General features: G+C 40.7%; 53 protein-coding genes and 2 pseudogenes (1 of these 55 only partly in view). 47 read left to right on the forward strand and 8 right to left on the reverse strand.

The features are described 5' to 3' along the window. Positions 1-2,902 carry the 3' portion of an efflux RND transporter permease subunit gene (locus M313_RS0103640; protein WP_010192548.1) on the forward strand. Its footprint begins 167 nt before the window's first position, so 2,902 of the gene's 3,069 nt are visible here — the last part of the coding sequence; its start codon lies off the left edge, out of view; its stop codon occupies positions 2,900-2,902. Positions 2,903-3,056: 154 nt separating this feature from the next. Beyond that, entirely contained in the window at positions 3,057-3,356 is a 300-nt protein-coding gene (locus M313_RS0103645; protein ID WP_010192552.1) for a hypothetical protein, read from the forward strand. Between the two features lie 320 nt (positions 3,357-3,676). Here the strand turns inward: M313_RS0103645 and M313_RS0103650 are convergent, their stop codons facing one another. Next, positions 3,677-4,105: a VOC family protein gene (locus tag M313_RS0103650; RefSeq protein ID WP_010192561.1), complete on the reverse strand. Its 429-nt coding sequence runs from the start codon at positions 4,103-4,105 to the stop codon at positions 3,677-3,679. Between the two features lie 93 nt (positions 4,106-4,198). Here M313_RS0103650 and M313_RS0103655 point away from each other — a divergent pair, with 93 nt between their 5' ends. The 5 genes and pseudogenes from M313_RS0103655 (at position 4,199) to M313_RS22590 (ending at position 7,385) form a co-directional block, all read left to right on the forward strand. Then, positions 4,199-4,849 (forward strand): RNA polymerase sigma factor, encoded by a 651-nt coding sequence (locus M313_RS0103655; RefSeq protein WP_010192563.1) that lies wholly within the window; start codon positions 4,199-4,201, stop codon positions 4,847-4,849. 43 nt (positions 4,850-4,892) lie between these two features. Continuing rightward, the gene (locus M313_RS0103660; RefSeq protein ID WP_010192564.1) at positions 4,893-5,771 is read left to right on the forward strand and encodes an alpha/beta hydrolase; all 879 of its coding nucleotides are present in this window, start codon (positions 4,893-4,895) and stop codon (positions 5,769-5,771) included. A gap of 84 nt (positions 5,772-5,855) precedes the next feature. After that, complete coding sequence (locus M313_RS0103665; RefSeq protein ID WP_010192565.1) at positions 5,856-6,695, forward strand: STAS domain-containing protein; 840 nt, start codon at positions 5,856-5,858, stop codon at positions 6,693-6,695. A gap of 17 nt (positions 6,696-6,712) precedes the next feature. After that, a pseudogene (locus M313_RS0103670) lies at positions 6,713-6,940 on the forward strand (DUF1731 domain-containing protein); the annotation flags it as partial. Between the two features lie 67 nt (positions 6,941-7,007). After that, the gene (locus tag M313_RS22590; RefSeq protein WP_010192570.1) at positions 7,008-7,385 is read left to right on the forward strand and encodes a TraR/DksA family transcriptional regulator; all 378 of its coding nucleotides are present in this window, start codon (positions 7,008-7,010) and stop codon (positions 7,383-7,385) included. Positions 7,386-7,766: 381 nt separating this feature from the next. Here the strand turns inward: M313_RS22590 and M313_RS0103680 are convergent, their stop codons facing one another. Together M313_RS0103680 and M313_RS22595 are read right to left on the reverse strand one after the other, a co-directional pair. Beyond that, positions 7,767-9,131, reverse strand: coding sequence for an MFS transporter (locus M313_RS0103680; RefSeq protein ID WP_010192573.1), 1,365 nt, complete (start codon positions 9,129-9,131; stop codon positions 7,767-7,769). Positions 9,132-9,152: 21 nt separating this feature from the next. Further along, positions 9,153-10,001: pseudogene (locus M313_RS22595) on the reverse strand (patatin-like phospholipase family protein). 235 nt (positions 10,002-10,236) lie between these two features. Here M313_RS22595 and M313_RS0103690 point away from each other — a divergent pair. From M313_RS0103690 to M313_RS0103750, 13 genes are all read left to right on the forward strand, one after another. After that, a complete protein-coding gene (locus M313_RS0103690) occupies positions 10,237-11,235 on the forward strand; it encodes an ABC transporter substrate-binding protein (protein WP_010192577.1) in 999 nt (332 codons plus the stop codon). A gap of 60 nt (positions 11,236-11,295) precedes the next feature. Beyond that, on the forward strand, positions 11,296-12,090 hold the full coding sequence (locus tag M313_RS0103695) for a (2Fe-2S)-binding protein (protein ID WP_010192578.1): 795 nt from the start codon (positions 11,296-11,298) through the stop codon (positions 12,088-12,090). Positions 12,091-12,207: 117 nt separating this feature from the next. Continuing rightward, positions 12,208-13,470, forward strand: coding sequence for a threonine ammonia-lyase IlvA (ilvA, locus tag M313_RS0103700; RefSeq protein ID WP_010192580.1), 1,263 nt, complete (start codon positions 12,208-12,210; stop codon positions 13,468-13,470). Between the two features lie 528 nt (positions 13,471-13,998). After that, on the forward strand, positions 13,999-14,943 hold the full coding sequence (gene ilvE / locus M313_RS0103705) for a branched-chain-amino-acid transaminase (RefSeq protein ID WP_010192582.1): 945 nt from the start codon (positions 13,999-14,001) through the stop codon (positions 14,941-14,943). 81 nt (positions 14,944-15,024) lie between these two features. Further along, complete coding sequence (gene ilvD, locus M313_RS0103710) at positions 15,025-16,692, forward strand: dihydroxy-acid dehydratase (protein WP_010192584.1); 1,668 nt, start codon at positions 15,025-15,027, stop codon at positions 16,690-16,692. Between the two features lie 28 nt (positions 16,693-16,720). Beyond that, positions 16,721-18,436 (forward strand): biosynthetic-type acetolactate synthase large subunit, encoded by a 1,716-nt coding sequence (gene ilvB, locus M313_RS0103715; RefSeq protein WP_010192586.1) that lies wholly within the window; start codon positions 16,721-16,723, stop codon positions 18,434-18,436. Next, complete coding sequence (gene ilvN, locus M313_RS22600; RefSeq protein WP_010192589.1) at positions 18,433-18,690, forward strand: acetolactate synthase small subunit; 258 nt, start codon at positions 18,433-18,435, stop codon at positions 18,688-18,690. Before ilvB ends, ilvN begins: the two co-directional genes overlap by 4 nt. A 199-nt stretch (positions 18,691-18,889) precedes the next feature. Continuing rightward, the gene (gene ilvC, locus M313_RS0103725; RefSeq protein WP_010192590.1) at positions 18,890-19,915 is read left to right on the forward strand and encodes a ketol-acid reductoisomerase; all 1,026 of its coding nucleotides are present in this window, start codon (positions 18,890-18,892) and stop codon (positions 19,913-19,915) included. Then, positions 19,902-21,452: a 2-isopropylmalate synthase gene (locus M313_RS0103730; protein ID WP_010192593.1), complete on the forward strand. Its 1,551-nt coding sequence runs from the start codon at positions 19,902-19,904 to the stop codon at positions 21,450-21,452. Before ilvC ends, M313_RS0103730 begins: the two co-directional genes overlap by 14 nt. Continuing rightward, positions 21,449-22,540: a 3-isopropylmalate dehydrogenase gene (leuB, locus tag M313_RS0103735; protein WP_010192594.1), complete on the forward strand. Its 1,092-nt coding sequence runs from the start codon at positions 21,449-21,451 to the stop codon at positions 22,538-22,540. Before M313_RS0103730 ends, leuB begins: the two co-directional genes overlap by 4 nt. 183 nt (positions 22,541-22,723) lie before the next feature. Continuing rightward, positions 22,724-24,145 (forward strand): 3-isopropylmalate dehydratase large subunit, encoded by a 1,422-nt coding sequence (gene leuC, locus M313_RS0103740; RefSeq protein WP_010192595.1) that lies wholly within the window; start codon positions 22,724-22,726, stop codon positions 24,143-24,145. Further along, positions 24,145-24,735, forward strand: coding sequence for a 3-isopropylmalate dehydratase small subunit (leuD, locus tag M313_RS0103745; protein ID WP_010192596.1), 591 nt, complete (start codon positions 24,145-24,147; stop codon positions 24,733-24,735). The genes leuC and leuD overlap by 1 nt, the downstream gene beginning before the upstream one ends. A gap of 780 nt (positions 24,736-25,515) precedes the next feature. Then, entirely contained in the window at positions 25,516-26,481 is a 966-nt protein-coding gene (locus M313_RS0103750) for a DUF6612 family protein (RefSeq protein WP_010192598.1), read from the forward strand. A gap of 37 nt (positions 26,482-26,518) precedes the next feature. On the opposite strand, the gene M313_RS0103755 is transcribed toward M313_RS0103750, so the two are convergent. Then, positions 26,519-27,073, reverse strand: a complete 555-nt coding sequence (locus M313_RS0103755; protein WP_029326319.1) for a C40 family peptidase — start codon at positions 27,071-27,073, stop codon at positions 26,519-26,521. Positions 27,074-27,179: 106 nt separating this feature from the next. On the opposite strand from M313_RS0103755, the gene M313_RS0103760 reads away from it, so the two are divergent. From M313_RS0103760 to M313_RS0103775, 4 genes are all read left to right on the forward strand, one after another. After that, positions 27,180-28,106, forward strand: a complete 927-nt coding sequence (locus M313_RS0103760; protein WP_010192603.1) for a phosphatidate cytidylyltransferase — start codon at positions 27,180-27,182, stop codon at positions 28,104-28,106. A 108-nt stretch (positions 28,107-28,214) separates the two neighbouring features. Further along, the gene (locus tag M313_RS0103765) at positions 28,215-29,147 is read left to right on the forward strand and encodes a nucleoside hydrolase (RefSeq protein WP_010192606.1); all 933 of its coding nucleotides are present in this window, start codon (positions 28,215-28,217) and stop codon (positions 29,145-29,147) included. Positions 29,148-29,181: 34 nt separating this feature from the next. Continuing rightward, positions 29,182-29,745 carry a maltose acetyltransferase domain-containing protein gene (locus M313_RS0103770; protein ID WP_010192608.1) on the forward strand — a complete coding sequence of 188 codons (564 nt, stop codon included), beginning with the start codon at positions 29,182-29,184 and terminating at the stop codon, positions 29,743-29,745. Between the two features lie 131 nt (positions 29,746-29,876). Further along, a complete protein-coding gene (locus M313_RS0103775; RefSeq protein WP_010192611.1) occupies positions 29,877-30,269 on the forward strand; it encodes a hypothetical protein in 393 nt (130 codons plus the stop codon). Between the two features lie 15 nt (positions 30,270-30,284). Here the strand turns inward: M313_RS0103775 and M313_RS0103780 are convergent, their stop codons facing one another. Continuing rightward, positions 30,285-31,430: a glycosyltransferase family 2 protein gene (locus M313_RS0103780; RefSeq protein ID WP_029326320.1), complete on the reverse strand. Its 1,146-nt coding sequence runs from the start codon at positions 31,428-31,430 to the stop codon at positions 30,285-30,287. 512 nt (positions 31,431-31,942) lie between these two features. Here M313_RS0103780 and spoIIP point away from each other — a divergent pair. The 7 genes from spoIIP to safA all read left to right on the forward strand — a co-directional run bounded on the left by spoIIP (position 31,943) and on the right by safA (position 38,302). Then, a complete protein-coding gene (gene spoIIP / locus M313_RS0103785) occupies positions 31,943-33,031 on the forward strand; it encodes a stage II sporulation protein P (protein WP_234946532.1) in 1,089 nt (362 codons plus the stop codon). 581 nt (positions 33,032-33,612) lie between these two features. Further along, entirely contained in the window at positions 33,613-34,410 is a 798-nt protein-coding gene (locus tag M313_RS0103790) for a nucleotidyltransferase family protein (RefSeq protein WP_234946533.1), read from the forward strand. Between the two features lie 131 nt (positions 34,411-34,541). Then, the gene (locus tag M313_RS0103795) at positions 34,542-35,186 is read left to right on the forward strand and encodes an SDR family oxidoreductase (RefSeq protein ID WP_010192621.1); all 645 of its coding nucleotides are present in this window, start codon (positions 34,542-34,544) and stop codon (positions 35,184-35,186) included. 437 nt (positions 35,187-35,623) lie between these two features. Further along, positions 35,624-36,202 (forward strand): YdcF family protein, encoded by a 579-nt coding sequence (locus M313_RS0103805; RefSeq protein ID WP_010192624.1) that lies wholly within the window; start codon positions 35,624-35,626, stop codon positions 36,200-36,202. Between the two features lie 109 nt (positions 36,203-36,311). Then, positions 36,312-36,779, forward strand: a complete 468-nt coding sequence (locus M313_RS0103810; protein WP_010192626.1) for a threonine/serine exporter family protein — start codon at positions 36,312-36,314, stop codon at positions 36,777-36,779. 12 nt (positions 36,780-36,791) lie between these two features. Then, positions 36,792-37,535, forward strand: a complete 744-nt coding sequence (locus tag M313_RS0103815) for a threonine/serine exporter family protein (protein ID WP_034774241.1) — start codon at positions 36,792-36,794, stop codon at positions 37,533-37,535. Positions 37,536-37,681: 146 nt separating this feature from the next. Beyond that, complete coding sequence (gene safA / locus M313_RS0103820; RefSeq protein WP_010192631.1) at positions 37,682-38,302, forward strand: SafA/ExsA family spore coat assembly protein; 621 nt, start codon at positions 37,682-37,684, stop codon at positions 38,300-38,302. Positions 38,303-38,352: 50 nt separating this feature from the next. Here safA and M313_RS0103825 read toward each other — a convergent pair whose 3' ends face one another. From M313_RS0103825 to nagA, 3 genes are read right to left on the reverse strand one after another with little or no spacing between them, the layout of a single operon-like run. Next, entirely contained in the window at positions 38,353-39,078 is a 726-nt protein-coding gene (locus tag M313_RS0103825) for a GntR family transcriptional regulator (protein ID WP_010192632.1), read from the reverse strand. Between the two features lie 19 nt (positions 39,079-39,097). After that, positions 39,098-39,832: a glucosamine-6-phosphate deaminase gene (gene nagB / locus M313_RS0103830; protein ID WP_010192634.1), complete on the reverse strand. Its 735-nt coding sequence runs from the start codon at positions 39,830-39,832 to the stop codon at positions 39,098-39,100. A 4-nt stretch (positions 39,833-39,836) separates the two neighbouring features. Then, entirely contained in the window at positions 39,837-41,027 is a 1,191-nt protein-coding gene (gene nagA, locus M313_RS0103835) for an N-acetylglucosamine-6-phosphate deacetylase (RefSeq protein WP_010192637.1), read from the reverse strand. Positions 41,028-41,218: 191 nt separating this feature from the next. Here nagA and M313_RS0103840 point away from each other — a divergent pair, with 191 nt between their 5' ends. From M313_RS0103840 to M313_RS0103925, 16 genes are all read left to right on the forward strand, one after another. Beyond that, positions 41,219-41,725 carry a GNAT family N-acetyltransferase gene (locus M313_RS0103840; RefSeq protein WP_010192640.1) on the forward strand — a complete coding sequence of 169 codons (507 nt, stop codon included), beginning with the start codon at positions 41,219-41,221 and terminating at the stop codon, positions 41,723-41,725. A gap of 11 nt (positions 41,726-41,736) precedes the next feature. Further along, positions 41,737-42,075: a hypothetical protein gene (locus tag M313_RS0103845; RefSeq protein WP_010192643.1), complete on the forward strand. Its 339-nt coding sequence runs from the start codon at positions 41,737-41,739 to the stop codon at positions 42,073-42,075. A 212-nt stretch (positions 42,076-42,287) separates the two neighbouring features. Continuing rightward, positions 42,288-42,626, forward strand: coding sequence for a GNAT family N-acetyltransferase (locus M313_RS26755; RefSeq protein WP_326929585.1), 339 nt, complete (start codon positions 42,288-42,290; stop codon positions 42,624-42,626). Between the two features lie 545 nt (positions 42,627-43,171). Continuing rightward, positions 43,172-44,059, forward strand: coding sequence for a GNAT family N-acetyltransferase (locus M313_RS0103860; protein WP_010192651.1), 888 nt, complete (start codon positions 43,172-43,174; stop codon positions 44,057-44,059). Positions 44,060-44,119: 60 nt separating this feature from the next. Continuing rightward, a complete protein-coding gene (locus tag M313_RS0103865) occupies positions 44,120-45,712 on the forward strand; it encodes a M2 family metallopeptidase (protein WP_034774149.1) in 1,593 nt (530 codons plus the stop codon). Positions 45,713-45,911: 199 nt separating this feature from the next. Next, positions 45,912-47,156: a D-alanyl-D-alanine carboxypeptidase family protein gene (locus M313_RS22610; protein ID WP_010192654.1), complete on the forward strand. Its 1,245-nt coding sequence runs from the start codon at positions 45,912-45,914 to the stop codon at positions 47,154-47,156. Positions 47,157-47,300: 144 nt separating this feature from the next. Further along, on the forward strand, positions 47,301-47,747 hold the full coding sequence (locus tag M313_RS0103875; protein WP_010192655.1) for a pyridoxamine 5'-phosphate oxidase family protein: 447 nt from the start codon (positions 47,301-47,303) through the stop codon (positions 47,745-47,747). Positions 47,748-47,899: 152 nt separating this feature from the next. Next, positions 47,900-48,436, forward strand: a complete 537-nt coding sequence (locus M313_RS24485) for a DUF6241 domain-containing protein (RefSeq protein WP_010192657.1) — start codon at positions 47,900-47,902, stop codon at positions 48,434-48,436. 67 nt (positions 48,437-48,503) lie between these two features. After that, positions 48,504-49,670 carry an acyl-CoA dehydrogenase family protein gene (locus tag M313_RS0103885; RefSeq protein WP_010192659.1) on the forward strand — a complete coding sequence of 389 codons (1,167 nt, stop codon included), beginning with the start codon at positions 48,504-48,506 and terminating at the stop codon, positions 49,668-49,670. 439 nt (positions 49,671-50,109) lie between these two features. Continuing rightward, positions 50,110-50,400: a YhdT family protein gene (locus tag M313_RS0103895; protein ID WP_010192664.1), complete on the forward strand. Its 291-nt coding sequence runs from the start codon at positions 50,110-50,112 to the stop codon at positions 50,398-50,400. After that, a complete protein-coding gene (panF, locus tag M313_RS0103900) occupies positions 50,397-51,860 on the forward strand; it encodes a sodium/pantothenate symporter (RefSeq protein ID WP_010192666.1) in 1,464 nt (487 codons plus the stop codon). The genes M313_RS0103895 and panF overlap by 4 nt, the downstream gene beginning before the upstream one ends. A 21-nt stretch (positions 51,861-51,881) precedes the next feature. Then, positions 51,882-54,089 (forward strand): alpha/beta hydrolase, encoded by a 2,208-nt coding sequence (locus tag M313_RS24490; protein ID WP_010192669.1) that lies wholly within the window; start codon positions 51,882-51,884, stop codon positions 54,087-54,089. 74 nt (positions 54,090-54,163) lie between these two features. Beyond that, the gene (locus tag M313_RS24495; protein ID WP_187442511.1) at positions 54,164-55,426 is read left to right on the forward strand and encodes an MBL fold metallo-hydrolase; all 1,263 of its coding nucleotides are present in this window, start codon (positions 54,164-54,166) and stop codon (positions 55,424-55,426) included. A gap of 78 nt (positions 55,427-55,504) precedes the next feature. Continuing rightward, a complete protein-coding gene (locus M313_RS0103915) occupies positions 55,505-55,987 on the forward strand; it encodes a hypothetical protein (RefSeq protein WP_010192673.1) in 483 nt (160 codons plus the stop codon). 638 nt (positions 55,988-56,625) lie between these two features. Further along, positions 56,626-57,021, forward strand: a complete 396-nt coding sequence (locus M313_RS22630) for a CBO0543 family protein (RefSeq protein WP_157182408.1) — start codon at positions 56,626-56,628, stop codon at positions 57,019-57,021. 137 nt (positions 57,022-57,158) lie between these two features. After that, positions 57,159-57,668, forward strand: coding sequence for a PTS sugar transporter subunit IIA (locus M313_RS0103925; RefSeq protein ID WP_010192677.1), 510 nt, complete (start codon positions 57,159-57,161; stop codon positions 57,666-57,668). The last annotated feature ends 3 nt before the right edge of the window (positions 57,669-57,671 follow it).

A 57,671-nucleotide genomic window follows, 5' to 3' on the forward strand; every position in this document is an offset into this window, starting at 1 on the left:
CTCAGAAGAAGCGGAGAAAGACATCACGCTACCAATAGAGGAAGCCATTGAAAACATAGCACCATATGAAGAATTAACGAGTACTACTCAAGATAATAGCACCATGATACAAGTAAGCTATGACTTCAATGAAGATATGGAAGAAAGAGAAAGGGAGATACAATCAGCGATTAGTAAGCTTAAGCTACCGGAAGATGCCACGCTGACTTACAAACGCTTATCGGCTAGTGCAAAGCCTATCTATCAAATTGCTTTCGCAGATGAAGAATTAACAGCATTACAAGAAAATATATCGGATACCCTTACACCACAGCTTCAAAATATTGCAGGTGTGAGTGATGTAACAGTCTCGGGAACAACCACTTCCAAACTAGTAATAGAAGTGGATGAAGAAAAAGCAGCGGAGAATGGTTTAACAATCGCAAGTATCATCCAAGTTTTAAACGAGAAAAACTATGTGTTACCTCTTGGAAGTCTAGAAGAAGAGGGGAAGATCCCGGTTAGTATGGAGGGGAACCTTTCTAGCATAGAAGATATAAAGGGGGTTCAAATCCCTGTTGCACCTTCGCAGCAAGGTATTCCGCCAAATGAGAAAGCAACAAATCCCTCCCAGCCCCAGAAACCAACGTTCATTTTGTTAAGTGAAATAGCGCAAATAAAAGAAGTGGAGGAAGAGAACGGTATCACTCGTTATAACGGTGAACCAGCACTTATTGTAAATGTAAAGAAAACACAAGATGCGAATACAGCGGAGGTTGTGGAACATGTAAAAGAAGAGGTGAAAGACTTCCATGCTTCTTCCGATTCTGAATTATATACCATCATCGATCAAGGGAAAGAAGTAGAGAAATCCGTAAAATCCTTATTAAAAGAAGGCGGGTTCGGGGCCCTATTTACAATCATTATCATCTTGTTGTTTTTAAGAAATATCCGATCAACAGTAATTGCCATTTTATCGTTACCTATTTCGATCTTAGGTACCATTGCAGTTCTTGACTATTTTGGATACTCATTAAACATCATGACTCTTGGTGGAATCGCAGTTTCCGTGGGCCGGATTGTAGACGATAGTATTGTCGTTATTGAAAACATTTTCCAATGGATGCAGAAGGAAAAAAAATTATCAAAACGAGATCTAATTTTCAACGCTACTAAAGAAGTGATTGGAGCGGTCACGTCATCTACGGTGGCCACCATTGTTGTATTTCTGCCATTGGCTTTTGTAGGAGGGATTGTAGGGGAGTTTTTTAAGCCATTTTCTATTGCCGTGGTTACATCCATTACGCTTTCCTTACTTGTGGCCTTCATGCTCATCCCTGTTTTAGCTTTAACGCTTCTTAAAGAAGGAAGTCAGGAGGAGAAACAAGGTTGGATCCAAAAAGCATACGATCGGTTATTAAAAGGATCACTGAATTATAAATTGATGGTCATAATTAGTGCCTTTGTTTTATTGGCCGGGGCTCTCTTTTTGGTACCTGCAATCGGTAAGTCCTTTTTACCAAGTGGTCCAGCAAGTGCATTAGAGGTGGAGGTGGAACTCCCAGCGTCCACCACACTAGAAAAAACAAATAGTATGGCAAAAGAGATAGAAGAGTTGCTTATGGAAGATACGGCCATTGAATATGTTCAAGGCTCTGTAGGATTAGTCAATAACTCGAACCCATTAAAGCAAAAAGCTTCGTCTGATTATAAAGCTACTTTCTTTATTCAACTAAAAGATGGATACACCGTTACAATGGAACGAAAAGGATTGGAAGATGAAATCGCTGCACAAGTATCAAAAACATACGAAGAAACTACCGTGCGAATTAATGAGGTACAGCAGGAAGGACCTCCATCAAGTAAAACCATTGACATTACACTCTATGGTGAGAATTTAGAGGCACTTCTGGACGCAGCGAATCAAGTGGAAGGCGTCTTACAGGAGAACGACCAACTAAGAGATGTGTCTAGTAGTGCACAGCAGCTTCAAACGAAGTACAAATTGGAGTTAAAGGACGAAGCGGTTGAATTAGGAGTAAATCAATTTACCATTTATCAGCAAGTCAATGAAAAAATGAATGAGCTTTCCGCTGGAGTGATGGACTTAGACAAGAAAGAGCTAGAGGTACTTGTAACCTACAACGAGTTAGTTCGTGATAAAAATGAATTAGAAAATATCGAGATCCTTACGCAGCAAGGACCAAAGCCATTGATGGAACTCGCAACGATAGAAGAACTGTCCATTCCAGCTACGATTCAGCATAAGGATGGGAAGCTTGCTTACACCTTGTCAGCAGAAAGTGTAAGTGAGGAGGTTGGAGCCGTAACAGAACAAGTAGAAGGGGATTTGGCATCACTAGCGATCTCAGATGAAGTGGAATGGGAAGTTGGTGGTGGGCAAGAGATGATGACAGAAGGATTCCAAGACCTTGGTATCGCCATGATGATTGCGGTAGGATTGGTGTTCTTAACGTTAACCATCACATACGGAGGAGTCATTACACCATTTGTTATTCTTTCCTCTTTGATTTTTGTACCAATCGGTTCTCTCGGGGCCCTACTGATTACGGGTGAAACGTTATCCATGAGTGGAATGATCGGGATGCTGATGCTAATCGGGATTGTCGTAACAAATGCGGTTGTGATGCTAGACCGCGTAGAAGCAAACCGGATTAGTGGAATGGCCTTAGAGCATGCAGTGATTGAAGCGTGTAATACACGTTTCCGTCCCATTATTATGACGGCCCTCGCTACCATTTTAGCACTCGTACCACTAGCTTTATCAACATCATCGTCAGGTGTTATTTCTAAAGGGTTAGCCATAACTGTAATCGGGGGGCTTACTACTAGTACATTGCTCACGCTTGTCTTCATACCAGTTCTTTACAGTATCATTGGGAAGTGGAGAAGGTTTTCATAAATCCGATTTATTACAGTATAAAGTGCTTGCATGTTTCATTTAAAGTGGAGAATGTTAACTTGGTTTAATACAGATGCGAGCTCTCCGATAATAATTGATTTAAGTAACAGGTAGGATGAGAAATCCTACCTGTTATAATACGGGAGGGATAGTTTTGAAGAAGTGGATCGTTAGTGTTGTCGTTATGGTTGTTTTATTAAGTAGCATGTATTTGACAAAGCCTACAGAGGATATGTACGCAGACTGGCTATTAGGGGTTGTTATTGAAAAAGCTGGGGCAAACCAACCTTTACAGGAAACGACTTTGAAGATTTTTGGTAAAAAGATGATTGAAAACAATTCTGAATATAATGATTTCGTTTTCTTTACGATACATAAAACCCAATTCAAGGGAAAGGAAATGAAGTTTATTGGTGTATATAATTCTTTTGTGCCTATTATGAAGGAAAAGTAACTTAAGAAACTAAGTAATTTAATGGAGAAGTTGAGTTTTATTTGAAGTAGGAAGAAAAACTATTGTTGCAGAGTATAATGATACTATGCAACTATGTAACAGTAATCTTCCGCAATCGGGCGCTATCCTAAAACACGAATCTGTTCTCGTTTATCATTTTTGTTTAAGTAAGTTTCTCGAATAACTTATTGTGGAAATAATGGATATTTGAGATAATTATTTTATAGCTGCCGGAGCTATTTAGGATTATTCACTATCTATAAAATAAAAATTGAAAAAGAATTACCTATCCTAATAGATTGGTAATTCTTTTTCACTATTTATTGATTTTTTCTGTCACGGTCCTGCATTTTTCTGATATTATCTGAATGGTAAGGTGAGCCATCAACTTCATTTACCACACTGAATGGATTGCCATCTAGGTCATAGAAATCAAAAAACTTCATTCCGCCAAAATCATCAATTTCGGATGTAACAATACCATTGCTTTTAAAATGTTGATGGGTTGCTTCAATATCATCAACAACAAAATTGAAATAACCATTTTTCTGATCATCATTGGTTCTGAACTCAGTGGGCTGCGGGGATTCAACCTTCACCAAGGCTATTTGTGTTGATCCTGATGGTAAATAAAAGCCAACTCCCTCTCCCCAACTATCAATCATCTTTGCACCAAGAAATTTTGCATACCATTCTGTTGATTTCTCTATGTCTGTAACTGGAATAAAAATACTACCTACTTTAAACATAATCTTCCTCCTCCAAATGAATTCTTACTATTAACGTTAATTATAATGTAAAAGTTACATGAAAAATAAAAATAAACGAAAAGGTGCTAAAACATGTTTCTAGAAGATATAGAGTATGAGATTAATAAACTTTATAAGTATTGCTTAAAACTGTCAGGTTCACCTTGGACAGCTGAGGATTTAGTACAAGAAACGTTTCTAAAGGTGGATAAAATTAAAAAGACCGAACCTAGTAGGGAGTTTACATTTGCTTTTTTATGTACGGTGGCTAAAAATAAGTTTATCGACGAGAAAAGAAAGTATAGAGAAAACATTCATTTTAATGAAGAATTAATGGGAAAAGAGTACGATTTTATCGAATATTACGGTCTAATTGAAATTTTATTTACAAGTTTGCCTTTAAAGCAATCTATGCTTATTACCTTAAAGGATGTATTCGGATACACTTCAAAAGAAATTGCGTCCATGTTAAGAGTGAGTGATGAGTCAATAAAAACAGCACTTCATCGTTCTAGAAAGAAATTAAAATTAACAAATGTAACTGAAATGGAAAAGGGAATGCTAATCTCGAATCAACAAATTTTTATGGCGCTTTCAAAATCAATACGAGAATCTAAACCTAAAGAGATATTCTATTATTATCGACTGTTAGAATCACAAAACTTTCAAGTGAAAAGAAGTTCACTTCATTCAGTATTCCATGTTATAGATCCCGATGGAAATATTTTAGAGATTGTATCTTAATCATTTAGCCTAGTTTTATTGATTACGAAAGTGAGGTACGCTGATGTTCAAGTCTGTTGTTGCAAAATCACTACGCCTCTTACCTAATAAAGCATTAAAAACACCAATGATTCCTCTGCAAAATGTAAAAATGAAAAAAGATATGTTAATTGAAACATCTGTAAAACGCACTCCTATTTCTTTATACTACCCCATGAAAACTAACCAGAAGAAGCACCCTGTCTACATAAACTTCCATGGTGGCGCGTTTATCATGAATGAGAAGGAGATGGATGACCCCTATTGTCGCTTTTTATCCAATCAGGCAGAATGTGTGGTCGTTAATGTTGATTATGTGAAAGCACCAGAACATCGTTTTCCTAAACCTATTGAACAGGGCTATGAGTTAATTCAATGGCTGAAAAGTAGGGCAAATGAATTGAATATTGATGTGGAGAGAATAATGCTTGGCGGACAGAGTTCAGGTGCAAATATCGCAGCCGCCCTATGCCTATACCTGGAAGAGAAAGGGGAAAATCAGCCACTTCTCCAAGTGTTGTCTTGCCCTATGCTGGATTTTGTCACTCCTCATGCAGATAAACCAGAACCAGATAAGTGGCGTTCTCGATATCCTCAAGTAGCAAATTTTATTAACATGTGTTATTTAGCTGAAAAAGAACACGCTGGCCATCCACTTGCATCCCCTGTTCTAGCTAAGGTTAGTGACCGCTTAGCTCCTGCGCTTATTCTTAATGCAGAGTATGACGCATTTAAACCTGAGGCTAAATGTTATGCTGAGAAATTAAAAGCAGCAGGGGTAGACGTTCACTATGAACTATTTAAAGACTGTTTCCATGCGTTTACCCATCTAGGCCCAAAAGAAAGAGCGGAAGAGGCTTGGACGTTGATCGCAAGGAAAATCAAAGAAGTAGTAGAATCTTAACAAGTAGATTACATCAGGAAATAGTGCTCTTTATATTTATAACCGTTATAATATACTAAAATAAAAAAAGTTAAGGGGCTTTATATGGAAAAGAACATGGCATTACATGATTTTATTGTAAATAATACGGATTCCTTGACTAACGCTTGGTTCCAGGCTAAAAAAGCGAAGGAAAGTAGTATTTATTCGAGTACTGTTCCTACTATTGGTGAGAAATTACGTGTGCAAAATAAGAAGTTCATTACAACAATTGCTCATATTTTTATCAACCCTGATACGGAATCAAACTACGATGCTATTAAAAAATGGGCTTCTGAAGTTGCGAAAGATAGAGTTTCCACCCAAACAGAATTAAATGAAATCATTCCTCAGTTTAAAGTGTTTCGTCAGATTTACTGGAATAAAATTAATGAATTTGCATCAGAACCTACCAACTCTATCACTGCTGAGAAACTGTTAACCTGGTCTAATCTTTTCCATTATGCGTTTGACAACGTTATCGAGGAATTTGTGGCAACCTATACTGCTTATCACCGATCGACACTCTTGGCACAACAAGAAATGATATCAGAGTTAAGCTCACCAATTATAAAATTGACGAGTGAAATCAGTGTACTACCCTTGATAGGAAGCATTGATACACAAAGAGCGAAAATTATTACAGAGACAAGCCTTAAACAGTGTCAGGAAAAGAATGTAGAGTGTCTTGTCATCGATTTATCTGGTGTACCTATTGTAGACACTATGGTAGCCAATCAGTTATTTATCGCAGTCACCACTTTAGAGCTCATTGGAGTGAAAAGCATTATTACAGGTGTTCGTCCTGAAGTAGCACAGACAGCCATCCATCTTGGACTTGATTTCTCCCATATAACTATTTACTCTACTCTTCAAAAAGCACTGGAGAAATGGGGAGTTACGTAAAAATAGAGTTTGAAATACATCCTATCTCTAACAAGAAATTTATGGCTGAGATGAGAGAGAAAATGAATAGAAAGATTGGGTTGCCATCCCCAAGATGGATGCTCGAGGTTGGCGCTGTCGTTATTAGGACGGAAACAGAGTTAATCCTGAAAAGCAGGTGGGTCATTCCCGAAAGGTTGGAAAAAGAAGGCTATCAATTCAAGTATCCTAAGATAGATGAAGCCCTAGCAGACATTTTATCCTAGAATATTGATTTGTTTTATTCCGTGCCTCTGAGGGTATACCTTCATTAGATGAAGGGAGTAGATAGAAATGACATTAACAAAAGAAAAGCAGAAAACACTTCAAACCAAACTGGAAAAGATGAAAGAAAGTATAGAGAAAAAGCAAGAAAGCAGTATATTGGACGAATCCTTGCGCGAGTCTACAGGAGAAATCACGACTGGAATTGGGAACCACTTGGCGGAAGGCAACGCGGAGAGAGTGGAGCGAGAACAGGAACAAACCTTTGAGCAGATTGATGAGAAATTGCTAGGTGAAATTGAAGAAGCATTAGCTAGAATAGAAGAAGGAACATATGGTACTTGTGTCGATACGGGGGAAGAGATTCCATACGAGCGTCTTGAGGCATTGCCATATGCAAAACGGACAGCGCAAGCACAGGAGAAATTTGATAAAGGGGAAAGATAATGAATAAAGAGCCACCGGGATGAAACCGGTGGCTTTATTTTTCATAATGCAAGATAATGCATTCTTAAACATTGGAAACCGGAAACCTTTGGTGATTCTTATACAATTACTGGGACTAGTTCTATTTATCCTGCTTATGAGGACCTCTCTAGCGTGAAAACGAAGGGGGAGATGTCTGCATCGAACTTATGAGGACGTTACTAGTGTGAAAACGAAGGGGGAGATGTCTTCATCGAGCTTATGAGGACGTTACTAGTGTGAAAGCGGAGGGAGAGGTGTCTTCATCGAGCTTATGAGGACCTCTCTAGCGTGAAAACAATAACGGAAAGGTCTTCATTAGGTGTCAAAAGAATCCACGGTGGGAGAGATAGAAAAAGACAGTCAAATCGACTGTCTCCCTTTACTTCTTCTATACTGATAAAACACCACTGAAGTTAGTAACAATAGCCCTGTAACCCCGAGGAAAATATTGCGATAAATCTCCTCCACTGGTAAGTCTCCTTGCCACACAATCAACAACCCAGTCAATGCCACTCCAAAAGCACCACCGAAGAATTGGACTAGCTGGGCAATCCCCATGCCGGCACCAAGCTCCGATTTATCCAAAATCCTTGATATCTCATTTGAAATGCTTGAGGTTAGTGCTGAAAATCCTGTACTCATAAACATATAGGTAACCAAAATCACAAAAGGAGAAAGATTCCCAAGCATTCCAAATGATAGGGTAGAAATAATTAAAAACACCTGACCGAACAAAATCAGGGGCATATTGCCAAAGCGGTCGATAAACCTGCCGATGAATTGAGCGGCAATGGCGGAAAGGATTGCTCCCGGAAAGATAAGCAAGCCGATGGTTGCCGGTTCCTTGTTGAAAATCACTGCCAACATGATCGGCATTAAAAACAATGCCGAGAAATGCGAGACAAATGCTCCGAATCCAATACCCAACAGTTTCACAAACTGCTTGTTCTTTAACAATGCAGGTTGAATGAAAGGTGTCGAAACCTTGTGTATATGACGCCATAACCATAAGAGTGCAGCAATACTGACCAGTAAAATTGGAAGCTTAAAAGTGGAAAGATAAAGTAAAAGTCCAGTTACACCAGTTCCAATTAACAGACCACCAAGGTAGTCAAATTTAATTTTTTGTGTTTCTTCATGAGGCAATAATTTTCGAAATAGTGGCAGTAGCAATAAAACGAATCCTGTTACAACGAAAAGGTAATGCCAGCCCAAGTATTGGGTGATCAGTCCCCCGATTACTGGACCAAGTCCAAATCCAAGAGAGGCGGCAGAAGAGATGAAAGCCATCGCTTTTCCTCTTCTAGATATTGGGATGTATCGTCCCGCCAATACCATGGCGAGCCCTGGGACAGCACCGGCACCTGCAGCTTGCAATAGTCTTGCGGCTAATAACCAAACGAAATCTTGAGAAAAGAATCCGATAATCGAGGAAATGGCCAACAAGGCAAGTCCAATGCTTAGCAACTTCCTAATCGGTAAAAAATCCGACAACCTGCTATAGGTCAAAGTTGAAATCGCGAAAACGATTGAATAGCCAGATACAATCCAGGAAGCGGTGGAGGAGGATAGGCTCAGCTCGCTCAATACACTTGGCAAGGCAACATTGAACATGGTTGTATTCATGACAACAAGCCAAACGGTGGCACTCCAGATAAGGATGATTTTATTTTCTTCTATTACGGGTTGTTCTAATTCTTTAAGATCGGCAGCATGTGATGCCATTTGTCTCACCAGTTTCTATTGTTAGTTTTGTAAAAATTCCTGTAATGCCTTGTAGTTGTTTTTCGCATCTTCATACCCTAGTTCATAAAGGGCTTGAAGGCGTTCCTTTTTCCGTTCCATTCTGCCTACAGGTAACGGCTGGCTTGGCTGGAATACAAAAGTGGATCCGGATTCCTTCTCTGCAGCGACATAGTCCAATGTTTCATTATATAGCTTGTAACGTGTCTGAAGACGTTCTGAAATAATCGGAAATTGCTTGTATTTGAACAGGGAAGAGAACCGGCTTGCTTTCTTTTTGTAGCCAACAGGCTTTGTCAAAATCACAACATTTTTTTCAAAGCCATCTTTTTGGGCTTTTTTTAATGGGATCGGATCAATGATTCCACCATCCAATAGCATTTTGTCTTGATAGGCAACACTTGGCGCAACAAAAGGCAGAGAGCTTGATGCCCGAATCAGCTGAAGCATATCTTCTCCATGCTGGTCCATGTTGTAGTAGACAGGTTCGCCAGTCAGACAATCCGTTGTTTACGACTACAAACTGTTCTGTTCTGTTTAAGAATGAATCATAGTCATAAGGAACAAGTTTATTCGGTATTTCATCAAATAAAAAATCCATGTCAAACATCTGGTGTTTTTTCCAAAAGTTACGATAGGAAAGGTATCTGGGATCTCCAACAAAGTCGATATTGACCTTTTTGTTTTCTACCCGGCTGTCTCGAAAGATAAGAAGCTGCCATGCAAGCTCCGGCAGAAACACCAATCACATATGGAAAGTATTAAGTTTTTTTCCATAAAATATTCTAAAATTCCGGCAGTATATACTCCGCGCATACCCCCGCCTTCAAGCACTAATCCACTGTTTAACAACTTCTATCCCTCTTTTCATATCTTTGAAAGTTCCAATCTTTTTCATAAAGCATATTGTAACAAACCTCCCCAACCTTTGTCCGAAACGGTGCCTGAAAAAAATGCGGGTGATAAAAAGTCCATGCAAAATGTTCAAAAAGTGCATAGCTTTCCTAGTCTATGCGACCTATAATAATAATGAAAATCATTATCAATTACATAGACTGAATGACAGTCAGAAGAAAGGGAGATAGAAATGAGAAAGAACAAAGGGTTTATTCAATTACTGCTTACATTCAGTATATTGGCATTAATTTTAGCTGGATGCGGAGCAAACAATACTGCAAGCAACAATGGAACAGGTGAAAACAGTTCCAAAGATAATGACGCAGTGAAAAGGGAAGAGTCTACCGAATACACGGTTCAACATGCTATGGGGGAAACAACGATTGAAGATACGCCCAAAAAAGTTGTGGTGTTGACAAACGAAGGAACTGAAGCTGTACTTGAACTTGGCGTAACACCAGTTGGTGCTGCTAGTCCTGGTGTAGGTACTGAATGGTATGCTCATATCAAAGAACAAATGGAAGGGGTAACGGAGCTTGGGGAAGAAACAGCACCAAACCTTGAGACCATTGCAAGCCTTCAACCTGACTTGATTATTGGTAACAAGATCCGTCATGAAGAAATCTTTGAACAATTAGAAGCGATTGCACCAACTGTATTCTCTGAAGATTTAGCAGGAGACTGGAAGCAAAACTTTGAATTATATGCAAAAGCGTTGAACAAAGAGGCAGAAGGTAAAGAAGCAATGGCAAACTATGACAAACATGTGGAAGAAGTAAAAGGGAAGTTAAGCGATAAATTGGATATGGAAGTTTCGGTTGTCCGTTTCTTGCCAACAACGGTTCGTATATATCAAAAAGATACATTTGCAGGGACAATCCTTTCTGACTTAGGGTTTGCACGCCCAGAAGCACAAGATAAAGAAAATTTCATGGAAGTCATTACAGAAGAACAAATGAGCAGCATGGATGGAGACGTTATGTTCTACTTCAATGCCGACTATGATGAGGAAAAAGGCGGAACCAAAATGCAAGAAGCTTGGATGCAGCATCCTCTTTATGAAAAGCTAAATGTTGCACAAACGGATTCTGCGTACAAAGTAGATGAAATCATTTGGAACCTGTCTGGTGGAATTAAAGCGGCAAATCTTCTATTAGAAGATATTGTGAAGTACATGGAAGAAATGTAAGGAAGAATAGGGAAGGTTGACATATGCTGTCAGCCTTCTTTTTATAGAAGGAGGGAGAAGATGGAACTTCAAGAACAGGCGTGGACGTGGGAACAGATGGAGAATTTCTTTTACGTGTCGAAAGAAGAGAAAACGGATGTTGTCTGGGAATGTCGGATAAGTGAGTTGGGGGATCCTGAAACTCTACAAACACTTCTAGAACTTTATGGAGAAGGAATTAAGGCAACGACAAAAGATGTCACGGTGATGTATCTTTCAGGGTGGTTTGGATATTTATGTGGGGCTATGCATTTTTTGTCTTCTGTGGACTGGATGATTACTTCAGAAAATATTAAATTGCAACTATATAAACATCAACGTGGGATGATGCTTATCTCATTTGTCGTTCATTCTGAAGCCTTAGTTAAAGAAAGAGAGAAAGTGTGGGTAGAGGAATTTTATGAGCAAAACATGAAGCCCGCTTTTATACAGATGCAAACTATGTCAACGAACAACCACCTTTTACATATGTGGTATCAGGCGACACATAGCCTCTATTGGATTACAGATCGCATGAAACATTCAAATCTGCCTAAGCACTATGTTATGCAATTCGAAGAAAACGTAGAGATGTTTAAAAAAGTAACTCCAGCCTCTTGCATGGGAGTGGGGAGCGCAAAACATCCATATGCAAAAGAATTAATATTTATTGATAACCCTTGGGATTTGAATGACCCGATGCCGTTAAAGCCTTCATGTTGTCTGGCTTATCAAACAGAGGGCGGTCACTTATGTTTTACCTGTCCGAAAATGAAAAAGTCGGAACGGCAAGAGAAATTTAATAAAGTGTTAGCAGAGCATTCGACAACAAGTTAAAGATGTCGAATGCTTTTTTTAGTGTTCCCGCGAAAATTTCATCGTGACTTTTTAAAACAAGGTGTTGTACAATAATTCACAATATTCGTTTTTTGCGAAAAGAAAGGAGCGGTAACATTGGCAAGAGCATTACAAACAAGAGTGACTACAAAAGAAGTAGAGCATGCCTATGAGGTGCTGAAGGATGTGGTTGTCAGAACCCCGCTTCAGTTGGATACCATTCTATCAGAACGATATAACTGTAAAGTGTACTTGAAACGGGAAGATCAACAGGTGGTAAGATCCTTTAAGATTAGGGGAGCCTACTATTCGGTCCATAGTTTAACAGAGCAGCAACGAGCAAAAGGGGTAGTCTGTGCGAGTGCAGGTAACCATGCCCAAGGAGTTGCCTTTGCGTGCAAAAAGCTCGGTATAAAAGGGAAGATTTTTATGCCAACTACTACACCAAGACAAAAAGTGTCACGCGTAGAGTTTTTTGGTGGAGAGTTTACCGAAGTGGTTCTTACAGGTGACACGTACGATGATTCTTATCAGAAGGCGATGGAAGTTTGTGAAAAGGAAGGGATGAAGTTTATCCACCCTTTTGACGATCGGTTAACGATTACCGGTCAAGCCACAGTAGGTTTGGAGATTTCTGAACAGTTGCAAGAGGAATGTTCCCATGTGTTTATGAGTATTGGTGGTGGGGGACTGATCTCAGGTGTGGGATCCTATCTGAAAGACAAGCGCCCTAATACAAAATTGATTGGTGTGGAACCATTCGGTGCTCCAGGTATGAAGCAATCATTGGCTCAAAATGAAGTGGTGCGATTGAATGAGATTGATAGCTTTGTAGATGGAGCGGCTGTAAAGCAGGTGGGAAAACTGCCGTTTGAGCTGACAAAAGACCTTGCTGATGATGTGGTATTGGTACCAGAAGGGAAAGTGTGTACCACCATCCTGAATCTTTACAACGAAAACGCCATAATTGCCGAGCCTGCGGGGGCATTGTCTATTGCAGCTCTTGATTTTTACAAGGATGAGATTGCCGGGAAGACAGTAGTCTGTATTGTGAGCGGGGGCAACAATGATTTGGACCGCATGCAGGAAATGAAAGAAAGGTCTCTAATCTATGAAGGGCTTAAACATTATTTCATTGTGAATTTCCCACAACGTGCAGGGGCATTGCGAGAATTTATGGAAGATGTCTTGGGAGAGACAGACGATATTACACGTTTTGAATACACCAAGAAAAATAACAGAGATAAGGGGCCGGTGTTGGTTGGCGTCGAATTACGAAAGCCTGACGATTATTTTGCCATTATTGAACGAATGGAAAAGAAAGGCTTCACCTATATCGAGATTAACAAAGATAAGCAGCTGTTTAATTTATTAATATAATTATAGTTTGTCTAGAAAAAGAGCGGGATAACCCGTTCTTTTTTTATGTTTTGAGAGAAAAAAAGAAGGGTATGTAAAAAAAATTAACAAACATTTGTAAGCGTTTTCTTTGTTTACAGGACGAAAATGAAAGCGTTTTAATATTATCAGTAAAATTAGAATTATCTGAAATTAGGTGTTGACTGCCTGTATAGACGGTATTAAAATAACATCAACTCAAAGAAACATTGATAAATGAAATAACATTTCACATATCAGAAGGGTGTCTAGGGTTCCGGTGATTTCAGGAAAGTAAAGTGGTAGTGCAAGAAAGAAATAACTTGCATTCTCATCCCAATTTTCCAATCATGTCTGGTCCGAGCGATACCAGCACGATCTTGACAGATGGTGTACACCGCGAGGAAAAAAGCCTCTACGGATAGGTTCTGATGAACGCTTGACGTTTATTCAACCTGACCAAGGGGCAACTTTTAAACTGTTATATGTCAGAATATTCAAACAATAAAAAGTGAAAAGAGGAGATTAGCTATGTGTAGATACATCTATATGAATGGTCAGCTAGTAGAAAAAGAAAAGGCAGTTGTATCTGTATATGATCATGGATTCCTATATGGCGATGGCGTATTTGAAGGAATCCGAATGTATAACGGAAATGTATTCCGTCTTCGCGAACATCTAGAAAGATTATATGATTCTGCAAGGTCTGTATTATTGGACGTCCCCTATACTATGTCTGAACTGGAAGATATTATCGTTGAGACTCTCAGAAAGAACAAATTACATGATACGGCCTACATTCGACTGGTCCTATCAAGAGGAGTCGGCGATCTCGGTTTAGATCCCACAAAATGCAAAACTCCAAACCTGATTGTCATTGCTGAGCAACTGGCATTATTCCCAAAAGAACTGTACGACGTAGGAATTACGATGGTAACCGTTCCTACCCGAAGAAACCGTCCAGATATTTTAAGTCCGAAAGTAAAATCACTAAATTATTTGAACAACATCATGGTAAAAGCAGAAGCAAATATGGCGGGTGCCAATGAAGCACTAACACTTAACACAGAAGGTTATGTAGCAGAAGGATCGGGACAGAACATCTTTATCCTAAAGGGCAACAAACTATTAACGCCGCCAAGCTACGTTGGAGCACTAGAAGGCATCACGCGAAATGCCATCATCGATCTCGCTAATGAAATGGGCTATGACGTTCGAGAAGAACCGTTTACTAGGCACGATGTATATGTTGCGGACGAAGTGTTCTTAACAGGAACCGCGGCTGAAGTAATCCCGGTCATCAGTTTGGACGGTAGAAAAATCGCAGACGGAAAACCAGGAAAAGAAACCCATAAAATCCTAAACCGCTTCCGCCAACTAGTCGTAGAAGACGGCCATAAAGTCTACCCAGAAGAAACCCAAGTAGGATGGGAAATCAACGGTGGAGTGTTGCTGGGTGAAGCGTTGAATCATTAAAAAGATAAAGAGGGGTCTGACCCTCACTGCATTAAAGCAATAAAGAGGGGTCTGACCCCTCTCAAAGGAGTGAAGCAGCTGATGAGAAGTAATACGATCAAGAGAGGTATCGATAGAGCACCACATAGAAGTTTGTTGCATGCAGCGGGCGTTAAGGCGGAGGATATGGATAAGCCGTTCATTGGTGTCTGTAACTCTTATGTGGATATCATCCCTGGGCATATGCATTTAAATAAGTTCGCTGAAGTGGTAAAGGAAGCAATCAGGGAAGCTGGGGGAGTTCCTTTCGAATTTAATACAATCGGAGTGGATGATGGAATTGCGATGGGGCATATTGGAATGCGCTATTCCTTACCAAGTAGAGAGCTGATTGCAGACTCAGCAGAAACAGTAATCAACGCCCACTGGTTTGATGGCGTCTTTTACATCCCCAATTGTGACAAAATCACACCAGGCATGCTGATGGCAGCGGCTAGAACCAACGTACCTGCTGTTTTTGTATCAGGCGGACCGATGGAAGCAGGTAGAACGAAGGATGGAAAACCATTATCACTTGTATCCGTCTTCGAAGGAGTAGGAAGCGTCCTATCCGGAAAAATGTCCCGTGAAGAGCTGCTAGAAATTGAATCTAGTGCGTGTCCAACATGCGGTTCCTGCTCAGGGATGTTTACGGCAAACTCTATGAATACACTGATGGAAATGCTCGGAGTAGCCCTACCTGGTAACGGTACCATGGTGGCAACATCAGACGGAAGACATCAACTGATCAAAGATGCAGCCAAGCATCTCATGCGACAAATTGAAGAAGATGTAAGACCGAGGGATATCATCACAAAAGAAGCAATCGACGACGCTTTTGCACTGGATATGGCAATGGGCGGATCGACCAATACCGTCCTACATACACTTGCCATCGCACACGAAGCTGGAATTGAATATAAACTTGAAGACATCAATAAGATTGCCGAAAGAGTACCTTATCTTTGCAAAGTTAGCCCTGCATCAGACTATTCCATGGAAGATGTACATGAGGCTGGAGGAGTAAGTGCCATCATCAAGGAGCTTTGTCAAATGGAAGGAGCTATCCATCCAGAAAGAATCACCATTTCCGGTCAAACCATCAAGGAAGTGGTAGATCATGCACAAATCGTAAACGACCAAGTAATCCGAAAGAAAGATAACCCATACAGTCCTGTTGGAGGACTAAGCATCCTGTTTGGTAATCTCGCACCAAACGGAGGAGTCATTAAGGTTGGAGCGGTAGATCCGTCTATTAAGACCTTTACAGGAGACGCGATAGTTTTCGAATCACAAGAAGAAGCCCAAGAAGGAATAAATAGTGGGCAAGTTCGTGAAGGGCATGTTGTGGTAATCAGGTATGAAGGGCCAAAAGGCGGACCGGGAATGCCGGAGATGCTTGCACCGACATCCTCGATTGCAGGTCGAGGATTATCTACAAAAGTGGCACTTATCACAGATGGAAGATTTTCTGGTGCATCAAGAGGTATCTCCATTGGACATATCTCCCCGGAAGCGGCAGAAGGCGGACCAATTGCATTCGTGGAGGACGGAGACATCATCCAAATTGATTTGGAAAAACGCTCCATTCATCTATTAGTAGAGAGTGAAGAGTTAGAAGCAAGAAAGCAAGACTGGAAACAACCAGAATGTAAAGTGAAAAGCGGGTACCTTGCAAGATATGCAGCACTCGTAACTTCAGCAAATACTGGTGGAATCTTAAAAGTATAAGTTTTAAAAATAAGGAGGTGGAGAACGAATGAGTACAGTGGAAGAGAGCGGAACAAAGGTGGCGCAGAAGTTGCTGACAGGTTCACGGATGATTGTCGAAGCCTTAAAAGAAGAGAAAGTGGAAGTGATATTCGGCTATCCAGGTGGCGCTGTACTAAACATTTACGACGCACTATATGACGGTGGTATTCCACATCTTTTAACAAGGCATGAACAAGGTGCCATCCATGCAGCGGAAGGGTACGCAAGGGTTACAGGGAGACCTGGGGTGGTCATTGCCACTTCTGGTCCTGGTGCCACCAATATCGTCACAGGACTTGCAGATGCTATGATAGATTCCCTCCCTCTTGTAGTCATCACAGGGCAAGTCAATTCACAAGTACTTGGATCAGATGCTTTTCAAGAGGCACCAATCTTAGGAATTTCGATGCCTATCACCAAACATAATTTTCAGGTCCAGGATGTCAAAGAGCTTCCAAGAATTTTTAAAGAAGCGTTCCATATTGCATCTACAGGTAGGCCGGGACCGGTATTGATTGACATACCAAAAGACATCACGGCTACTTCAGGGATTTACGACTATTCAAAAGCAGTGCACCTGCCTGGGTACAAGTTACAGACTGAACCTGATCCACAGGTAGTAAAAAAAGTAGCACAGGCCTTAAAGAAAGCGGAAAAGCCCGTCATTTTAGCTGGCGCAGGCGTTCTCCACAGTAAAGCAACTAATGAATTGAAGGAACTGGTTGCAAAAACGACAATTCCAGTAGCCAGTACATTACTTGGACTTGGCAGCTTTCCAGCAGACCACCCTCTATTTCTTGGAATGGCTGGGATGCACGGAACATATACGGCCAATATGGCCCTGTATGAAGCAGATTTAATCATTAATATCGGAGCAAGGTTTGATGACAGGCTGACAGGAAACCTGCAAGAGTTCGCTAAGTTTGCAAAAGTGGTACATTTTGATATTGATCCATCCGAAATCGGCAAAAATGTTCCGACGGATTATCCAGTAGCCGGGGATGCAGCAAAGTCCCTTCAATTACTATTAAAAGAGTTACCAGAAACGGCGGATACAAGTAGTTGGCTCGAACAACTCCTTCAATCTAAAGAAGATTATCCGCTATGGTATGTAGAAGATGGAGAAACCTTCAAACCTCAAAAGCTTGTAGAACTTGTTCATGAACTAACAAAAGGAGAAGCGATTGTCACGACAGACGTTGGGCAGCATCAAATGTGGGCAGCGCAATTTCATGGATTTCAAAAACCGGATCGCTGGGTTACCTCCGGAGGACTCGGAACGATGGGTTTCGGTTTACCAGCAGCAATCGGCGCGCAGGTGGCAGAACGACCTTCCACAGTTGTAGCAGTTCTTGGGGATGCTGGTTTCCAAATGACACTGCAGGAACTGGCTGTCCTGAAAGAATATAAACTTCCGGTAAAAGTTGTACTCGTAAACAATCAATCTATGGGAATGGTCCGACAATGGCAACAGCTCTTTTATAAAGAAAGATACTCAGAATCCTTACTGCCAAACCAACCGGATTACGTTAAACTGTCCGATGCTTTTGGAATCAAGGCTGCGGTTGTTCATAGTGAAGAAGAGTTCCGCACGGCATTTGCCGAAGCACTTGCTACAGATGAGCCATATTTATTAGATTGCCGGGTGACTACAACGGAAAATGTGTATCCGATGATAGCTCCCGGAAAAGGAATTCAACAAATGGAAGGTGTGAAGCCATGAAGCGAACATTGTCGCTCCTAGTAAACAACCAGCTTGGAGTTTTGAACCGATTGACCAATCTGTTTTTGCGAAAGGGATTAAACATTGAAAGCCTGGCAGTAGCGCCTGTCAACGAATCTTCCATTTCCCTCATGACCATCGTCGTTAACGTGGTCGAGGAACAAGAAGTGGAAAAAATAAAGCTCCAACTAGACAAACAAATCGACGTCATCCAAATCACCGACATTTCCGAGCAAATCGCTCTAACAAATTAACGGAATATTCTTAATGATAAAGTGGTTTTACCCGTTGACTGGAGTGCAAGGTGTGAGACTCCTGCGGGGGATAACGGTAGGTTGAGACCCCTGAAGCGTTGTGAGGAGGCTCAAGCACCGTCCCGCGGAAAGCGAACACCTGAAACGAAGGTCCTCGGGAGTTCATTCAAATACTGATATTTTCAAGGAGGAATTTCAAATGGCAGCACACATGTATTATAACGACGATATCTCCCAAGTAGCACTAAACGGCAAAAAGGTAGCAGTAGTAGGATATGGATCACAAGGCCATGCCCACGCACAAAATCTACGTGACAGCGGAGTAGAAGTAGTAGTAGGTGTTCGACCCGGCGGATCCTGGGAAAAAGCAAAAGAAGACGGATTCCAAGTATACTCCGTGGGAGAAGCAGTTGCCCAGGCAGACGTTGTAATGGTATTGCTACCTGACGAAAGGCAGCCCGAAGTATACAAACAAGAAATCGAACCACATCTAACAGAAGGGAAAGCATTGGCATTTGCCCACGGGTTCAATGTCCATTTCCATCAGGTAGTCCCTCCAAAAGACGTGGATGTATTCTTAGTCGCACCAAAAGGGCCTGGCCACTTAGTGAGACGTGTATATGAAGAAGGTGGCGGGGTACCTGCACTCTTTGCCGTCCATCAAAATGCATCAGGGGAAGCAAAAGAAGTTGCATTGGCCTATAGTAAAGCGGTAGGTGCAGGAAGAGCAGCAGTGATGGAAACCACATTTAAAGAAGAAACAGAAACAGATTTATTCGGAGAACAAGCAGTACTGTGCGGTGGAACAACTGCTCTAGTAAAAGCAGGATTTGAAACGTTGGTGGAAGCAGGTTACCAACCGGAAGTTGCTTACTTCGAGTGTTTACATGAACTTAAACTTATCGTAGATCTTTTATATGAAAATGGATTAGAGGGAATGCGCTACTCTATCTCAGACACTGCTCAGTGGGGTGATTTTACCGCAGGACCACGAGTGGTAAACGACGGAACAAAGGATGAAATGAGAAAAATCCTTTCGGAAATCCAATCCGGTCAATTCGCAAAAGGATGGGTGCTTGAAAACCAGGCAAACCGCCCAATGTTCCACTCCATCAATGAACAAGAAAAACATCACCCACTCGAAGTGGTAGGAAGGGAGCTCCGCGCGAAAATGCCATTCATCCAATCGAAGAAGAAAGGAGTCGTTGGCAGTGCGAAAGGTTGACATATTTGATACAACACTAAGAGACGGTGAACAGTCAGCCGGAGTGAATCTTCACCCCCACGAGAAATTAGAAATAGCCATCCAGTTAGAAAAATACGGTGTAGATGTCATGGAGGCAGGGTTTCCTGCTTCCTCCTACGGGGACTTCCAAGCAGTCCAGCAAATAGCCAGAACCATCAAAAAGTCAAGAGTGGTAGGTCTCGCCCGTTCCGTAAAATCAGATATTGATGCCGTCTATGAAGCGGTGAAGGATGCTAAAAAGAATGGCGTTCACGTATTCTTGGCAACCTCCCCCATTCATATGGAGTATAAGTTAAAGAAAAAGCCGAAAGAAGTAGTGGAGGCAGCTGTTCAGGCAGTCGAATATGCAAAACAATATTTCGACCATGTGCAATGGTCTGCTGAAGACGCAACAAGAAGCGAATGGCCGTTCTTAGCTCATATTATTGAAAAGGTCATTGATGCCGGAGCAAATGTCATCAACCTTCCTGATACGGTAGGATACACGACTCCCCTTGAATATGCTCAACTAATCACATATATTCGCGAACATGTGCCGAATATCCATAAAGTAAAACTCTCAGCCCATTGCCATGATGACCTTGGAATGGCCGTTTCCAACTCACTCGCAGCCATCCAAAGCGGGGTCGATCAGATTGAGGGAACCATCAATGGAATCGGCGAACGTGCAGGAAATGCTTCCTTGGAAGAAATTATCGTTGCCCTTCAAATAAGAAAAGACGTGTACGAGGTGGAAACGAATATTGATTTAAAACAAACGGTCAGAACAAGCAATCTTGTCAGCAAACTGACCGGCATGATTGTTCCACAAAATAAAGCGGTTGTTGGGGCAAACGCCTTTGCACATGAATCAGGAATCCACCAGGATGGGGTGCTGAAAAACAAGAGTACCTATGAAGTGATCAATCCAGAGATGGTCGGTTTACACTCCAATAAAATGGTCCTTGGCAAGCACTCCGGCAGTCATGCCTTCAAGCAACGATGCGAGGAACTTGGATTATTTTTAAGTGAAGAAGAAGGAAAAAAGCTGTTTAAAGCATTCAAAGATCTTACAGTGAAAAAGAAAGAAGTTACCGAGGACGATATTTTTGCCTTGATGATGGATTCTTCCGTGAAGGGACTTTTCCCGCATTACCGAATGGAAACCCTACAAATCTCATATGGTTCCAATATTATTCCGACAACAACCATTGCCATTAAAACGGAGGACGGAGAAGTACTACAAGAATCCGCTACAGGTAAAGGCAGCGTCGAATCTGTATACAATACCATTTCTAGAATCCTGCAAAAAGAAATATCGTTGCTTGACTATCGCATTCAATCTACGACAAATGGTAGTGATGCGCTTGCAGAGGTGTATGTGAAAATAAACTGCGAAGGTGAAGTTTCAAGCGGTAGAGGAATAGAGCATGATGTGTTAGAAGCTTCTGCAAAAGCTTATCTGGATGCAGTCAATCGCTTATCGATAAAAGAAAAATTATCAAGATACTCAGCAAAAGGGGTGGAGGTAGGATGAGCCAGTTTACCATTAGTGTCCTGCCTGGTGACGGTATCGGCCCGGAAGTGGTAAGGGAAGCGATCCTTATATTAGAGCAGGTGGCCAAGAATTTTCAACATACATTTACATTTAACTATGGCAAGGTAGGGGGAGTTGCTGTCGATGAGACAGGAACTCCTCTTCCACAAGAGACGGTGGAATTATGTAAAAACAGCCACGCGGTCCTTTTAGGAGCGGTTGGCGGACCAAAATGGGATCAAGAAACCCCTGAAAGAAGGCCGGAAGCTGGTTTGCTCGGGATTCGCAAGGCCTTGAAGCTTTACGCGAACCTTCGTCCTGTCACCTTGTTTGAATCACTTATCCATGCATCTCCACTAAAAAGAGAAGTAGTTCTTGATACTGATATTTTAATAGTCAGGGAACTGACAGGCGGCATTTATTTTGGCTCTCCACGTGAAAGAAGACAAGGAAGGGATGGGCTAGAGGTAATAGACACGCTTCACTATACAGAAAAAGAAATGGAACGTATCATCCGAAAAGGTTTTGATGTCGCGCAAGGAAGGAAGAAAAAACTTACCTCTGTTGACAAGGCTAATGTATTAGAAAGCAGCAGGCTTTGGAGGGAAACGGCCAACCGGGTCGCGAAAGAATACCCAGATGTCCAATTAGATCACATGCTAGTGGACAATGCGGCCATGCAATTAGTCAGAAACCCAAGACAATTTGACGTAATCGTGACTGAAAATATGTTTGGAGACATTTTAAGTGATGAAGCTTCTATGCTGACAGGCTCACTCGGGATGTTGCCGTCAGCAAGTCTCGGGGTAGGCGGTCCAGGCCTATACGAACCTATCCACGGTTCTGCTCCTGATATTGCCGGCAAGAATGTAGCCAATCCATTAGCTACCATCCTGTCAGCCGCTATGCTTCTAAGGCACTCCCTAGGCTTAGAAGAAGAAGCGGCCTCTGTCGAACGAGCTGTAGACCTCGCACTAGAAGAAGGCTACCGCACCCAAGACATCGGCTCAGAATGGGAACGCCTCCTCGGCACCGCCCAAATGGGAGAAGTCGTAAGAAGCTACCTGAGATCACCAATTAAGAGCTGATAACTAATTAACCTAGCTGTCGATTGGAGCAATGGGCGAAGACTCCGGCGGGAGGTAGCGGTAGCTTGAGACCCCGCAACGAAGTGAGGAGGCTCAAGCACACGCCCCGCGGAAAGCGAAGCCCAGTGCGGAAATCGACAGCGGTGTTAAGTAGGAAAATTAAAATTTCGGAAGGTGAGTGACATGCAGCCAAGAACACTATTCGAGAAAATCTGGGATCGTCATACAGTAGTAAAAGAGGAAAGCAAACCAAGCCTGTTGTACATTGACCTCCACTTGGTGCACGAAGTCACCTCTCCTCAAGCATTCGAGGGACTACGTCTATCAGGAAGAAAAGTAAGACAACCAGACCTAACATTCGCAACCATGGACCACAATGTCCCAACCATCAACCCATACCATGTGACAGACGAAATTGCCTCCAAACAAATGACCACACTAGAAGCAAACTGCAAAGAGTTTGGAATTAGACTCGCAGACCTTCACAGTGCAGAACAAGGTATTGTCCATGTAATCGGACCTGAACTAGGCTTAACATTACCAGGAAAAACAATCGTTTGCGGTGACAGCCATACCTCCACCCATGGAGCTTTTGGTGCTTTGGCATTTGGAATTGGTACAAGCGAAGTTGAGCATGTCCTTGCCACACAATGCTTGTGGCAATCAAAACCGAAAACATTAAAGATTGATTTTACCGGTCTCAGACCACTGGGAGTCTCTGCAAAAGATCTCATCTTAGCAGTGATTGCAAAGTACGGTACAGATTTTGGTACCGGTTATGTGCTTGAATTTACCGGAAAAGTGATTGAAGAGATGTCCATGGAAGAACGCATGACCATCTGTAATATGGCCATTGAAGCTGGTGCCCGCGCTGGACTTGTGGCACCGGATGAAACGACATTCTCCTATTTAAAAGGGAGGAAATATGCTCCTGTCGGAGAGGAACGCGACAAGGCGGAAGTGGATTGGTACTCGCTTCGTTCAGATGAAGGTGCGGTTTATGATAAAGAAATCCAATTTGACATTACTAATCTCGAACCGCAAGTCACATGGGGAACAAATCCATCCATGGGTACAAGTATCAGCGGAAAGGTTCCGGACCCAGCAACCATTGAAAATGAAGGGGAAAGAAAATCTGTCGCTCAAGCAATCGACTATATGGGTCTGACCCCTGGTATGAAGATTTCCGAAATCGCCATTGATTATGTATTTATCGGATCCTGTACCAATTCACGTATTGAGGATTTACGTAAAGCAGCTGAAGTGGTAAAAGGAAGGTCCGTTTCACCGCAAGTAACCGCGCTTGTCGTGCCAGGTTCCAAACAAGTGAAAAAACAGGCGGAAGAAGAAGGCCTTCATGAAGTGTTTTTAGAGGCAGGATTTGAATGGAGAGAGGCCGGTTGCAGCATGTGTCTCAGCATGAACCCGGATGTTGTCCCAGCAGGGAAAAGATGTGCTTCCACCTCCAACAGAAACTTTGAAGGCCGACAAGGAAGAGGGGCCAGAACGCATCTTGTCAGTCCTGCAATGGCCGCCGCTGCTGCGATTAGCGGTAGATTCGTCAATGTGAATGAATGGCGATATGAAAAAGAGGAGGTCGTCTAATGGAAGCACTCATCAATCATATCGGAAAAGTAATCCCTTTAGATAAGGCCAACGTCGATACTGATCAAATAATTCCGAAACAATTTCTGAAGCGAATCGAACGAACAGGGTTCGGTCAATTTCTCTTTTATGATTGGCGTTTTGAAGCAAATGGGGAAAAGAATGACACCTTTGTCATGAACGATCCGAAAATTGAAGGTGCTTCCATTCTCCTGGCCCGAAAGAATTTTGGTTGTGGTTCCTCTCGTGAACACGCACCATGGGCACTGAAGGATTATGGAATCAAAGTGGTCATTGCACCATCTTTTGCAGATATCTTTTATAACAACTGCTTTAAAAATGGAATTCTGCCGGTTGTATTAAAAGAAGCAGAGGTGGAGGAGCTTTTTGAAAAAGTATCTAAAAACGTTCTTGAACTAGAGGTAGATCTTGAGTTACAAGAGGTTTGTGTTAAAAATGAAATGAAGTATCATTTTGAGGCAGATGAGTATCGAAAGCAGATGCTGTTAAAAGGACTGGACGATATCGGCCTGACGGAAATGTATACAGATGAGATTTATGAATATGAGCAAACAAGAAGAGTTTACTAGATTAGTGAAGACCATCGCCTTTTGAGTAAAGGCGGTGGTTTTTTGTTGAAAGATATGAAAGTATATAATTCGGTTGATTTCCGTTCCAGGGCGCTTCGCTTGCCTGCGGGCGGTCCGTGAGCCTCCTCAGGCTTCGCCTTCCGGGGTCTCACCTGTCCCTTCCTCCCGCGGGCGTCTTCGCGCCTTCCACTCAAATCAACAAGGCGACTTCATTCAGCTAAAGGTTAATCTAAAAGAGTTAACTTAAAATAAAGTAACCTATCGTACAAGTAACTTCTAGCTGTGGATTGAAGCTAATGGCGAAGACTCCTACGGGGGAGTAGCGGCAATGTTGAGACCCCGCAGGCTTGCCGAGGAGGCTCAAGGTCGCCCCGTGGAAAGCGAAGCCATTAGCGGAAAGGAACAGCGATGATTAACCAAGGTTTATAAGACTGGGCGTTTCATGCCCGTTTTTTTTATGAATTTATTATATTAGGTAGAACCTAAACACCCGAAGCTTCGTCTGAAAAGGATAAAATGTCTAATAGAAGCTTTCTAAACGCCCGAAGCTCTGTCTGAAGAGGAGGTAATGTCTAATAGAAGTAGTCCAACTAGGCATATTTTACTAATTATCCCTATTATTGAAACCAACTAGCAACCCCCCTCGTATCTAAAAGTGAGAAACAAAGAGTTTACTAGAAAATATTTACTTATGAACTTTTTGTTAATACTGTTATTTTTATCCTTTATAAGGGTAAAAGAAAATAGTCTATAAAACAACAGAGAACAGGAGAGGATTATGTGAAATCTTTGAAAATGATGCTTGTAAGTATCTTGGCTGTTATGTTACTTACAGCTTGCGGCAACACTTCCAATGGGGTCAACGGAAATGTTGAGGGGAATGCTGAAGCGGAAGAGACGACTAACGAAGAAACAACAAACTCTACCACAGATGTAGATGAAGTTGATACATCAGAGGAAACTGAAGAACAAGAAGCACTAACTGCAGATGAAGTTCTGCAAAAGTCAACAGAAGCGATGGCTGATCTTTCTAGTTATTCCATGGAAATGATTTCTGATCAGGAAATTACTATGGCAGGGGAAGATACGATTAAGATGGTCACCACCACCACAACTGATATGTCATTAAACCCAATGGCAATGTATCAGGTAACTTCTATTGAAGATGCTGATGGAATGATGGAGGGCATGGAAAATGAATCGTATTTCTCAGAAGACGGTTTCTTTCTATACGATTCCATGGCTGGACAGTGGTTTAAAATGCCGGAAGAATTTACTGCACAGTTAAATGCAATGTCAGAAATGCAAACAAATCCGGCACAACAGTTAGAGATGTTAAAAGACTACACAGATGAAATCACCATGACGGAAGAAGAAGACCACTATGTGTTGAACTTTGAAGGATCTGGTGAACAATTTAATGAAATGGCAGGGATGATCGGCGGAATGATGGGAGATGACATGGGAGAAATGATGCAAGAAATGCTTTCCATGATGACTGTCAATCAATTAAGCTATTTAGTTCATATTGATAAAGAAAGCTTCTATCAAACGAAAGTATTATTAAATATGGATATGGAAATGGATGTGGATGGAGAAACAATCTCAAGCATTCAAGTGATGGATTCGACATTAAGCAACTTTGATGAAGTGGGGGAAATTACTGTCCCACAAGAAGTCATAGACAGTGCACAGGAAATTACCCAAGAAGATATGGAACAAATGGAACAACAAGGCAGCTACTAAAAAAATGGGAGGACCCAATAAAGGTTCCTCCCTTCTTTTACGTTATTCTTAGCTTTACAGGTTCATAGTCATACAGCTTTCCCTCATATACCCACTCCAACCGTTCGCTTTGCCTAAAATCATCAGGGGTAACAAGAGAGGGGAGTTTATCCCATAACTTGATACCTGAGCGGTGAAGAACATCTGAAACGAACTGGGAACAGAAATAACTGGAATCAATTTCTACCGGTTCATTGATGGAAACGCCGATTACACCAAGCAGATTATAGAACCATTTTGTTTCTTTCTTTCGAAAGACCCCAATGATTCTCCTCATTTTTTCTACTTCCCGTTGCGTAACGGTCATTTTGTATATAACACAAGTGGTGCCGGGATATTTTCTATAGGTTCCATTCTCTACATCTTCCCTGACAAAGCCTCCGTTAAAAGGGTTGCTTGGCCGCTTTCTACCAAAGCTGTACAACTCCTTTAAATCACCGTCAAAGGAAAGGGAGACATGATTATAAGGTGCTTTCGTATATTTTTTTATGGATTTGGTAAATAAGGTACCTGTATCAGTAAGTAATATGTAAACATATGTATCTTCCATCATCCCCAACACCTTTTTTAAAAATAATTTCTACCATTATATTATATAATTTCTCTTGACCAAAATTAACCATTAATTTCATAATAATAGGTAGATAGGGGGTATTCTTATGTTTATTTTCGAGAAAGAGGCAGTCATCACGTTATTAGTTATTGCATTTGGATTAAGTGTGTTTAATATTATCTTTTACATAGTAAAAAGAAATACCACGTCTAAGGATTTTTCGGATTTATCGGTGAGGGTGAAAACGTGGTGGGGGATGCTTGCAGTATTTAGTATTGCGACGCTGTTTCATCCAATGGTATCTTTATTTGCCCTTATGTTTTTATGTTTTTTTTCATTAAAAGAGTATTTCTCGATATTGCGAACACGCAAGGTCGACAGGCAATTATTTTTGTGGGCGTATCTCTCTATTCCCATTCAGTTTTATTGGATCTATATCGGGTGGTATGGCATGTTCATTGTTTTTATACCAGTCTACGTATTTTTATTCTTGCCTTTACCGAGGATCCTTGGGAAAGGAACGGTCGGTTTTCTTCGCTCAGTATCATCTACTCAATGGGGGTTGATGCTGATGGTATTCGGACTGAGTCATTTAGCATTCTATCAAGTTGCAAGCCCAGAATATGGTGCAAACCTAGTGTTATATTTGGTTGTTTTGACACAATTGCATGATGTGATTCAATATTTAATTTCACTCTATATTGGAAAAAAGAAGGTTATCCCGTCATCCAATCCAAACATCACGTGGGAGGGTTTTCTGATTTCCACCTTTGTGACAACAGGAGTTTCCTATAATCTATTTGCCTATTTAACCCCACTAAATGAATTGTTTGGCATATTATCTGGTCTGATTATAAGTGTGGCTTGTTTTGGAGGAAGTTTGGCGGTATCGGTTTTAAAACGTGACCTTTTAGTAGGGGATGACGAAAAAGCGTCTGTTTTAAAGAAAAGCTATTTGACAAGGGTGGATAGCCTAGCATATTCTGCCCCAATTTTCTTTCACGTGATCCGGTACTATTTTGATTTTATGTAGGTTTTAGGGCTTGTTTATAAAGGGGGAAAAGAAATACATCTTTTGAATCACATAATTTTACATCTTGCCTAATATTTTACAATAACAGGATATTAGGAGGAATGATGTATGAAGCTGCTTATTTTTTGTGATCCGGGAATAGATGATGCACTTGCTTTGATCTATGCGCTGCTTCATCCTGAGATAGAAGTTCTTGGTCTTGTGTGCAGTTACGGAAATGTGGATAAGATTACTGCTGCTAATAATGCGGCCCATATTTTGCAATTGGCCGGCAGGATGGATATCCCGATATTTAATGGTGCAGAGATGCCGGTTTCCGGAGAACTTGCCAACTACTATCCAGAGATACATGGAGAAGATGGTATCGGCCCTATTAAAGTGAAAAAGGGGACCTACCAGTTTAGAATTCATAACCTTGGTGAGGTATTCGATATTATTAACCGAAATAAAGATGTAGTAATTGCCGACCTTGGCAGATCAACCACTTTGGCTGCTTGTTTTTTATTAAACAGGGAAGTGATGGGTAAGGTAAAAGAACTGCATCTTATGGGAGGAGCTTTCATGGTTCCGGGGAATGTTACCCCTGTAGCGGAAGCGAATTTCTTTGGAGACCCTACCTCAACCAATTTATTATTATCTCACGGTAAAAAAGTCTTCCTAACGCCTCTAAATGTCACTCAAAAGGCAATCATTACAAATGAGTATGGAGAAGCCCTTGAGTACTATAGTAAAAATAGATTTAAAGATATATACATTCCGATTATAAAATTTTATGCGAAGGCCTATTCAAAACTCGTACCTGGAATGGATGGTGCCCCTTTTCATGATTTGTTAACAATCTATTCTGTTGCCCATCCACAAAGAATGCAGTACTTGGCTAAAAAAGTGCATGTTGTGGTAGAAGGGAAGACAAGGGGCAAATCGTTTGCAGACTTCCGTCATATGGACTCGGATGATGAGAGTAAACATCACATTGCTTTAGGCTTCGACTACGAGCACTTTTTGCAAGAAATTTTTCAAAAATTAACAAGGCCTATATAATTAGAGAAGCTTCGTCAATTGAGGAGGTAAAAAAGTGACTACAGAGAAAGAAAAAATGCTTGCTGGAGAGTTATACAAACCATGGGATCCACAATTAATGGAGGAAAGAGTCAACGCAAGAAGGCTAAACCGCCTAATCAATGAAACTACAGAAACAGAAGGGGACCGAAGAGTCGAACTGCTTAAGGAGCTTTTCGGATCAACAGGAGAAAATGTCTTTCTTGAACCGAACTTCCGATGTGACTATGGATACAATATCCATGTAGGGGAAAACTTCTTCGCAAACTTTGATTGCTGTATTCTTGACGTGTGCAAAGTAGAGTTTGGGGATAACTGTATGCTTGCACCTGGCGTACATATTTACACCGCAACACACCCTATTGATCCTGTGGAAAGAAACAAAGGTTCTGAATACGGCATTCCTGTAAAAATTGGTCATAATGTTTGGATCGGCGGCAGTGCCGTAATTAATCCAGGAGTAACAATCGGTGATAACGTGGTTGTTGCATCTGGTGCCATTGTGACGAAAGACGTTCCTCCGAATGTAGTGGTTGGAGGAAATCCAGCACGCATTATAAAAGAAATCGAAGTAATATAAAGAATCTATCATTTTTTCTAGTAATCGTTGCATATAATGTAACGATTCTTCTTTTGTTTATCTATATTTTCAGTGGTTCTAGTTTAGCTTTGGAACTGTACATACTAGTGTATTTGGTGGGAGGGACGGTTTTGGAAAAAGAAGAGCATTCCTTATTTGATCAACCAATTATAGCCTTTGGCTTGCCGATACTTATTATGTTGTTTGGCGTGTTTTTGCTTGTAGAAGCACATAATTCTGGGAAATTGAAATATATCCCGGTGGTTTTCATTTTGCTTGGGTTATCTGAAATTATCCGTGCTGTAATGAGGCGCCATTATCGTCCCACGAAAAGAAAGCGTGCTGAAATCAATCAGAAAAGTGGACATGTAGCATACATTCTCATGGCTACAAGTGTGGTATGTTCCGTGTTGCTATTAATAATGAATAGAATTTCCGTGGAGATGGTTTTATACGTTCAGTTGTCGATGGCGATTGTAGTATATCCGTTGTTAAAATTAATATTACTTGTGCGGCATTACTAAAGTGACGGGGGACCGTCACTTTTTAAGTTGTTTGATGGAGTAGAAGGTACCTCTCCAAATGATGCCGCCTCTGTAGAGAGTGAGGATGGTTGCTCGCGCAATACTGTAAATGAAAAGTAAGACAGTAACAGGGAATACAGTTAGATAAATATTTGCCCCTTTTGCCATCTTGTTAGCGGTTTGGTTGTAGGCAAGGAATAGCATCAAGATACTTAATAAGAAAATTAGTTGAGTGGTCCCAGTCGTCACAAACAAGGCGATAAAAGGGAAGAGTTGTGAGAGAAACAAACCACTTATAGCAAACAACACCATGAAGTAACTATAAAAAAGTCCTGCAAAGGTGTTCTTCTCTAATCCAACAAGTGCGGAACGCAGGTCAGGATACCATTCCACTTGCAGGTGGGTGAGCGCGAGAGCCAAGTGTTGCTTTTTTCCGGCCTCTTTGATCTGCCTCCCAAGCATCAAGTCATCATCTGGCCGCATTTTAATATTTCTATGCGTACCAATTTCCTCATAGGCATTTCTAGTTAAAAGGTTGAAAGCCCCGATTCCAATGGCAGATTTACTTTTTGGGTCATTGGATTTCCATGGTCTTTTAAAATAGCCAAAACCGAACAGAAAGAAAGAAACAAACGCATTAGTCCAGAAACTGCTTCCTTTTAGATTGGGGGCAAGGGTTAAATGGTCGAGTTTTTGGTTTTGAAAATATGTTATTGCTTTTGAGACGGTATCCTTCTCGAATATGATGTCTGCGTCGGTAAAAAGAATGTACTCGCCTTTGCTTTGAAGGAAGCCTTCGTACAATGCGTGGTTTTTCCCTAGCCACCCTTCACTTAGATGTTCAATATGGATGCATCTCATTCTCGGTTCGGTTTTTGCCATTCGATCAATTATGGAGCCAGTCTGGTCCGTAGAGCGGTCGTTTACGACAATCCATTCGATATTGGCATACGTTTGTTGAAATTGAGATAGCAGGCTAGCTTCTATATGCTTCTCTTCATCTTTCGCAGCGACGATGACGGAAAGAAGGGGACCTCTACTTTGTAAGCTAGTGTTTTCTTGCACATCTTCAATTTTTGTTATTTTTCTCATACCAATCTTCGCATCCAGCCATACAGCAAACCAGAACAGAAAGGTAAATATAGCTAGATAGAGCATCATGGACCCTCCAGTAGTTGATTCTTGTATTTTATCAGAAGGAAGATGTAAATAGCACATGGTAAGGTGTGATAGGAATTCAGAAATTCACATTAAATCACCTCGTTTTCTTTTTTCGTATGGTAGAATATAGTAAAAAAGCTTAAAAGGTGTGTTAGGGATGATCTGGATATTTTTTATTCAGCTTTACCGTACTTGTCGCTGTTTTCTTCTATTTTCTAAATCTATCATTAAAAAAACAATCATGAAATCTACGGCAGCAAGTTTGTGCGCCCATCCATGTGCGTATCATGTGGCAGGGAATACTTTAATAGTGCATCTAATTTCTGCGATGGTTGCAAGAGTAGGGGATAAGCGAGGGGGATGAGCCGGTTTGTGGGTTCATCTTTTTTATTTTTCACCTTCTAATTTCTATCAAGGAAGCATACAAATTAGATAGAAAGGAGGAGGGTAAAATAGAGTCTACAAAACGAACAGGTTTTTTTCTATTCATTAATAACACCGTAATATTCTTGGTGTTGTTATTTATCGTCATATCAACCATTACTAGCGTCTTATCTACTAAACTCTCCTCTGAATATGTAGGAAATATATTAAGGAAGGTACAGTCAACCGAACTGTATTTGAACATCATTCAATCACAGAATCACTATTTAACTGGCAAGGATGTCGAGGTTCCAAAGCTCCCAATCATGGAGTTATCATTTGAACTGGCAACCAACCTGAAACCTTATGATATTAGAAGTTTTTTGGGAAATGAAATTCCTGGCTTCTTTGCATATGATACACAGTTCTATGTTGCCGGAAAAGGAACCGACTATACTGATATCCCATTTGAATCCTCGGCCCCTATGGAAGTGCTCCTAAAAGAGCGTGAGATTGCAGAGGAAATGCTTTTGGTCGATGAGGATGAGGAGGAACCGACCCCCGCACCAGAGAAGACTATAGATGAGACGATTGTGCATATCTATCAATCTCATAGTTGGGAATCTTACCTGCCACTTTTAAGGGGAGTAAGTGAACCGGATGATGCAACGAGCAATAACCCCGAGGCAAATGTAATAGCAGTTGGAAAAATGCTTAAAAATGAACTTGCAGATAAAGGAATAAAAGCGAATCATGATACAAGAAATGTCCCGAAGGATCTTGCTGCAAGAGGTTGGAATTACAACCACTCCTACCAATATTCTAGGGAAACCGTGGAAGCAGCTATGACGTTTAATAGTGATGTGGAATATTTAATTGATATTCATCGTGACGCTTTACGAAAAGAAAAGACAACCGAAGTGATAGATGGAAAAAGCTACGCTAGACTTTTGTTTGTAGTGGGGACAGCTCATAAGAACTACGAAAAAAATCTGGAATTTGCCGAAAGTATTCATCATGCTATTGAAAAAAAGTACCCTGGCCTGAGCAGGGGAGTCATTCCTAAAGGAAAGTCAACTGGAAACGGGTTATATAATCAAGACCTCTCAAACCGAGCCATTCTTTTAGAAGTTGGAGGGGTGGACAACAACTTGGAAGAAGCGCGTAACTCCATTAAGGCATTTGCAGATATTTATAGTGAAATTGTATGGGAAGAAAGGGAAGCGGGAGAGTTTTGATAAAGGAGTGAGCAAGATTAAATATACATTTTTTTGGCTAGTAGTTATGTTTGTAGCTATAGTCATTTCTTTTAATTACTTTCATTGGATTGCTACTTTGGCTTCCTTTTTTGCAGGGGTGATTGTAGTTTCTATTTCTTTGTTCGAGGATTTTTATATGGCGAAATGAAGGGGCAGGATATTCTTCTGCTCTTTTTTTGATTTTTAGTGAGTTTGAGGTTTGGATTTACTAGAAGTGGGTTTGGGTAACTAGATTTGTCTTTTCTGGTGGCAGCATCGATTATGCTTCTACACCTTAACCTTTAACTTCTACACCTTAACCTTTAACTTCTACCTATAATTTTTGACGTTCTACATTTCCCAGACTAGTTTCTACATTTCCCACTCGACCTTCTGCCATTTATATCAAATGTTCTACAATTAGGCTAATTTCACCTTTACTAAGTTAAGAGTGAAATTGTTATTCCCACTCTTTTAAAGGTTTTTACATATTTTTGTAGAAATAAAAATACAACAACCAATAGGGAGATGATTTATTATGTGTGGGATTTTTAACTAAACATGAACAAAGAGATGCTTGCTTGCCTATAGAAAGACAGAAATTGAGAGAGGCTATATATAAAGACTTAGTTCATGATACTGACATTCTAGCTTTCTTCTATGGAGGTTCGCTTGCTAAAGGCAATGAAGACTTGTACTCCGATTTAGATCTCCGTATTGTTGTGGAGGACTCTGCCTATGAAACTTATCGTTTGAATAAAAAAGAACGCGCAACAAAGTGGGGTGATGTATTATATTATGAAGATTTTCCGAGGGCACCATATTCCATCGCTCATTTTAGTTCTTTTATAAAAGTGGACACATTTTATTACCGGCAATCTGATTTGCAACCTTCTCCTTATTTAAAGCATCTTTTGATTGAGCATGATCCTAACGGAATTGTCTCTCAGATAAGAGACAAGTCCCAATCAATAGACTATCTATTTTCTGAAAAAGAATTTGAGGTGTGGCGAGGCAAATTCTTTGCTTATCTGCATGAAGTTTATCGCCGGGTCCAACGCGGGGAGTACAATTATGCTTTTCAAATGGTCAATTCTCTGAGCTATTCCATTGTAATAGGTTGGTATGTGGAATTGGGGGAAGTGCCTAATTCATTTGGGGACTGGTCGAAGGTTGAAGGGCCGAGGAGTCCTTTGAGTGAGAAGCAGATGAATCAATTAGTTTCCTGGGATGTTGGGATGCGTGATGAGCAAAAGTTGGTTCATGTTGTTAGAAGTCAGGTAGAAGAGTTTACCCGGGTCCACCGTGTTCTTGCTGAAAGGATAGGGGTACCTGTAAATCAAGCTTGGTTAAATGAAATTATAGATATGGTTTTTTGAATTAAAAGCAGCATGTGCTCAAACATGTTGCTTTTTCTACTATTAAGGGAATAGTATCCGTGAGCAGTTCATTTGCTATCATTTCATGCATTTGTCATAATGCACACAAAAGAAAAGGGAGAGTGTTATCGATGAAAGTAACAGTAGTTGGAGCAAACGGACAGATTGGAAAACAACTTGTGCATTTCTTAAAAGAAGAAGAAGGATACACCCCTATAGCAATGGTTCGGAAAGAAGAGCAGGCAGAAAGTTTTGCAAAGGATGGAATTGAATCGGTATTGGCGGATTTAGAAGGTTCGCTGGAAGATCTAGCGAATGCTTTTAAAGGCAGTGATGCAGTCGTATTCACAGCAGGATCTGGAGGAAGCACGGGATCCGAGATGACCTTATTGATTGATTTAGATGGAGCAGCGAAAACAGTGGAAGCGGCGGAAAAAGCAGGCATTTCCCGTTATGTAATGGTAAGCGCGTTCCAAGCGGACAATCGCGAAAATTGGAACGACGACCTTCGTCCATACTATGTTGCCAAACATTATGCGGATAAGGTGTTAATGGCAAGTGGTTTGGACTACACCATTGTGCGACCTGGTGGATTGGTGAATGAATCAGGTACCGGCAAGGTGGAAATCGGAGACAACATTGAACCTGGATCTATCGCTAGAGAAGATGTAGCGAAGGTATTGCTAGCAGTAATAGGGGCTAAAAATACGTATGGTGCTGCGTTTGACGTCGTTGCTGGAGAAGATAACGTAGAGGAAGCTGTGAGTAAAATATAAAAGGGAACGTCGAGACTGTCTCTTTGGAGGAGGCAGTCTTTTACGTCTTATTTTCAGCTTATTTTCCAAACTGCAGATTTTATTTTCAGTTAGCGGAATTTACGAGCCGAAAAGGCAATTATATTTTCCAAACTCCATCATTTATTTTCCGTTACAGAAATATACGAGCCGTTCCACACTAGCCCCTTAATATTGGGACAACATTCTACTCGACGCAATCTCTTCGTTCAAGCTTCTACAGTTTAGTCCTCACCTTCTACCATAAAAAGTGGATCTTCTACATTTCCCGGACTACCTTCTACATTTCCCAAGCCCACTTCGACCACTAAAACCATATATTCTACAATTTGACCACCAAAATCAACAAACTTGAAACTAAACCCACCCCCATTTCGTTATACTAATAGACAAACTAAACCAGATAAGGAAAAACAAACATGATAACTAAAAAGCGAGTAAAAACGTTAATGAAAATCACAATGGTTATGCTGTTAATTTACATAATCATCGTCCACTCTCTCATCTATCAGACTGCTAAACAAGAACCTCCCAAAGGTGTGGATTACCTGATCGTCCTTGGAGCACGAGTGAAGGGGGAAGTGATGACGAAGGCACTCCTATTTAGGGTAGAAGCAGCGCTAGAGTACCTGAAGGAGAATCCAAATACCAAAGTCATCGCATCAGGAGGTCAGGGACCAGGAGAGGATATTACAGAAGCTGAGGCAATGAGAAGGTACTTTGTAAAACATGGCATTAAAGAGGAGAGAATCATCCTCGAAGACCGATCGACTACCACGTTTGAAAACCTGTCCTATTCAAAAGCTCTAATGGAGGACGGTGCCTCTGTTGCGATTGTGAGCAATGATTTTCACATGTATCGTGCATCCCTAATAGGAAAAAGACTCGACTTTGCAGAGGTTCATACACTTGCCGGAAAGACTCCGAAAATAGCAATATTCAAGCTATGGTCGCGTGAATATTTCGCTGTTGCGAAGACTTGGATTGTAGATAAATAGAGCGAAAGCACCCACGACCACCAACCCAAAAACCTCCTCCCAAAAAGGAGGTTTTTTCTATCCCCACTTTCCTATATAATAAGCAGTACTAGAAATAAGAGGTGACAGCATGCTATATCTACTTTCACAGTTGGGGTTCAGCTTTATTGCGGCTGCTGGTTTTGGGGTCCTATTTAATGCACCGAGAAGGGCTTTGATTCATTGCGGCACGGTTGGGATGATTGGCTGGATTTTTTACATAGTATTGGCCGATGCGGGTGTGGACCCGGTGGTGGCTTCGTTTGTCGGGTCATTTATGGTGGCGCTTGTGGGGCATATAATGGCGAAGCGGTTCAGGATGCCGATGATTATATTCAGTGTGGCAGGAATCATCCCGCTTGTACCGGGGGGATTGGCCTATAATACGATGCGGCAAATCGCAGAAAATGATTACCTGGCAGCCATTCCTTTGGCGGCAAAGGCATTTATGATATCAGGTGCCATCGCGATGGGGTTGGTGTTTGCTGAGGTAATTATGCAAGTAGTCATGAATATCATAAAGCGGGCTTCTAATAATGTTAAACGTGAGGTGAGTTAGGTGACAAAGGAAATGACAGAACGGGAAACGGAGAAAATTCTGGAAGTCTGCCTGCTTGCCGGAAGGATTATGATGGAAGGGGGAGCGGAGACGTACCGGGTGGAGGATACGATGACAAGAATTGCTGCATCATACGGTATAAAAGAAACGCACAGTTTCGTTACTCCTACCGGAATCATCGTTTCACTTCAAGGAGATAACCCTACACGGTTAGTCAGAATCAATTCTAGAACCACCGATTTAGAAAAGGTGGCACAAGTCAACCAAATCTCTCGAAAAATTGCAGCGGGTGAGCTATCTGTGCAAGAGGCCCATCAATCACTGATTCAATTAGAGGAGTCGCATCTTCTCTTTCCGATAAGCTATCAGATTCTCGCTGCGGCATTAGTCAGCGGCTCTTTTTTAATCATGTTCAAGGGTGTGTGGACGGATTTTCTACCCGCAATGATTGCCGGTGGTTTGGGGTATTCCGGATTATTACTGATACAACATTACACACGTGTTAAGTTTTTTGCAGAGTTTTTCGCATCATTGATCATTGGTCTTGTCGCTCTGGCGATGGTTACCATTGGATTTGGGATGGAGTTGGATAAAATTATCATTGGTTCTGTTATGCCATTGGTCCCTGGTCTCCTTATCACAAATGCTGTCCGAGACCTGATGGTGGGGCATTTCGTTTCAGGGTTATCGAAAGGAGCAGAGGCGCTTTTTACAGCTTTTGCTATCGGAGCAGGTGTGGCGGTTGTATTCCTCTGAACTGCCACCGACCACCCCAACCAGCCCCCGCAGAAATGTTGGAATATATTTCTCATTACAGTCATGACAGGCAATTAACAGTATATTTCGTTATTTTACAATAATTACTTGTTTTCATAATGAGAAATTCATATTAGATTAATAGTATGAAAACTTTACAGAAAGTCCTCATAACTTTGTCGGTTGTCGCACTAGTCTTAGGTGGAAATTCAGCTGCATTTGCAGCTACTACTCACACGGTTCAATCCGGTGATACAATGTGGAAGATCGCGGTGAAATATCAGGTTGGGGTATCCGAACTGATCGCAGCGAATTCTACACTCAAGAACCCTGACCTAATCTATCCAGGTCAAGAAATTACTATTCCAGAAAAAGGAGAGGGGCAAACACAAGAAGAGCAGGTTGCTAAGTTAGTAAACCAGGAACGTGCTAAGCATGGTTTAAAGCCTTTGAAACTAAACTGGGAGTTATCCAGAGTTGCAAGATATAAATCTCAAGATATGATTGATAAAAAATATTTCAGCCACACGTCACCAACATATGGATCTCCATTCGATATGATTCGTAACTTTGGTATTTCTTACCGATCAGCAGGTGAAAACATTGCTGCTGGGCAACAAACACCACAAGAGGTCATGAATGCTTGGATGAACAGTGAAGGGCATCGTAAAAATATCTTATCCAGTCAATATACAGAAATTGGAGTGGGCTATGCCAAAGGCGGCCAATATGGTCATTACTGGACTCAAATGTTCATCTCCAGATAAAACGAAGGCGGTACCTCATCCTTAAGGTACCGCCTTTTCTATGAAAATGTCTAATTTCGCTCCATCTTAATCTGAAATTTATAACGGTCTCCTCTATAAACGGACCTAACAAGTTCAAGGGGGGTGCCATCATGAAGAAAGGTGTTGCGTTGAATATATAACATCGGATGATCTTTCTCGATATTCAATAGTTTTTCATGATCGTCTGTAGCTCTAACTGATTCTATCATCTGTTCGGCATGGGTTATTCGCAGGCCCAGCTTCTCTTCTACATAGGAATAAATAGACGCTTTCACCTTTTCTTCTGTAAGGCCTTTTACCAAGTTCGCAGAAAGGTAGTTTGTTTCAAGGGCCATTGGTTCACCGTCGGCAAGGCGGATCCTCTTTATTTCATATACAGGGGCATATTCACTGATTTTCAATTCATTTGCGATAAAACTGTTTGCCGGAATGACTTCAAAGTGAATCAGTTTACTAGTTGGGGTCATGCCGCGTTTTTGCATATCTTCTGTAAAACTTGTCAAACCTTGAAGGGGCTGCTCGATCTTTTTTTCCGAAACAAAAGTGCCGCTTCCTTTTTTTCTATAAAGAAGTCCTTCATTAACAAGGGAATTGATAGCCTGTCTAACAGTCATACGACTGATACCATAGTTTTCGGCATATTCCCTTTCTGAAGGGATGTTTTCACCTGGTAAAATGAATCCTGCTTCAATTTGATTTTTTATATAAGATTCCAATTGATAATAAATTGGAATAGGGGAGGTTTTATCAATCATTTAGGGTAGTTCGCTCCTTTCATGCAATAATGCTGGAAGTGTCAAGTGCAGATTGGTCTGCTAAAATTTTTACACAAGGGTGTTTCTTCAAAATAGAGGCAGGGAAGTCCTCTGAAATTTCGCCGTATAACAGTTTCTCAAAGGCTTCTTTTTTGATCGCTCCGGATACAAGCAGAAGTATTTCTTTGGCATTCATAATCGAGTCGATTCCCATTGTGATGGCATGCGTCGGAACATCCTCTATACCTTTGAAGAAACGGGAATTAGCCTTGCGAGTGGAGTCAGTCAGCTCCACCACATGTGTCCTGCTGCAAAATGGAGTGCCAGGCTCGTTAAACCCGATATGTCCGTTAGCTCCTAAGCCCAAGATTTGAAGGTCAATTGGTCCATGCTTTCTTAATTTTTCCTCGTATAGGCCACATTCCTTTTGTGGATCACTCATCCCATCCGGTATAAAAGTAAATTCGTTTTGGATGTCTATGTGCTGAAAAAGATGTTTCTCCATAAAAGCATAGTAGCTGTTATGGTTTTTCTTGCTCATCCCTACATACTCATCTAGATTAAATGTGGTTACATTTCGGTAGCTTGTTCCCAGGGTTATATGATTCTTAATCAATTGTTCATACATACCGGTAGGAGTGCTTCCAGTGGCGAGCCCGAGTACGATGTGAGGATTTTCTTGGACTTTTCTTGAAACATAAGATGCCGCTTCCTTACTTAAAGCTTCATAAGAAGGGGTAGTGATGATGTCCATACGTTTACTCTCCTTTATATGACAGAATCCCTTTACAGAAGGTCATTTTCACTTGCATTTCTTCATTTAAGATAACAATGTCTGCATCCTTGCCAATCGAAATGCTACCTTTTTGATCCCATACATGAAGTCGCTTGGCTGGATTGGCTGTTGCCATTTGGATTGCTTCTTGCATCGTACAATCGGTGAATTGCTTCATGTTTCTAACAGCGTCGTTCATTTTTAGTACACTTCCAGCAAGGGTTCCATCTTCCAGAAGGGCGGTGTTATTCTCTACTATCACTTTCTGGCCACCAAGCTCGTACTCTCCATCGTCCAACCATTTTGCTCTCATGGAATCGGTTATCAATAGGATATGATCTACGCCTTTAGCAAGAAAAGTTGCTTTTACCATGGCAGGATGAACATGTATGCCGTCTACAATCATTTCCAAAAAGAGTTCAGGGTGGGCGAGGCCGGCACCTGCGACGCCTGGTTCACGGTGATGACTTCCGCGCATTCCATTAAAGAAATGAGTAATATGCTCTGCACCAGCTTCTATTGCTTTCACAACTTCTGCATATAAAGCATCGGAATGCCCGATAGAGGCGATTACTCCCGTATCGGAAAGGTGCTTGACCAACTCCAAACCATTTTTTTCTTCAGGAGCGAGAGTAACCAATTTAATATGATTGCCAGACTCGGACTGGAAATGACGAAATGTTTCTACAGATGGTTCTAAAATAAAGGCAGGTGGCTGAGCACCGGCGCGTTTTTCATTGATAAAAGGCCCTTCAAGATGCACTCCTAATACTTCGCTTCCAACATCACTCTGATTTTGAAAAGGAATAAAGGAATTTACATTTTGTAATGCTTTTACTAGTTCCGATTTTTCTTGCGTTATGGTAGTAGCTAAAAAACTAGTGGTTCCCTCTTTTGGTAAAGTCTTCGCCATTTTTTTGATGCAATCCGTACTTGCATCCATAACATCTGCCCCGTTTAATCCGTGGATGTGTAGGTCAATAAAGCCTGGGGCGGCATATAGCTCTTCCGATATGTGTATTTGGGGCAGATTATTATCATTGGTGTATTCGTTTAGAGGGCCAAAATCAGCGATCTTTCCCTCTTTTATAATCATATATCCATTTTCGATTAGGTCCTCTTCTGTCACGATCTTCATAGAGAGGAGGGCGTAGCTATTTGGTTGCAAAGCCATGTCAAAGTCCTCTTTTCCTACTTATTATATGTATAGCTTAGCAAAAATATGTCTAGTTGTATATACCAATTTACTTATTGGTATATACAACTATCGTGAAGCAAATTCCAAAATTATTCTATCCAATTTTCTTATGAAATAATATACTATTAACAGAATAAAAGCATAGAATACTAGAAAGGTGAATCATCATGAATAACTTATCCATTCAATTAAGAAATGCTGTTATAGAAGACCTTCCCGAGATAGTTTCCATTTATAATTCCACCATTGAAAGCAGGATGGTGACGGCGGATACTTCTCCTGTCACAGTGGAGAGTAGAAAAGAATGGTTTCACAAACATAATAATGATAGACCATTAAAGGTAGTGGAACTTGATAATCAAATTTGTGCATGGATTAGTTTCCAGAATTTTTACGGTCGCCCAGCCTATCAGGCAACAGCGGAGGTAAGCATTTATCTTAGCGTAGAAACGAGAGGGAAGGGACTAGGAGCATTATTATTAGAAAAAGCGATAAAAGAATGTCCAGCCCTTCAGATCGAGAATTTATTGGCATTTATTTTTGCACATAATGTACCAAGTATACGTTTGTTTGAAAAATATGGATTTGAAAAATGGGGATATCTTCCGGGTGTCGCAGAACTTGATTCTGTAAAAAGGGATTTGGTGATTATGGGGAGAAAAATAGTAGAGTAGGAGGAAGTAGAATGAAATGGAAATGGGGGCTCATCATTTTCACAGGCATACTACTAGTCACAGGAACACTACTTGCATTCAATGAAGAGGTAAGGGGAGCGGCAAAGTTAGCCTTGACCGGTTCACCTGTTGTAACACTTTCCTCTGCAGAAGATTCGACAACAGTTATGGCAAAAATGGACGAAGGTACAGGATTACAGGATGTACTTTCCCATGTGGAAGAAAACGGTTGGGTATTTGAAGAACAATTAGGTTCTACCTTTCTATTTTCAAAAGGGGATGAAAGCCTCGTTATCATGTTAAAAATGTGGACAAACCAATATATCGTAGCAGAGATGACAGAAGGGTAGGGAGATCATGTTAAAGCCAGTACCAATGCTCAGAACCGAGCGACTTCAGTTAAGAAGTCTTACGTTAAGAGATTCAGATGTTATTTTTTCTTATTTTTCCCAACCGGAGATGACGAGATTTTATGGGATGGAGCCCTTCCAGACAAAAATAGAGGCAAATAAAATTCATTAAAGATTTCATTGATGACTATACATCTCTTTATAGATGGGGAATCGTTGAAAAGGAAACGAATAGTCTTATAGGAACATGCGGTTTTCATGCAATATCGGAAAAACATCAACGTGCAGAAATAGGGTATGAAATAGATATTCCTTATTGGGGAAAAGGTTATGCAACAGAGGCTATTGGGGCATTGGTCCACTTTGGGTTCGAGGCGATGAATTTCCATCGAATTGGAGCCAATGTCTATCCTGAAAATGTCGGGTCGAGAAAGGTTTTGGAAAAATTAGGGTTTACTCATGAAGGCCTTTTGAGGGGATATTTATATCAAGGTGGAACATTTCATGATGCAAATGTCTTTTCCATACTTAGAGAAGACTTAGGTAAATAAAGGTTTAGAAATACAGGTCGGAATCCATAATTTCCAACCTGTATTTTTTTTGAAAAGGTTTAATCCAGTTGATTTCCGTTCCAGGCGCTTCGCTTGCTTGCGGGCGGTCCGTGAGCCTCCTCAGGCTTCGCCTTCCGGGGTCTCACCTGTCCCTTCCTCCCGCGGGCGTCTTCGCGCCTTCCACTCCAATCAACTAGGATACTTCATTTAACTTATGGCTAAAAAAAGATACCTAACGAGTTACTGATAACCAATAACAATACTTTCACTACACCTCTAGCTGTGGATTGGAGCAAATGGTGAAGACTCCAGCGGGGGAGTAACGGTAGGTTGAGACCCCTGAAGCGTTGTGAGGAGGCTTAAGCACCGTCCCGCGGAAAGCGAACCATTTGCGGAAAGGAACAGCGACGATTAACCAATCAACCAGAATTTTATTTCAGAAAAAATCTATTTGTTAGAATATACTGTAAGTTTTTCTGTTATTATTATAAGATAGTAATTAGGTTGTCTTCATTTATAAGTAGAAGGGGTAAGGGGGCATTTACATGTATCAAATTAAACGTTTGAGTGAGTGTACATTAGATCAAGCACTTGAAGCATGGAACAAGGGTTTTGAGGGGTATTTTTTTGATGCAACTATGGATGTGGACCGATTTGCTGCTAGATTGGGACAGGAAAATATATCTGCTTCTTTATCTATCATTGCATTTGATGGTGAGACTCCTATAGGACTCTTATTAAGTGGAAGCAAAAAGATAGGGAATAATCACATTGCCTGGAATGGCGGCACTGGGGTAGCTGCCACTCATCGCAAAAAAGGAATTGGGAAGCTATTGGTAGAAAAAGCTTGTGAGATTTATAGAGCAAAAGGGATCCATACATCAACATTGGAAGCGATCTCTAAAAATGACCAAGCAATTGCCTTATACAATTCTAAAGGATACAAGATTGTGGATCATGTGGTACACCTTTCCCTAGAAACTTCAGTGGAGTTTAACGATTCCTTGGAATTTTATCCAGTAATCACATCGGCACATGATGCCCAGTTTTTACCCATCTATCGTCATGATACGCCATGGCAAAGTCAATGGTGGTGTATGAAAGATGGTTTAACGTTACAGCTGATGGGTCCTGACGGGGAGACTGCCGCTTACGCCATGTTCAAAAGGCAATATAGTCCTGACGGAACCTTGAAGGCGATCGTCGTCACTCACTGCTTTATAAATGATGAACAAAAAGACCCGGAAAAAGTATTGGAAGCTTTATTTTTTCATCTTTTCCCACCGACAGTAGCATCTTACCAGTGTACGTTAGCATTTTTTCAAACGTCCAATAAAAATGTGTATGACTATCTTATTGACAAAGGATTTTCGACGAAAGTGGACCAAGTTTGGATGAAGAAGCCAATAGCAGCAGGTGTGGATATCGGGTAATTTAAATAAAAAGCTATAGTCAAAGTACATATATTATTTGTTAATTTTGGAGGGATCGTCATGATGGTTGAAAAGTTTTTAGAAGAACAAAATGAACAGTTTCAGAAACTATTAAAAAAATCCACTCATGCTGGATGGATGGCACAAACAACTGGAGAAAAGAAATGGGCGGAAGAAGCCGGTAAAGCTTCTAGTGAATTCAGCCTTTTTTATGCCAATGAGGATCGTTACAACCAGGTAAAGTCCTACTTGCAAGATCCTGAACTTACGACGGAACAGAAAAGACAGTTAGAAATTCTCGAATATGGAATGAAAGAAAATCAATTGGATAAGGAAACAATTGAAGAAATGTCTACCATGTCCTCAGAGCTGAACTACCTTTTTAATACGTACTTGCCTGAAGTAAATGGGAAAAAATTATCAGCCAATGATATCAGAAATATTTTGTTGAATAGTACCGACAGCAAAGAGCGGGAAGAGGCTTGGAAGGCAAGCAAAGAAGTGGGGCAAGTAGTGTCGCATAAGCTATTGACGTTAGTAAAAAAACGAAACGAAGCAGCACGGAAGTTAGGCTATGGAAACTATTATGAAATGTCGTTTGCGAATCAGGAACTCGATTTGGAAGAAGTATTTTCTATGTTTGAAAATCTTGTAGACCAGTCGGACACCACCTATCGCAGGTTAAAAGGCGAATTAGATAACGAACTAACCAAAAAGTTCGGAGTGAGTGTGGAAGAATTACGACCTTGGCATTACGTCGATCCTTTCTTCCAGGAAGCTCCTGCAAACGAACAAACAAATCTTGATCCATATTTTAAAGGGCAAGATCTAGAAAAATTGACTGCAGATACATTCGATTCTATGGATATGCCAATTGAGGGTTTGTATGCATCATCCGATTTGAATCCGCGTGAAGGAAAGAATCCTACGGCGTTTTGCATGGATATGAACCGAGAGGGAGATATTCGTGTACTTTGCAATAACGTCGATAATACATATTGGATGGGAACCATGCTACATGAGTTTGGCCATGCAGCATACAACAAATATGTAAACCGTGATCTTCCCTATCTATTAAGAAGCTTCGCGCACATTTTAACAACAGAGTCCATTGCGATGTTATTTGGGAAAATGACGGAAAACAGAGAATGGCTTTCTAAATTCTTGAAGTTAGACGATGCGAAACTTGATACCTTAATGCCATCCCTTGAAAAGCATGAACAATTGAAAATGCTCATATCTGCAAGATGGATTATTACGTTTGTTTTCTTTGAAAGAAAGCTGTATGAAAATCCTGATCAGGACCTTAACGCTCTTTGGTGGGAAACAGTGGAAAAAGTTCAATTGCTTCATCCTCCAGAAGACCGAAACAATCCGGATTGGGCGGCAAAAATTCATTTTACTCTTGCTCCGGTTTATTATCAGAACTACTTGTTGGGTGAACTGACAGCTGCACAACTCTATCAGCATATTAAAAACAACGTTTCTGAGGAGTTTTTCTCCCTTAAGGTCGGGGCGTTTATTCGCGATGAATTTTTGGCACCGGGAGCAACCTATCACTGGAATAAAAAAATTGAGAAAGTGACAGGAGAGCCTCTAAACCCAGAACACTTTATAAAGGCCTATTGCGACTACCAAAAAGTGAATAACTGAAAAATAGTACCGGGTAAGTAGAGATTTCCTCTATTTACCCTTTTTTTTGTTAAGTTTTTATGACTTTTCTAACAAAACCTTATTTTTGCATGAAAATACAAGAAATATAATATAAAATAGTAGATAGTGAGATTTTTCGAGTTTTTATGACAGAACACTACACTGACAATAGATATAGTAGAAAGGTATGTCTTCTTTTATGATAAAAAAACTACAACTTTGTGTGATTATCCCATTACTTGTTATGGTTTTTGGGAATTCAATAACAGTACATGCAGAAGGTCCTGGGGACTTATTTAGTGAGTCCGTTATATTAATTGATTCTAAATCAGGTAATACTTTATATGAAAAAGATAGTAAGCGTGAGATGTATCCTGCAAGTATCACTAAAATTGTAACAGCAATCATTGCGATTGAAGAGGGGAACCTACAAGATATCGTAACTGTTAGTGAAAATGCGAGAGATCAGGACGGTACTAGGGTCTATTTACTTGAAGGTGAAAAGGTTACACTTAAGAAGTTGGTCCAAGGCTTGTTGATAAACTCTGGAAATGATGCAGGCACTGCTATTGCAGAACATCTTGATGGTAGCGAAAAAGCTTTTGCCAAGAGAATGAATACGTTTGTGAAAGAAAAGGTTGGTGTGAAAAATACTAATTTTACCAACCCACATGGTTTATATCATCCTGATCATGTAACAACTGCACAGGATATGGCAAAAATCGCCCAGTATGCAATGAAGAATGAAACATTTAGGGAGATTGTGGGAACAAAGGAAATGGAATGGATAGGTGAAGGGTGGGAGACCACGTTGTTTAACCATCACCGATTGTTATGGGACTATGAAGGGACAACTGGTGTGAAGAACGGGTATGTTCCGGAGTCAGGTCATACACTGGTCACTTCTGCGAAAAGGGATGGTATGGATCTTATTGTGGTTACCATGAAGGCTGCGTCTAAGTATTACATCTATAAAGATACGATGACCCTTTTGGATTATGGATTTGCCAATTTTATTACAGATGAAATCAAAAAAGGTGAAATGGTTACAGACGCTTCAGGTAGAGAGTACATGCTTGCGAAAAACGTGCATGTAGCGAAGCGGGATGAGGAAACGATTAACTTACGTGTAAACAAGGACAAGGATTTAGTTGTGAAAATTGGCAACCGGGAACACCTCGAAGAAAACGTGTTAGTCGAGCAAGAACGGAATGATTTGACACCTGCTCCCACTGCAACTTCATCAGATCCGGCTAATTCATCAGCAGTAAATGGAGATGCGGGAACCAAGAGCAGCTTGATACCAACCATTTTTATTTTCATCTCCCTATTAATCTTCTTTTTTATTATGAATGTGCTCCAAAGAAGAAGAAGGAAAAAGAAAATGCAACAACGTTACTCAGATTCTATCGTTTATTCTAGAAGAAGCAGTTATTATAGGTAGGTTTAACAACGGAGCATTCTGTGAGAACAGCAGGATGCTCCGTTGTTTTGTATTAAAATAGTGGGGTAGGTTATGAATAAGGGTTTGGCGAGTTGTCCAAAGATTGTATATAATGGAGATATGTAGATAATAGGAGGTAGGAATATGCCGAGAAAAGAGAGCGAGCTTAACGAGCAATTGATTGATTTATTGCAAGGGGAAAAAATCGTATCGTTAATCACAACTGACAAAGATACGAAAAAACCGAATTTAAGCATTGTATCATGGCTGGTTGCACATGAAGATGGTAAAACCATTAAATTTGCTTTAGGTCATAAAGCGGAGAGTGCGTTTAATATTCAAGAAAATCCTAATCTAATTTTAGGAGTTGTAGGAAACGGAAGCTGCTATTCCATTAATGGTAAAGGTTCCGTATCCGAAGTTATTGATAAAACAATGAAGTATCGTGTGGTAACTGTTGAGGTTGAGTCTGTGGAAGATGTTATCTTCTATGGCGGAAAAATAACGCAGGAACCTGACTATGTGAAGACATATGACGAAGAACTTGCCAAAAAATTAGATGAAGAAGTCTATGCACTATTGAAAAGCTAATATACTACTGAACAGGGCTGTCCAAATAATGAGGGCAGCTCTTTTTGTTTGTCTTGAATATTCTCTCTCCAATTTAATAGAATCATGGAAAAGTCATACATTTCCATATATAATAATAGAATAGTAAATTTTTCTAAATGAAAGGGGTTTCTATGAAAAGTTGGTTTAAATCGAACAAGGGCAAACTCCTTCCCTTTGTGGCTGTTTTTCTTTTGGCAGGTGCACTGATTACTTATTATTTGTACACGTCACCATTTCAGGGAACAGGACTTACAGGGAGTCAAGGGAATCAAGCTTCTTCTAGTACAATATCCACTTCAAGAAATATTTCAGTCGAACAAGATAATCCTTTTGATCATAAAAAGAATTTGAATGAGGTTCATGTTGTTAATTACATTCATTGGATGTCCCATCAAAAAGTTAAAGCGGAAAGCAAGTGGACACACTATAAGATGACGCCGGAAAGAATTGATTGGCTATTAGAGAAAGTAAAAGAAGCCGATTATAAACATGAGGAAGTGTATGTGGAAATTCTGACAAAATGGCAGAAAGGGGACTTTTCCACAGCTGACATAGATCATAATCGAGTGTGGTCGTTGCTTAATGGGACTGTTGGGAAAGCAACTGGCGTAATGACAGAAGAAGAAGAAAAAGATTACTTGAAAAATCCAAATATCAAGTTTAAATAATGGATACAACATCACCTTGTGGTAAAATGATGGGTAATTCGCACAGTACAAAGGTGGTATATGTCAGATGAATGAAATCAGAAGTTTTGCAAGAACAGAAGAGCAAGAACATATTTACTCTTTAGCATCTTCTTTGGCTTCGGATTTTTCTACCCGTGCTGGTCATTATGATCAGAATGCTGTCTTTCCTTTTGAAAATTTCCAAGCGCTTAAGGGTGCAGGAGTCCTCGATTTAACCATACCAAAGAAATATGGTGGGAAAGGAGCAGGGCTTTATGACTTTGTTTTACTGCAGGAAACCATTGCTCAAGGTGATGGTCCCACTGCGCTGAGTCTTGGTTGGCATTTAGGAATCATGATGAATGAAGGAATTAATCGTTCATGGCCGCAGAATATTTATGAAATGGTATGCCAGGATATTGTTCAGCACAAAAAATTGATTAACAGTGCACATAGCGAAAGAAAGACAGGCAGTCCTGCAAGAGGGGGAAAACCTGAAACGGTTGCAAAGAAGCATTCCAACGGAGGTTGGGTAATTAACGGGAGAAAAAACTTCACTTCCCTTGCCCCAGTCTTGGATTACTTCATCATATCTGCAAGCGTGGAAGGAACAGAAGATGTAGGAGAGTTTTTGCTTCCGCGCGAACTGAAAGGAATCTCAATAGAAGAAACGTGGAACTCTATGAGCATGAGAGCCACTAGAAGTGACGATTTGGTGTTATCAGAAGTCATGGCAAGTAAAGAAGCACTTTTGTATATAAAAAAGAAAAAATCACCAAAACCACAAGGGTGGCTACTACATATACCCGCTTGTTACTTAGGCATAGCAATAGCGGCAAGAAACGAGGCAGTTTCATTTGCTGATTCGTATCATCCGAACAGCCTTCCTCATCCTATTAGGGAAGTACCGAAAGTAAGAGAACGGGTTGCAAAGATGGATGTGGAATTGACTGCAGCCAGGCATTTATTGTACAGCGTGGCGAGACTATGGGATGAAGAGCCTGACAAACGCGATAAACTTATTGGTGAGCTTGCCACAGCTAAACTTGTTGCAACAAATAGTGCCATTTCCATTGTTGATGAAGCGATGCGGATAGTCGGCGCCCAAAGCCTGCATGCGGAACATCCTCTTCAACGCCATTATCGCGACGTCCGAGCAGGCCTTCACAATCCCCCTGCAGATGAAATTACGATGGAATTGCTTGCAAAGCAGGCTTTTTTAAAAGAAAGTTAAGAAAGCGTGTTTCCGTTGATTTCCGTTCCAGACGCTTCGCTTGCCTGCGGTCGGTCCGTGAGCCTCCTCAGGCTTTGCCTTCCGGGGTCTCACCTGTCCCTTCCTCCCGCGGGCGTCTGCGCGTCTTCCACTCCAATCAACAAGGTGACTTCTTTTACTTTAGGGCTTGTGAGAATTCATCTAACGGAGTTAACTGAAAAAATAGTATTATTTCGTTCTAGTAGTTTCTAGCTGTGGATTGGAGCAAATGGCGTAGACTCCAGCGGGGGAGAAACGGTAGGTTGAGACCCCTGAAGCGTTGGGAGGAGGCTCAAGCACCGTCCCGCGGAAAGCGAAGGCATTTGCGGAGAGGAACAGTGCATCCATCCAGTAACTAGAGTTTTTTTATAAATAAATGTTTTTTTAGAGATACATAATGAATTAAAAAGAGAGTGATTTTATGCACGAAAACAAGAAGAGAAAAGGAGATTGGCGCTACCCCATTGCACATAGAGAAGCATGGATTGGGATTGCGATTGTTCTTTTTCATTTTGCTTGGTGGTACGGTTTTGCTTACGGTTTTGGATCAAAGCCAGTCGAATCATATACATATATATTAGGTTTTCCCGCTTGGTTTTTTTATAGTTGTATTCTGGGCTTTTTCATCATCATTATACTCGTCATTCTAGTTGTTCGATTCTTTTTTCAGGATCTTCCTTTAGAGTCAGATGAAGAAGGAGATCGCCCATGAACTTGCAAGTGATCATTCCTTTGTTGATATTTCTCATTATTATTTTTCTTATTGGAGTTTTTGCATCTAGGAAATTAGCAAATTCCTCTTCATTTGTCCAAGATTATTTCCTTGGGGGGAGAGAGCTTGGCGGACTGTTGCTGGCAATGACAATGGTTGCAACGTATGGAAGTGCCTCCAGTTTCATTGGAGGACCTGGAATTGCTTACCAGACAGGACTCGGTTGGGTACTGTTGGCTATGATACAAGTGGTGACAGGGTATTTTGTTTTAACGATTTTAGGTAAGAAATTCGCCATTATCGCAAGAAAAATGAAAGCCATCACCTTGATTGATTTTTTAAAGGAAAGATATCAGAGTAAGTTGGTAGTATTATTATCTGCAAGCAGCATCATTCTTTTCCTTTTTTCCGCGATGGCAGCACAATGGATAGGCGGGGCAAGACTGATTGAGTCAATAACTGGTCTTTCTTATATTTCTGCATTATTTGTCTTTGCTGCTTCCGTATTGGTATATGTAATCATCGGTGGATTCCGTGCGGTCGCCATTACAGATGGGGTGCAAGGAATTATCATGGTGGTTGGTACCGTTGTCATATTGGCAGGAACCATCATTGCCGGTGGCGGCATTCCTGCAATCATGAGTGATTTAATGGCGGAAAACCCTAATCTTATTACCCCTTTTGGAGCAGATGGGTCTCTGACGCCATTATATGTTTCTTCTTTTTGGATCCTGGTGGGGGTAGGCGTAGTTGGCCTTCCACAAGTGGCTGTCAGGGCGATGTCATATAAAAACTCAAAAGCCATGCATGCAGCGTTGATTATTGGTACCATCGTCGTAGGATTTATTATGCTAGGCATGCACTTGGCAGGTGTATTTGGAAGAGCAGTTTTACCTGGATTAGATACTCCAGATACTGTCATGCCACTATTAGCCCTGCATGTTTTGCCAGGTTGGTTAGCAGGAATTGTCTTGGCAGCACCGATGGCTGCCATCATGTCAACGGTTGACTCCCTTTTGCTAATTGTGAGTTCTTCCATTGTGAAGGATGTATATTTAAATTATATTCGTCCTGACGCTCCGGAAAAAAATATCAAGAGGATAAGCATAGGCGTAACAGCTGTCGTAGGAGTACTTGTGTTCTTTATGGCCATTGATCCGCCGGCATTCCTTATTACCTTAAATCTATTTGCCTTTGGTGGATTGGAAGCGGCCTTTATTTGGCCGGTGGTTTTGGGTCTTTATTGGAAAGCTGGCAACGCAGTTGGAGCTTTAGCTTCCATTTTTACAGGGGTATTTACCTATATAGGAATTACAATATATTACCCTGATGCATTTGGAATGCATAGTGTCGTAATACCAGTGATGCTTTCTCTTTTGGCATATATAATGTGTAGCATTGTAGGAAGAAATCGAAAGAGGCAGGAACACCAAGAAATTATAAACAAATATTTGCTTTAATTAAATGAGTAGGAGTTAAAAATGGACAAGCTCAAACAGCTTTATAATAACAGTATAGAAAAAGCTAGTGGCTTTATGCGGGAAAGCAGTAGGTATCTTGTAATAAGTCTTATCCTTTATATATCCATTTTTGTAATCGTATTAAGTTATTTCTTCTTTACCGGTGCTGGAAAATGGTTTGATATCCTATTAATTGTAGGTACGGGTTTATTGGCATTAGTGTTAGGCCTAGGAATAACTTTAGTCCTCTTGAACATTTTAGGAGGATTACCAAGAATTCTGGTGGCTGTCATTGTTGCTTGTATCGTTGTGATATATAGTGTTGGCGCATTTATGGGTCCGTTTTTCCGGTTAATGGGTTTTACCATTCTAGTGCTGTCTGTATTCTTAGGAGTAACTGCTTTTTTATTTCGGAATAAGAAAAAAGCATTTTTTGTCTTTTTTGGTTTTATTACGTTAGGCTTGCACGTAGCTGCTGCCTATCTAGTAGTTACAGATGGGAAGGAAGGTCCTTGGTCACTTGAAATAGAGAATAATGCAACAGCTTTACCAAATCCGGCTGATAGTGGAGGTGCCAAAGTACAGTATTTTACATATGGAAGTGGCAAGGATGAACGCAGGGAAGAATATAGAAATGTGAAATTTGAGTCTCATTCTGTCAATATGTCGTCATTTGTTGCCCAGCCTAAAGGTTTGAATAAATGGTATCGTGAATGGTTTTGGGGCTTTGATTTATACAATGCCCCATTGAATGGTCGAGTGTGGATGCCTGAAAATGAAGAAGAAGAACCATATCCTCTCGTGTTAATCGTTCATGGTAATCATAATATGGCCGATTTTTCCGATGGTGGATACGCCTATCTTGGAGAAATGCTTGCAAGTAAAGGGTATATTGTTGCCTCAGTGGACCAGAATTTCATCAACTCCGGAAAAACAGGTCATATCGGCTGGGATAATGCAGGCAGGGCATGGCTGTTATTGAAACATTTAGAACTGTGGCAGTCATGGAACGAAGACAAAACACATGCGCTATTCAATAAAGTGGACATGGATAATATTGCTCTCATCGGCCATTCGAGGGGAGGGGAAGCTGTTAGTACCGCTCAGCTTTTCAATGAGCTTGATCGGTTTCCGAATAACGCAAAAGTAAGTTTGAACTTTGATTTTTCCATAAAGTCATTGATTGGATTATCGCCTGGTGATGGCCGGTTCAAACCTGGAGATCAGCCAGTTAGCCTGCAAGACGTCAATTACCTTACCCTTCAAGGTGGGAATGATACCGACCATACGAATTACCTTGGTATGAGACAATTTCAGCGGATATCTTTCACAGATGACTTTGACGGGTTCAAAAGCAGCATTTATATCAATGGAGCCAATCACGGCCAATTCAATTCTGACTGGGAAGTGGATCAGCCAAGCCCGTATTGGTGGTTTATGAATCGGAAAGAAATAATGGATCCGGATATGCAAAGAGAAATCACCAAAGTGTATGTTTCTTCCTTTCTTGACGCCACTTTAAAAGGGAAACGTGAATACCGTGAAGTTTTTTCTAATAAGGAGATTGCTTCATCGTGGATTCCAACCGATCCGCTTAGAATGCGTTTTGAGGATCGGGACTTTCAATCTATCGCTACATTTGAGGAGGATGCAGATGTAACCAAAACTACCCAAGACGGCGGTAGGTTACATGGAAATAACCTTCGTGTGTGGAAGGAGATAAATTTACTTCAAAGAAACAAAGAACAGCAAAATAATCAGGTAGTAAAGCTAGGTTGGACAAATAAAAATAGTAGATATACCATCACATTGCCTGAAGGGGCTGCCGATAACTTCTCAGAAGAAACAGTATTGAGGTTTGATGCAGTACAGGCCCATCCAACAAGGTATGATTTTTATCATATTAATGTACCGGAGGGATTTGAAAATAAAGCAATCCCAGTTTCAGTAAGTGTCAAACCAAAGGGTATGGCGAATTTTGATGGGAGGATCAAAAAGACAATTTTCATTGAACCTACGTATACCACTACATTGTATCGATATGGTTGGTGGAACGATCGTTACGGCAATTCATATGAACATATGCTTCAAACATACGGTATTCCTTTGGATTATTTAAAAGAGAACTTTCCAGATATAGATTACTCACAGATAGAAGAGGTTACCTTTGAGTTCAACCAGACCGAAAGTGGTTTGATTTTCTTAGATAACATTGGCTTTAACAACTAATCAATGAATAAAAATACCCGCTCTCCCTCATAGTAAATATAGACAGATTACAAAAGGGGGAGAGTAGGTTGAACATGAAAAAAATTATCATACTGCTGCTTCTCTCCATTCTTCTTCAACCTCTAAATGCTCCTGAGTCAAGTACTTTGACACCACTTTCCATTAATCAAAATGATGCATCCTCATTTCTTTATGAAATAGAAAAACCGAAAGACAGCAACATCGTTTCCCTCCCTTTGCTTGTTCACTTTATTGATGTGGGGCAAGGAGACGCAATCCTCTTGCAAACCCCCAATGGTTCCAACGTACTTGTAGATACAGGACCAAAAGAATCGTCGAAAAAGCTGCTTGCTTATTTAAAAAAGGTAAGCGTGTCGTCCATTGATTTGTTAGTCATCACTCATCCTGACTTTGATCATATTGGAGGCATTCCATCCTTACTCGAAAAGCTACCTGTTAAGAAAATATTAGACAGCGGCAAGGCCCATACAACTTTAACATTTATTCAATACAAACAATACGTATGGAACAACATCGTCCCTGTTCAATATGCAAAAGAAAAAATGAAGTTGGACATTGATCCGGATTTGAAAATTAAGGTGTTAAACAGCGGTTCCGAAGAAAAAGAAACAAACAATGCATCTATTGTCCTTCATATTACATATGGAGAGATGAAGTTTCTTTTGATGGGAGATACTGAGGAACAAGAAGAAAAGAGAATGAGCAGGAAATATAACCTTGAATCGACCATCTTAAAGGTTGCGCATCATGGTTCTAACAGTTCCTCTACCGCCTCGTTCTTAAAGGATGTCCAGCCTAAAATCGCCGTAATATCCGCCGGGAAAAATAATGACTTCCATCATCCGCATTTGCCTGTTTTAAACAGATTGATTGAGAGCGGTGCAGATATTTACAATACTGCTGAATCTGGAAGTATTGTTTTTTCAACAGATGGAAAGCTTTTATTTGTCAACAATCGTCCATGGCTATATGCTAATCAGCAAAAGCAAAAAACAAAGAAATCGATTGTCATCACAGGCTTGGACGTAAAAGAAGAAATGGTTACATTAGAAAATAAAAGCGCTGAAACAGTTGATATGTCCTTTTGGAAGCTTGTCAGTAAGAAAGGATATCAAACATTTGATTTCCCTGAAAATTATAAGCTCCAACCAGGCGAAACAATTTATATTGCTTCAGGTGCACATAAGCAACATTTTAAAAAATATATCCATTGGCTCAGTGATCATTTATGGAATAATAACGGAGATAAAGCCCAGCTTTATGATGATCAAGGAGATTTGGTGGATGAATATGAAGCAGGTGCGAAGGACGAATAGGTTTTATATCTCTCGAATGGTGTTATGTAAGTAGATAAGAGCCAATATCTAAAAGCCAAAACGAGGAGCCTTGAAAAATTGAGAAAACTAAAAAAACCAGTTCGTCTGACACTAGCACTAATAATCAGTCTTTTCTTATTTATGCTGTACATCCATACCACCAAAGAAGAAGTTATTGCATCAGCAGTAAAAGAATCAAATCAAAACGGCGTGTCATTAAGCCTGCAGAATCCATACGTCATGCCAATTAAAGTATCCAGCGCTTCCATGGTTGACGGCCAAGAAAAAGAGCTACCCATCACTGCATACAGCATTAAACTGAAAGGAGTATATAGTGGGGGTAATTCCAGTCTAGATCAGTCATTTATGACGACGCAAACAGAGGAGTTTGAGGAATTAGAGGAGGTCACGATTCCAAGTGACACTTCCAAAAAAGAAGAAATTTATAGCATCTACATTACAGACCAAAAAAGGGAAGGAAGCGTAGAAGCAGCAGAAAAAGTCAAAATAACCTTCAAAATATTCTCCTTCCTCCCAATAACGACGACCATATCACTCTAAACACTGCATAACCTGCAGTGTTTTTTGTATTACAAGACGGTTGATTTCCGTTCCAGGCGCTTCGCTTGCCTGCGGGCGGTCCGTGAGTCTCCTCACTCCGTTGCGGGGTCTCACCTGTCCCTTACTCCCGCGGGCGTCTGCGCGCCTTCCGCTCCAATCAACAAGGTGACTTCTATTACTTAAAGGTTTATAAAAAGGCATTTAACTGAGTTAACTGATTAAGCAATAACATTTCTTTTTCGTAATTTTCAGCTGTTGATTGGTGCAAAAGACGAAGTCTCCTGAGGGAAATAGCGCTAGGTGGAGACCCCACAGGCGTAGCCGAGGAGGCTCTCGTCAGCCCCTAGGAAAACGAAGCCATTTGCGGAAATCACAGCGGCTATTAAGGGGCATTTTGGCCAGTTTTTTCTTATTGTATTATCAGAAAAAAGAGTAATTTAAGAGCAGTAGGGGAAAATAAAACAACTTATGACCGTTAATAAAGGTGTTTAAGGTGATAAAGAGAGGGAATGTACATAATGGAGATTGTCAATCTTAACTACCTATACAATTGGATAGTTCTAAGCTCAATTGCCGATCCCCGCTGGTGGCTGCTATTCGCCTCCATATTTTGGCCATGGTTGTTATGGTGGAGGGTAGTGGAAAAATCTAGAATGTTCGAGGTTCTGGCCTTTGGTCTCTTTTGGGCTGCAATGGCGACGTGGCTGGATATACTCGGGACAGAATATGGGAAGTGGAGCTACCCCTTTAAATTAAACAATGACATTCAAACACTGCTCCCAGCAGATACAGCAGTTATTCCTGTCATGTTTATGCTCCTTTACCAGTATACGTCTACATGGAAATCATTTGTCATTGGCAGTGTAATATCTGCAGCAGTACTATCTTTTATTTTTGAACCACTCTTTCTGATGTTTGGCATGCTGGATTTGAAAGAATGGTCCCACACGAAATCATTTTTCGCCTTTATTTTTTTGGCAATAGCCACTAGAAGCCTTTTCTTTTTTATAAAAAAGAAGCAGACTACTTTTTAGTTGACTAACATGTATATACAAGTTAGACTAATTTACATCGACATGTATATACAAGTTGTTGTAAAAATGTAAGCGTTTTTCGAGTGAATTAGAATCTTATAAAGAAATAATATATCTACTATTTTGGAGGGATTATCATGTTCAAAAAACTATTCGGAATGAAAGAAACCACCGAAACTCCTGCAGAGGAAACCATCCTTGCACCATTGAGTGGAAGAGTGACAGAGTTGAGTGAGGTTCCAGATCCAACGTTTTCACAGAAAATGATGGGAGATGGGTTGGCGATTGTTCCATCTGAAGGAGAAGTGGTTTCACCAGTTGATGGAGAAATCGTGCAGTTCTTCCATACAAAACATGCAATTGGTATTCGTTCCCTCTCTGGTGCGGAAATACTTATCCATGTTGGGCTTGAGACGGTATCCATGAATGGAGAAGGTTTTGAAGGGCATGTAAAAGAGGGCGATAAAGTAAAAGCTGGAGACAAATTGATTACTTTTAATATCGATCTTATCAAAGAAAAGGCAGCTGATATTATCACTCCTATCGTCATAACAAATGGTGAAAATGTCGAGAGCCTTAATAAGAAATCCATGGCTGAAGCTGTAAAAGGCCAAACGGAATTATTTCATCTTACAATGAAAAATTAAGTA

The organism is Bacillus sp. m3-13 (assembly GCF_000175075.1).
Taxonomy (GTDB): domain Bacteria; phylum Bacillota; class Bacilli; order Bacillales; family Bacillaceae_I; genus Sutcliffiella_A; species Sutcliffiella_A horikoshii_C.

Coding starts and splice junctions, on each gene's coding strand:
- M313_RS0103760 (WP_010192603.1), top strand. CDS start 27,180: ATGTTTATTTTCGAGAAAGAGGCAGTCATCACGTTATTAGTTATTGCA.
- M313_RS0103925 (WP_010192677.1), top strand. CDS start 57,159: ATGTTCAAAAAACTATTCGGAATGAAAGAAACCACCGAAACTCCTGCA.
- M313_RS24495 (WP_187442511.1), top strand. CDS start 54,164: ATGAAAAAAATTATCATACTGCTGCTTCTCTCCATTCTTCTTCAACCT.
- M313_RS0103655 (WP_010192563.1), top strand. CDS start 4,199: ATGTTTCTAGAAGATATAGAGTATGAGATTAATAAACTTTATAAGTAT.
- M313_RS0103665 (WP_010192565.1), top strand. CDS start 5,856: ATGGAAAAGAACATGGCATTACATGATTTTATTGTAAATAATACGGAT.
- leuC (WP_010192595.1), top strand. CDS start 22,724: ATGCAGCCAAGAACACTATTCGAGAAAATCTGGGATCGTCATACAGTA.
- M313_RS24485 (WP_010192657.1), top strand. CDS start 47,900: ATGAAAAGTTGGTTTAAATCGAACAAGGGCAAACTCCTTCCCTTTGTG.
- ilvC (WP_010192590.1), top strand. CDS start 18,890: ATGGCAGCACACATGTATTATAACGACGATATCTCCCAAGTAGCACTA.
- M313_RS0103860 (WP_010192651.1), top strand. CDS start 43,172: ATGTATCAAATTAAACGTTTGAGTGAGTGTACATTAGATCAAGCACTT.
- M313_RS22590 (WP_010192570.1), top strand. CDS start 7,008: ATGACATTAACAAAAGAAAAGCAGAAAACACTTCAAACCAAACTGGAA.
- M313_RS0103845 (WP_010192643.1), top strand. CDS start 41,737: ATGAAATGGAAATGGGGGCTCATCATTTTCACAGGCATACTACTAGTC.
- M313_RS0103875 (WP_010192655.1), top strand. CDS start 47,301: ATGCCGAGAAAAGAGAGCGAGCTTAACGAGCAATTGATTGATTTATTG.
- M313_RS22610 (WP_010192654.1), top strand. CDS start 45,912: ATGATAAAAAAACTACAACTTTGTGTGATTATCCCATTACTTGTTATG.
- M313_RS0103660 (WP_010192564.1), top strand. CDS start 4,893: ATGTTCAAGTCTGTTGTTGCAAAATCACTACGCCTCTTACCTAATAAA.
- ilvN (WP_010192589.1), top strand. CDS start 18,433: ATGAAGCGAACATTGTCGCTCCTAGTAAACAACCAGCTTGGAGTTTTG.
- M313_RS0103650 (WP_010192561.1), bottom strand. CDS start 4,105: ATGTTTAAAGTAGGTAGTATTTTTATTCCAGTTACAGACATAGAGAAA.
- M313_RS0103755 (WP_029326319.1), bottom strand. CDS start 27,073: ATGATGGAAGATACATATGTTTACATATTACTTACTGATACAGGTACC.
- M313_RS0103780 (WP_029326320.1), bottom strand. CDS start 31,430: ATGATGCTCTATCTAGCTATATTTACCTTTCTGTTCTGGTTTGCTGTA.
- M313_RS0103825 (WP_010192632.1), bottom strand. CDS start 39,078: ATGATTGATAAAACCTCCCCTATTCCAATTTATTATCAATTGGAATCT.
- M313_RS0103690 (WP_010192577.1), top strand. CDS start 10,237: ATGAGAAAGAACAAAGGGTTTATTCAATTACTGCTTACATTCAGTATA.
- ilvE (WP_010192582.1), top strand. CDS start 13,999: ATGTGTAGATACATCTATATGAATGGTCAGCTAGTAGAAAAAGAAAAG.
- panF (WP_010192666.1), top strand. CDS start 50,397: ATGAACTTGCAAGTGATCATTCCTTTGTTGATATTTCTCATTATTATT.
- ilvD (WP_010192584.1), top strand. CDS start 15,025: ATGAGAAGTAATACGATCAAGAGAGGTATCGATAGAGCACCACATAGA.
- nagA (WP_010192637.1), bottom strand. CDS start 41,027: ATGGCTTTGCAACCAAATAGCTACGCCCTCCTCTCTATGAAGATCGTG.
- M313_RS0103840 (WP_010192640.1), top strand. CDS start 41,219: ATGAATAACTTATCCATTCAATTAAGAAATGCTGTTATAGAAGACCTT.
- M313_RS24490 (WP_010192669.1), top strand. CDS start 51,882: ATGGACAAGCTCAAACAGCTTTATAATAACAGTATAGAAAAAGCTAGT.
- M313_RS0103885 (WP_010192659.1), top strand. CDS start 48,504: ATGAATGAAATCAGAAGTTTTGCAAGAACAGAAGAGCAAGAACATATT.
- M313_RS0103810 (WP_010192626.1), top strand. CDS start 36,312: ATGCTATATCTACTTTCACAGTTGGGGTTCAGCTTTATTGCGGCTGCT.
- ilvB (WP_010192586.1), top strand. CDS start 16,721: ATGAGTACAGTGGAAGAGAGCGGAACAAAGGTGGCGCAGAAGTTGCTG.
- nagB (WP_010192634.1), bottom strand. CDS start 39,832: ATGGACATCATCACTACCCCTTCTTATGAAGCTTTAAGTAAGGAAGCG.
- leuD (WP_010192596.1), top strand. CDS start 24,145: ATGGAAGCACTCATCAATCATATCGGAAAAGTAATCCCTTTAGATAAG.
- M313_RS0103695 (WP_010192578.1), top strand. CDS start 11,296: ATGGAACTTCAAGAACAGGCGTGGACGTGGGAACAGATGGAGAATTTC.
- leuB (WP_010192594.1), top strand. CDS start 21,449: ATGAGCCAGTTTACCATTAGTGTCCTGCCTGGTGACGGTATCGGCCCG.
- M313_RS0103865 (WP_034774149.1), top strand. CDS start 44,120: ATGATGGTTGAAAAGTTTTTAGAAGAACAAAATGAACAGTTTCAGAAA.
- M313_RS0103895 (WP_010192664.1), top strand. CDS start 50,110: ATGCACGAAAACAAGAAGAGAAAAGGAGATTGGCGCTACCCCATTGCA.
- M313_RS0103815 (WP_034774241.1), top strand. CDS start 36,792: ATGACAGAACGGGAAACGGAGAAAATTCTGGAAGTCTGCCTGCTTGCC.
- M313_RS0103795 (WP_010192621.1), top strand. CDS start 34,542: ATGAAAGTAACAGTAGTTGGAGCAAACGGACAGATTGGAAAACAACTT.
- safA (WP_010192631.1), top strand. CDS start 37,682: ATGAAAACTTTACAGAAAGTCCTCATAACTTTGTCGGTTGTCGCACTA.
- M313_RS0103680 (WP_010192573.1), bottom strand. CDS start 9,131: ATGGCATCACATGCTGCCGATCTTAAAGAATTAGAACAACCCGTAATA.
- M313_RS0103765 (WP_010192606.1), top strand. CDS start 28,215: ATGAAGCTGCTTATTTTTTGTGATCCGGGAATAGATGATGCACTTGCT.
- M313_RS0103805 (WP_010192624.1), top strand. CDS start 35,624: ATGATAACTAAAAAGCGAGTAAAAACGTTAATGAAAATCACAATGGTT.